This window comes from Streptomyces decoyicus, assembly GCF_019880305.1.
Classification (GTDB): domain Bacteria; phylum Actinomycetota; class Actinomycetes; order Streptomycetales; family Streptomycetaceae; genus Streptomyces; species Streptomyces decoyicus.
This window is the reverse complement of the sequence record NZ_CP082301.1, coordinates 4,811,255-4,867,663: the sequence shown is the minus strand read 5'-3', so window position 1 is coordinate 4,867,663 and position 56,409 is coordinate 4,811,255. Positions and strand designations below refer to the sequence as shown.

The 56,409-nt window shown below is 69.8% G+C and carries 53 protein-coding genes, 3 rRNA genes and 1 pseudogene (1 of these 57 running past the window's edge); 34 read left to right on the top strand and 23 right to left on the bottom strand.

Going from position 1 to position 56,409, the window contains the following annotated elements:
• Positions 1-36 precede the first annotated feature (36 nt).
• From K7C20_RS21460 to ygfZ, 5 genes are read left to right on the top strand one after another with little or no spacing between them, the layout of a single operon-like run.
• Positions 37-1,131, top strand: coding sequence for a FecCD family ABC transporter permease (locus K7C20_RS21460; protein WP_053210354.1), 1,095 nt, complete (start codon positions 37-39; stop codon positions 1,129-1,131).
• Positions 1,131-1,922: an ABC transporter ATP-binding protein gene (locus K7C20_RS21455; protein WP_053210353.1), complete on the top strand. Its 792-nt coding sequence runs from the start codon at positions 1,131-1,133 to the stop codon at positions 1,920-1,922. Before K7C20_RS21460 ends, K7C20_RS21455 begins: the two co-directional genes overlap by 1 nt.
• Positions 1,923-1,932: 10 nt before the next feature.
• Positions 1,933-2,970, top strand: coding sequence for an ABC transporter substrate-binding protein (locus tag K7C20_RS21450; protein ID WP_053210352.1), 1,038 nt, complete (start codon positions 1,933-1,935; stop codon positions 2,968-2,970).
• 48 nt (positions 2,971-3,018) lie between these two features.
• Positions 3,019-3,456, top strand: coding sequence for a Fur family transcriptional regulator (locus K7C20_RS21445; protein ID WP_030085386.1), 438 nt, complete (start codon positions 3,019-3,021; stop codon positions 3,454-3,456).
• A 31-nt stretch (positions 3,457-3,487) separates the two neighbouring features.
• Positions 3,488-4,468 carry a CAF17-like 4Fe-4S cluster assembly/insertion protein YgfZ gene (gene ygfZ / locus K7C20_RS21440; RefSeq protein ID WP_053210351.1) on the top strand — a complete coding sequence of 327 codons (981 nt, stop codon included), beginning with the start codon at positions 3,488-3,490 and terminating at the stop codon, positions 4,466-4,468.
• 66 nt (positions 4,469-4,534) lie between these two features.
• On the opposite strand, the gene dtd is transcribed toward ygfZ, so the two are convergent.
• Positions 4,535-4,960 (bottom strand): D-aminoacyl-tRNA deacylase, encoded by a 426-nt coding sequence (gene dtd, locus K7C20_RS21435; protein ID WP_030085382.1) that lies wholly within the window; start codon positions 4,958-4,960, stop codon positions 4,535-4,537.
• Between the two features lie 175 nt (positions 4,961-5,135).
• Here dtd and K7C20_RS21430 point away from each other — a divergent pair, with 175 nt between their 5' ends.
• The 4 genes from K7C20_RS21430 to K7C20_RS21415 all read left to right on the top strand — a co-directional run bounded on the left by K7C20_RS21430 (position 5,136) and on the right by K7C20_RS21415 (position 8,401).
• Complete coding sequence (locus tag K7C20_RS21430) at positions 5,136-5,873, top strand: RsiG family protein (protein ID WP_245171836.1); 738 nt, start codon at positions 5,136-5,138, stop codon at positions 5,871-5,873.
• A gap of 51 nt (positions 5,874-5,924) precedes the next feature.
• Positions 5,925-6,944 carry an asparaginase gene (locus K7C20_RS21425; protein ID WP_053210349.1) on the top strand — a complete coding sequence of 340 codons (1,020 nt, stop codon included), beginning with the start codon at positions 5,925-5,927 and terminating at the stop codon, positions 6,942-6,944.
• Between the two features lie 154 nt (positions 6,945-7,098).
• On the top strand, positions 7,099-7,530 hold the full coding sequence (locus tag K7C20_RS21420) for an ankyrin repeat domain-containing protein (protein WP_030085376.1): 432 nt from the start codon (positions 7,099-7,101) through the stop codon (positions 7,528-7,530).
• Positions 7,531-7,834: 304 nt separating this feature from the next.
• The gene (locus tag K7C20_RS21415; protein ID WP_053210348.1) at positions 7,835-8,401 is read left to right on the top strand and encodes an NADPH-dependent FMN reductase; all 567 of its coding nucleotides are present in this window, start codon (positions 7,835-7,837) and stop codon (positions 8,399-8,401) included.
• A gap of 18 nt (positions 8,402-8,419) precedes the next feature.
• Here the strand turns inward: K7C20_RS21415 and K7C20_RS21410 are convergent, their stop codons facing one another.
• Both K7C20_RS21410 and K7C20_RS21405 read right to left on the bottom strand, forming a co-directional pair.
• Positions 8,420-8,602 (bottom strand): hypothetical protein, encoded by a 183-nt coding sequence (locus K7C20_RS21410; RefSeq protein ID WP_209444031.1) that lies wholly within the window; start codon positions 8,600-8,602, stop codon positions 8,420-8,422.
• 101 nt (positions 8,603-8,703) lie between these two features.
• Positions 8,704-9,114, bottom strand: coding sequence for a VOC family protein (locus K7C20_RS21405; protein WP_030085370.1), 411 nt, complete (start codon positions 9,112-9,114; stop codon positions 8,704-8,706).
• A gap of 203 nt (positions 9,115-9,317) precedes the next feature.
• Between K7C20_RS21405 and K7C20_RS21400 the strand changes: the two genes are divergently transcribed.
• Complete coding sequence (locus K7C20_RS21400; protein WP_030085368.1) at positions 9,318-9,941, top strand: TetR/AcrR family transcriptional regulator; 624 nt, start codon at positions 9,318-9,320, stop codon at positions 9,939-9,941.
• Positions 9,941-10,333 carry a VOC family protein gene (locus K7C20_RS21395; RefSeq protein ID WP_053210347.1) on the top strand — a complete coding sequence of 131 codons (393 nt, stop codon included), beginning with the start codon at positions 9,941-9,943 and terminating at the stop codon, positions 10,331-10,333. The genes K7C20_RS21400 and K7C20_RS21395 overlap by 1 nt, the downstream gene beginning before the upstream one ends.
• 86 nt (positions 10,334-10,419) lie before the next feature.
• Here the strand turns inward: K7C20_RS21395 and K7C20_RS21390 are convergent, their stop codons facing one another.
• Positions 10,420-11,412, bottom strand: coding sequence for an aldo/keto reductase (locus K7C20_RS21390; RefSeq protein ID WP_030085364.1), 993 nt, complete (start codon positions 11,410-11,412; stop codon positions 10,420-10,422).
• Positions 11,413-11,959: 547 nt separating this feature from the next.
• Here K7C20_RS21390 and K7C20_RS21385 point away from each other — a divergent pair.
• Entirely contained in the window at positions 11,960-12,823 is an 864-nt protein-coding gene (locus tag K7C20_RS21385) for a putative protein N(5)-glutamine methyltransferase (RefSeq protein WP_245171834.1), read from the top strand.
• Between the two features lie 72 nt (positions 12,824-12,895).
• On the opposite strand, the gene K7C20_RS21380 is transcribed toward K7C20_RS21385, so the two are convergent.
• Positions 12,896-14,152 (bottom strand): MFS transporter, encoded by a 1,257-nt coding sequence (locus K7C20_RS21380; RefSeq protein ID WP_053210346.1) that lies wholly within the window; start codon positions 14,150-14,152, stop codon positions 12,896-12,898.
• 67 nt (positions 14,153-14,219) lie between these two features.
• Between K7C20_RS21380 and K7C20_RS21375 the strand changes: the two genes are divergently transcribed.
• The 4 genes from K7C20_RS21375 to K7C20_RS21360 all read left to right on the top strand — a co-directional run bounded on the left by K7C20_RS21375 (position 14,220) and on the right by K7C20_RS21360 (position 16,911).
• Entirely contained in the window at positions 14,220-15,212 is a 993-nt protein-coding gene (locus K7C20_RS21375; RefSeq protein WP_048829914.1) for an ArsR family transcriptional regulator, read from the top strand.
• A 43-nt stretch (positions 15,213-15,255) separates the two neighbouring features.
• Positions 15,256-15,702 carry a helix-turn-helix domain-containing protein gene (locus K7C20_RS21370; RefSeq protein WP_030085358.1) on the top strand — a complete coding sequence of 149 codons (447 nt, stop codon included), beginning with the start codon at positions 15,256-15,258 and terminating at the stop codon, positions 15,700-15,702.
• A 33-nt stretch (positions 15,703-15,735) separates the two neighbouring features.
• Entirely contained in the window at positions 15,736-16,377 is a 642-nt protein-coding gene (locus K7C20_RS21365) for a hypothetical protein (protein ID WP_030085356.1), read from the top strand.
• A gap of 189 nt (positions 16,378-16,566) precedes the next feature.
• Positions 16,567-16,911: a DUF2516 family protein gene (locus K7C20_RS21360; RefSeq protein ID WP_030085354.1), complete on the top strand. Its 345-nt coding sequence runs from the start codon at positions 16,567-16,569 to the stop codon at positions 16,909-16,911.
• A 100-nt stretch (positions 16,912-17,011) separates the two neighbouring features.
• On the opposite strand, the gene K7C20_RS21355 is transcribed toward K7C20_RS21360, so the two are convergent.
• Together K7C20_RS21355 and K7C20_RS21350 are read right to left on the bottom strand one after the other, a co-directional pair.
• Positions 17,012-18,406: a PP2C family protein-serine/threonine phosphatase gene (locus K7C20_RS21355; RefSeq protein ID WP_053210345.1), complete on the bottom strand. Its 1,395-nt coding sequence runs from the start codon at positions 18,404-18,406 to the stop codon at positions 17,012-17,014.
• Between the two features lie 328 nt (positions 18,407-18,734).
• On the bottom strand, positions 18,735-19,814 hold the full coding sequence (locus K7C20_RS21350; RefSeq protein WP_246655312.1) for a C40 family peptidase: 1,080 nt from the start codon (positions 19,812-19,814) through the stop codon (positions 18,735-18,737).
• Between the two features lie 433 nt (positions 19,815-20,247).
• Here K7C20_RS21350 and pstS point away from each other — a divergent pair, with 433 nt between their 5' ends.
• From pstS to pstB, 4 genes are all read left to right on the top strand, one after another.
• The gene (pstS, locus tag K7C20_RS21345) at positions 20,248-21,360 is read left to right on the top strand and encodes a phosphate ABC transporter substrate-binding protein PstS (RefSeq protein WP_030085342.1); all 1,113 of its coding nucleotides are present in this window, start codon (positions 20,248-20,250) and stop codon (positions 21,358-21,360) included.
• A 134-nt stretch (positions 21,361-21,494) separates the two neighbouring features.
• The gene (gene pstC / locus K7C20_RS21340; RefSeq protein ID WP_030085340.1) at positions 21,495-22,493 is read left to right on the top strand and encodes a phosphate ABC transporter permease subunit PstC; all 999 of its coding nucleotides are present in this window, start codon (positions 21,495-21,497) and stop codon (positions 22,491-22,493) included.
• A gap of 73 nt (positions 22,494-22,566) precedes the next feature.
• Positions 22,567-23,646: a phosphate ABC transporter permease PstA gene (gene pstA, locus K7C20_RS21335; RefSeq protein WP_030085338.1), complete on the top strand. Its 1,080-nt coding sequence runs from the start codon at positions 22,567-22,569 to the stop codon at positions 23,644-23,646.
• A gap of 35 nt (positions 23,647-23,681) precedes the next feature.
• Positions 23,682-24,458: a phosphate ABC transporter ATP-binding protein PstB gene (pstB, locus tag K7C20_RS21330; RefSeq protein WP_053208691.1), complete on the top strand. Its 777-nt coding sequence runs from the start codon at positions 23,682-23,684 to the stop codon at positions 24,456-24,458.
• Between the two features lie 170 nt (positions 24,459-24,628).
• Here the strand turns inward: pstB and K7C20_RS21325 are convergent, their stop codons facing one another.
• Together K7C20_RS21325 and K7C20_RS21320 are read right to left on the bottom strand one after the other, a co-directional pair.
• Positions 24,629-25,627: an inorganic phosphate transporter gene (locus K7C20_RS21325; RefSeq protein WP_030085337.1), complete on the bottom strand. Its 999-nt coding sequence runs from the start codon at positions 25,625-25,627 to the stop codon at positions 24,629-24,631.
• A gap of 9 nt (positions 25,628-25,636) precedes the next feature.
• Positions 25,637-26,257, bottom strand: coding sequence for a DUF47 domain-containing protein (locus K7C20_RS21320; protein ID WP_026170326.1), 621 nt, complete (start codon positions 26,255-26,257; stop codon positions 25,637-25,639).
• A 194-nt stretch (positions 26,258-26,451) separates the two neighbouring features.
• Here K7C20_RS21320 and K7C20_RS38310 point away from each other — a divergent pair, with 194 nt between their 5' ends.
• Complete coding sequence (locus K7C20_RS38310; RefSeq protein WP_030085334.1) at positions 26,452-26,868, top strand: metal-sensitive transcriptional regulator; 417 nt, start codon at positions 26,452-26,454, stop codon at positions 26,866-26,868.
• A 25-nt stretch (positions 26,869-26,893) separates the two neighbouring features.
• Here the strand turns inward: K7C20_RS38310 and K7C20_RS21310 are convergent, their stop codons facing one another.
• Positions 26,894-27,112 carry a hypothetical protein gene (locus K7C20_RS21310; protein WP_030085332.1) on the bottom strand — a complete coding sequence of 73 codons (219 nt, stop codon included), beginning with the start codon at positions 27,110-27,112 and terminating at the stop codon, positions 26,894-26,896.
• Between the two features lie 146 nt (positions 27,113-27,258).
• Complete coding sequence (locus K7C20_RS21305) at positions 27,259-28,122, bottom strand: hypothetical protein (RefSeq protein WP_053208690.1); 864 nt, start codon at positions 28,120-28,122, stop codon at positions 27,259-27,261.
• A gap of 173 nt (positions 28,123-28,295) precedes the next feature.
• On the opposite strand from K7C20_RS21305, the gene K7C20_RS21300 reads away from it, so the two are divergent.
• The gene (locus K7C20_RS21300; RefSeq protein ID WP_030085326.1) at positions 28,296-28,487 is read left to right on the top strand and encodes a hypothetical protein; all 192 of its coding nucleotides are present in this window, start codon (positions 28,296-28,298) and stop codon (positions 28,485-28,487) included.
• Between the two features lie 254 nt (positions 28,488-28,741).
• Complete coding sequence (locus K7C20_RS21295; protein WP_030085324.1) at positions 28,742-30,361, top strand: FAD-binding oxidoreductase; 1,620 nt, start codon at positions 28,742-28,744, stop codon at positions 30,359-30,361.
• Positions 30,362-30,476: 115 nt separating this feature from the next.
• On the opposite strand, the gene K7C20_RS21290 is transcribed toward K7C20_RS21295, so the two are convergent.
• Together K7C20_RS21290 and K7C20_RS21285 are read right to left on the bottom strand one after the other, a co-directional pair.
• Complete coding sequence (locus K7C20_RS21290) at positions 30,477-31,205, bottom strand: phosphatase PAP2 family protein (RefSeq protein ID WP_030085322.1); 729 nt, start codon at positions 31,203-31,205, stop codon at positions 30,477-30,479.
• Positions 31,206-31,410: 205 nt separating this feature from the next.
• Positions 31,411-32,415, bottom strand: a complete 1,005-nt coding sequence (locus tag K7C20_RS21285) for a C40 family peptidase (RefSeq protein ID WP_030085320.1) — start codon at positions 32,413-32,415, stop codon at positions 31,411-31,413.
• Between the two features lie 218 nt (positions 32,416-32,633).
• Between K7C20_RS21285 and K7C20_RS39020 the strand changes: the two genes are divergently transcribed.
• The 7 genes from K7C20_RS39020 to K7C20_RS21255 all read left to right on the top strand — a co-directional run bounded on the left by K7C20_RS39020 (position 32,634) and on the right by K7C20_RS21255 (position 40,699).
• The gene (locus K7C20_RS39020) at positions 32,634-32,756 is read left to right on the top strand and encodes a hypothetical protein (RefSeq protein ID WP_280921978.1); all 123 of its coding nucleotides are present in this window, start codon (positions 32,634-32,636) and stop codon (positions 32,754-32,756) included.
• 295 nt (positions 32,757-33,051) lie between these two features.
• Positions 33,052-33,360 (top strand): hypothetical protein, encoded by a 309-nt coding sequence (locus tag K7C20_RS21280; protein WP_006603970.1) that lies wholly within the window; start codon positions 33,052-33,054, stop codon positions 33,358-33,360.
• A gap of 501 nt (positions 33,361-33,861) precedes the next feature.
• Positions 33,862-34,716, top strand: coding sequence for a hypothetical protein (locus tag K7C20_RS21275; RefSeq protein ID WP_053208865.1), 855 nt, complete (start codon positions 33,862-33,864; stop codon positions 34,714-34,716).
• On the top strand, positions 34,706-36,019 hold the full coding sequence (locus K7C20_RS21270; protein ID WP_078953015.1) for a hypothetical protein: 1,314 nt from the start codon (positions 34,706-34,708) through the stop codon (positions 36,017-36,019). Before K7C20_RS21275 ends, K7C20_RS21270 begins: the two co-directional genes overlap by 11 nt.
• Positions 36,016-37,578, top strand: coding sequence for an SCO6880 family protein (locus K7C20_RS21265; protein ID WP_030085316.1), 1,563 nt, complete (start codon positions 36,016-36,018; stop codon positions 37,576-37,578). Before K7C20_RS21270 ends, K7C20_RS21265 begins: the two co-directional genes overlap by 4 nt.
• A gap of 29 nt (positions 37,579-37,607) precedes the next feature.
• Positions 37,608-39,050, top strand: a complete 1,443-nt coding sequence (locus K7C20_RS21260) for an ATP-binding protein (protein ID WP_030085315.1) — start codon at positions 37,608-37,610, stop codon at positions 39,048-39,050.
• Positions 39,047-40,699: a TraM recognition domain-containing protein gene (locus tag K7C20_RS21255; RefSeq protein WP_053208864.1), complete on the top strand. Its 1,653-nt coding sequence runs from the start codon at positions 39,047-39,049 to the stop codon at positions 40,697-40,699. Before K7C20_RS21260 ends, K7C20_RS21255 begins: the two co-directional genes overlap by 4 nt.
• A 51-nt stretch (positions 40,700-40,750) precedes the next feature.
• Here K7C20_RS21255 and K7C20_RS21250 read toward each other — a convergent pair whose 3' ends face one another.
• From K7C20_RS21250 to K7C20_RS21235, 4 genes are all read right to left on the bottom strand, one after another.
• The gene (locus tag K7C20_RS21250) at positions 40,751-41,263 is read right to left on the bottom strand and encodes a GNAT family N-acetyltransferase (protein ID WP_030085312.1); all 513 of its coding nucleotides are present in this window, start codon (positions 41,261-41,263) and stop codon (positions 40,751-40,753) included.
• Between the two features lie 130 nt (positions 41,264-41,393).
• Positions 41,394-41,510: ribosomal RNA gene (gene rrf / locus K7C20_RS21245) — 5S ribosomal RNA — on the bottom strand.
• A gap of 74 nt (positions 41,511-41,584) precedes the next feature.
• A 23S ribosomal RNA gene (locus tag K7C20_RS21240) occupies positions 41,585-44,706 on the bottom strand.
• Between the two features lie 302 nt (positions 44,707-45,008).
• A 16S ribosomal RNA gene (locus K7C20_RS21235) occupies positions 45,009-46,537 on the bottom strand.
• Together the 16S, 23S and 5S rRNA genes form the textbook arrangement of a ribosomal RNA operon.
• Before the next feature lie 948 nt (positions 46,538-47,485).
• Here K7C20_RS21235 and trpS point away from each other — a divergent pair.
• Positions 47,486-48,514, top strand: coding sequence for a tryptophan--tRNA ligase (gene trpS, locus K7C20_RS21230; RefSeq protein WP_245171809.1), 1,029 nt, complete (start codon positions 47,486-47,488; stop codon positions 48,512-48,514).
• Between the two features lie 66 nt (positions 48,515-48,580).
• Here trpS and proC read toward each other — a convergent pair whose 3' ends face one another.
• The 3 genes from proC to K7C20_RS21215 form a co-directional block, all read right to left on the bottom strand.
• Entirely contained in the window at positions 48,581-49,390 is an 810-nt protein-coding gene (proC, locus tag K7C20_RS21225; RefSeq protein ID WP_030081574.1) for a pyrroline-5-carboxylate reductase, read from the bottom strand.
• Positions 49,391-49,491: 101 nt separating this feature from the next.
• Positions 49,492-50,298, bottom strand: a complete 807-nt coding sequence (locus tag K7C20_RS21220) for an ABC transporter permease (protein ID WP_030081576.1) — start codon at positions 50,296-50,298, stop codon at positions 49,492-49,494.
• Positions 50,295-51,113 carry an ABC transporter ATP-binding protein gene (locus K7C20_RS21215; protein ID WP_053210311.1) on the bottom strand — a complete coding sequence of 273 codons (819 nt, stop codon included), beginning with the start codon at positions 51,111-51,113 and terminating at the stop codon, positions 50,295-50,297. The genes K7C20_RS21220 and K7C20_RS21215 overlap by 4 nt, the downstream gene beginning before the upstream one ends.
• Before the next feature lie 332 nt (positions 51,114-51,445).
• Here K7C20_RS21215 and K7C20_RS21210 point away from each other — a divergent pair, with 332 nt between their 5' ends.
• From K7C20_RS21210 to K7C20_RS21200, 3 genes are all read left to right on the top strand, one after another.
• Positions 51,446-51,847, top strand: a complete 402-nt coding sequence (locus K7C20_RS21210) for a hypothetical protein (protein ID WP_030081580.1) — start codon at positions 51,446-51,448, stop codon at positions 51,845-51,847.
• Between the two features lie 233 nt (positions 51,848-52,080).
• Positions 52,081-53,673, top strand: coding sequence for a SulP family inorganic anion transporter (locus K7C20_RS21205; RefSeq protein WP_078953580.1), 1,593 nt, complete (start codon positions 52,081-52,083; stop codon positions 53,671-53,673).
• Positions 53,674-53,757: 84 nt separating this feature from the next.
• The gene (locus K7C20_RS21200; protein ID WP_048829456.1) at positions 53,758-55,167 is read left to right on the top strand and encodes a M1 family metallopeptidase; all 1,410 of its coding nucleotides are present in this window, start codon (positions 53,758-53,760) and stop codon (positions 55,165-55,167) included.
• 5 nt (positions 55,168-55,172) lie between these two features.
• On the opposite strand, the pseudogene K7C20_RS38305 reads toward K7C20_RS21200, so the two are convergent.
• The 3 genes and pseudogenes from K7C20_RS38305 to K7C20_RS21190 form a co-directional block, all read right to left on the bottom strand.
• A pseudogene (locus K7C20_RS38305) lies at positions 55,173-55,424 on the bottom strand (SAM-dependent methyltransferase); the annotation flags it as partial.
• A gap of 87 nt (positions 55,425-55,511) precedes the next feature.
• Positions 55,512-56,078 carry a hypothetical protein gene (locus tag K7C20_RS21195; RefSeq protein ID WP_030081586.1) on the bottom strand — a complete coding sequence of 189 codons (567 nt, stop codon included), beginning with the start codon at positions 56,076-56,078 and terminating at the stop codon, positions 55,512-55,514.
• A 55-nt stretch (positions 56,079-56,133) separates the two neighbouring features.
• Positions 56,134-56,409 carry the 3' portion of a peptidase gene (locus K7C20_RS21190; protein WP_030081587.1) on the bottom strand. It continues 45 nt past the right edge of the window, so the window shows 276 of its 321 coding nt (coding positions 46-321); the start codon falls outside the window, past its right edge; it ends in the stop codon at positions 56,134-56,136.

Here is a 56,409-nt window from a genome sequence, read left to right as displayed (position 1 = left end):
ACGGACGCGGCCCGACCCCGAGGCGGCCGACCGACCGTGGCGAGCCCCACCACCCCTCCGACGACGGCGGGGACCGGCGCACCGCCGCCGCCCCGGCGTCTGCCCCTGCCGCCCCTGACCGCCGCCCTCGCGGCCGTCCTGCTCGGCTCCCTGCTGTGCGGGGCCGGCCTGGGCGCAGCCGGTCTGAGCTGGGCCCGGGTGGCGCGCTATCTGGGCGCCGGGCTGACCGGCGGCACGATCTCGGCGGACGAGGTCTCCGCGTACACCATCGTGTGGGAGCTGCGCTTCCCGCGGGCCGTCCTGGCGGCCGTCGTCGGCGCCGGGCTCTCCGCCATCGGTGTCGCCGTGCAGGCCCTGGTCCGCAACGCCCTCGCCGACCCGTTCGTCCTCGGCATCTCCTCCGGAGCCGCCGTCGGGGCCAACGCCGTCCTGCTCTTCGGCACGCTCGGCGCACTGGGCGTCTGGGCACTGTCGGTGTCGGCGTTCGTCTCCGCGCTGATCGCCATGGCTCTGGTCTACGCGGCCGCCCGCACCGCCCACGGGCTCACCCCGCTGCGTCTGGTGCTGACCGGCACCGCGATGTACTACGGCTTCTCCGCCGTCACCACCCTCATGGTGTTCAGCGCCGACCGCGGTGAGGCGGCCCGCTCGGCGATGATGTGGCTGCTCGGGAGCCTGAGCGGGGCCGGCTGGAACTCGGTGCCGATCGCCGCCGCCGCGGTCGCCGCCGCCCTGGCCCATCTGCTGCTCTCCGCGGGCCGGCTGAACGCGCTGGCGATGGGCGACGAGACCGCGGCCGCGCTCGGCGTGGAGGCGCCCCGGCTGCGCCGCGAACTGTTCGTCGTGGCGGCCGCCGTCACCGGCGCGGTGGTCGCGGTCAGCGGCGCGATCGGCTTCGTCGGGCTGATGGTGCCGCATGTGACCCGGATGCTGGTCGGCGCCGACCACCGCCGGGTGCTGGCCGTCGCGCCGCTGCTCGGCGCGGTGCTGCTGGTGTGGGTGGACCTGCTCTCGCGGGTGCTGCTGGCGCCCGTCGAACTGCCGGTCGGCGTGCTCACCGCCGTCATCGGCGTGCCCTGCTTCGTCCTGCTGATGCGGCGGCGCGGCTACACCTTCGGAGGCGGCGCCTGATGCGGCTCGACATCACCGGCCTGTCCGTGGAGGTGGCCGGGAACCGGCTCGTCCACGACATCACGCTACGGGCCGGCAGCGGCCGGCTGGTCGGCCTGGTCGGCCCCAACGGCAGCGGCAAATCGACCCTGTTGCGCTGTGTCTACCGCGCGCTGCGCCCGGCCGCCGGGACCGTACGGCTGGACGGCGCGGACCTGCATGCCATGGACGCGCGCGAGGGCGCCCGGCTGCTGGCCGCGCTGCCCCAGGAGGCCAGTACGGAGTTCGACTTCACCGTGGCCGAGGTCGTCGCGATGGGGCGGCTGCCGCATCAGCGCGGCGCGGGCCGGGCGAGCGCCGAGGACGACGCACGCTGCGCGCGGGCGCTGGCCCGGGTCGGCGCGGACCAGCTGGCCGGGCGCGGCTTCCTCAGCCTGTCCGGCGGTGAGAAGCAGCGGGTGCTGATCGCCCGCGCGCTGGCCCAGGACCCGCAGGTGCTGGTCCTCGACGAGCCCACCAACCACCTGGACATCGCCCAGCAGTTGGAGGTGCTGGCGCAGGTCAGGGACAGTCGGCTGACGGTGCTGACCGCGCTGCACGACCTCAACCTGGCGGCCGTGCACTGCGACGAGCTGTATGTCATCGCCGGCGGCCGGATCGCCGCCGCGGGCCCGCCGCACGACGTCCTCACCCCGGAGCTGCTCGCCGAGGTCTTCGGCGTCCGCGCCCACCGCGTACGGCATCCCGAATCGGGCGCCGTCCAGCTGCTGTTCGACCGTCTCGCCGCCCCCGCCCCCGCCGCCGACTCCTGAGGACCTCGCCATGCGCCGCTCCACCGCCCCGCTCACCGTCCTCGCCCTCGCGCTCGCCCTGACCGGCTGCGGCGCGAAGGTCTCCGGCGACGGCAGCGACGCCGCCGCCGGCCGGCACCCCGCCAAGGCCTCCGGCCGCTACCCCGTCACCATCGAGAACTGCGGCACCCGCGCCACGTACGACAGGGCCCCGCGCCGGGTCGTCACCAACGACGTCGGCATCACCGAGATCATGTTCGCGCTCGGCCTGGAGAACCGGATGGCCGGCTACGTCATGCCCGACGACAAGGGCGATCTCGACGGCCTCCCCTGGAAGGCCGCGTACGACAAGGTCCCCCGGCTCTCCAAGAAGGCGCTCACCAAGGAGATGGCCCTCGACGCCCGTGCCGACCTGGTCTTCGCGGGCTGGAACTACGGCTTCGGCGAGGACAACGGCCTGACCCCCGCCGCCCTGAAGAAGCTCGGCATCGGCAGCTATGTCCTGACCGAGTCCTGCCACAACGGCACGGACGGCGGCGCCCGCGGCGTCATGCCGCCCCTGGAGGCGCTCTACACCGACCTGACGACGCTCGGGAAGATCTTCGGCGTCGAGGACCGGGCCGAGGCCCTGGTGAAGAAGTACAAGAAGCAGGTGGCCGACGCCGCCGCCAAGGCCCCCGCGCCCGCCCGGCGTCCCTCCGTCTTCCTCTACGACGACGGCCGCGACAGGCCGTTCACCTCGGGCAAGTACGCCGGACCGCACGACATCATCACCAAGGCCGGCGGCGACCACGTCATGAAGGACCTCAAGGATTCCTGGACGACGGTCGGCTGGGAGACCGTCGTCGACCGCGACCCCGACGTCATCGTGATCAACAACTACGGCGACACCTCCGCCGCCCGGAAGAAGGCGTTCCTGGAGTCCTACCGGCCGCTCGCCGGTGTCTCGGCGGTCAAGCACCACCGGATCTACGTCATGGACTACGCCGAACTCGTCGAAAGCCCCCGCAACCCCGCCGCCGTCAGCGACCTGGCCCGCTATCTGCGCGGCGTACGGAAGGGCGGCTGAGGCGGGCAAGCCACGCACACCCGCCGCCCGCCCTTCTACACTGGCCGTGTGGTGACCACCGACTGGCAGAGCGACCTCCGCAGGCGCGGATACCGCCTGACCCCGCAGCGTCAGCTCGTGCTGGAGGCTGTGGACAGACTGGAGCACGCCACCCCTGACGACATCCTCACCGAGGTGCGCAAGACGGCGGGCGGGGTGAACATCTCCACGGTCTACCGGACCCTGGAACTCCTCGAGGAGCTGGGCCTGGTCAGCCATGCCCACCTCGGGCACGGCGCCCCCACCTACCACCTCGCCGACCGCCACCACCACATCCATCTGGTGTGCCGGGACTGCACGGACGTCATCGAGGCGGATCTGTCGGTGGCCGAGCCGTTCACGGCGCAGCTGCACGAACAATTCGGCTTCGATACGGACATGAAGCATTTCGCGATCTTCGGGCGCTGTGCGGCCTGCCGCGACAAGGCCGCCGAGGGTGACGGCTGAGGCGGTCTCCGGCGAGTCGTAGGCTGGCCCCATGCTGCGACAAACTCCCGCCAGCCCTCTTCTGTCGCTGCCCGGCGCCGTCCCCGCCGAGGCCCCCGACGAAGGCGTCGCCGCGCACTACGGCGACCTCTTCCGTGAGCAGCGCGCCCTCGCCGACGGCTCCGGCTTCGTGGACCTCTCCCACCGCGGCGTGGTCACCGTCACCGGCGCCGAACGGCTGAGCTGGCTGCATCTGCTGCTCACCCAGCACGTCAGCGACCTCGCGCCCGGCCACGCCACCGAGGCCCTGATCCTGTCCGCGCACGGCCACATCGAGCACGCGGTCTACCTCGTCGACGACGGCGAGACGACCTGGATGCACACCGAACCGGGCAGCCAGGAGGCGCTGATCGCCTACCTGGAGAGCATGAAGTTCTTCTACCGGGTCGAGGTCGCCGACCGCACGGACGAGATCGCCGTCGTCCACCTTCCGGCCGGCTCCATCGCCGAGGTGCCCGAGAACGCCGTCGTACGCGAGACCGCGCACGGCCGCGATCTGTTCCTGCCGCGCACCGACCTGGAGTCCTTCGCCGCGGCGAAGGGCCCGGCGATCGGCGTCCTGGCGCTGGAGGCACTGCGCGTCGAGGCCCACCGCCCCCGGCTGGGCCTGGAGACCGACCACCGGACCATCCCCCACGAGCTGGGCTGGATCGGCACCGCCGTCCACCTCCAGAAGGGCTGCTACCGCGGCCAGGAGACCGTCGCCCGGGTCCACAACCTGGGCAAGCCGCCGCGCCGGCTGGTCTTCCTGCACCTGGACGGCAGCGAGGTCCATCTGCCGCCGCACGGCACCCCCGTCCGCCTCGCCTCGGACGGCGAGGAGGGCCGGCAGCTCGGCTTCATCACCACCTCGGCCCGCCACCACGAACTCGGCCCGATCGCGCTCGCCCTCGTCAAGCGGAACGTCCCGGTGGACGCGCCGCTGATGGCGGGCGGCACCGCGGCGGCACAGGAGACCGTCGTCGAGCCGTAGGCCCGCCCCCGGACGCACGGCCGCCCGGACGCACGGGTGCCCCCGCGGGCACCCGGAGCGCCGGGCCTACACCTCGACCAGCACGGTGAACGGCCCGTCGTTCGTCAGGGACACCTTCATGTCCGCGCCGAAGCTGCCGGTCTCCACATGGGCACCCAGCGCCCGCAGCTGTGCGACGACCTCGTCGACCAGCGGCTCGGCGACCGGCCCGGGGGCCGCGGCGTTCCAGGTGGGGCGGCGGCCCTTGCGGGCGTCACCGTAGAGAGTGAACTGGCTGATCACCAGGAGCGGCGCCGCGGTGTCCGAGCAGGACTTCTCGCCCTGGAGAATCCGCACCGACCACAGCTTGCGGGCGAGCTGCGCCGCCTTCTGCGGGGTGTCCTCGTGCGTGACCCCCACCAGCACGCACAGCCCCTCACCGACGATCTCCCCGACCGTCTCGCCCGCCACCTCGACGCGTGCGCCGTCAACCCTCTGCACCACAGCTCGCATACCCGCCATCATGCCGGGCGGCCCACCGCCTTCGGACAGCCGTGCCCCTACAGGGGCCGTTCGGGTGCCATGGCCCTGCAGAAGGACCGCCCAGAGTGGCACGATGCGTGCACGTGGTGCGTTTCATGGACAACATGCCCAGGAAGCGGCACCGGACGAGGGGACGGAACGATCCATGAGCACTCTCGGCGCCGGACAGACACCCGGTCCCGTACCACCCGCCCGTACGACACCGAACGGTCGGACGACCTCCACCGCCCCCACGGCAGACACCACACGTCCGGCAGCCACCCCACCACCCCCCACCGCCCTGACGACCACCACGGCAACGGCTCGCGTCGAGCCGCCCGGCACCGAGGACGGCCCCATGCTCCAGGCAGGCCAGGCTCAGCAACCCCGCCCCCCGCAGCAGCGCGACCACTGCCGTCCGGCCACCACACCCGATCTGTCCGGTCTGGGACTGCCCGAGCTGCGGGTGGTACGACGCGACTCACAACAGGAAGAAGCCGATCTCAGCTATCTGCGGCGGCTGTTGCAGGGCCGGATCGACATCCTGCGGGCCGAGCTCGCCCGCCGGAGCGCCCAGCACTCACCGCTCCTCGACCGGCTGCCGGAGATCCTGACGGACCTGCCGTCGCGGCACCGCTCCTCGGCCCGGCACGTGACGGTCGGCACGCCGCACAGCGAGGAGTACCGCAGGCTCGCCGAGGAAATGCTCGGCGAGGTCGAGCTGTCCGATCTCACCGCGCGTACGGACCAGGAGCTGCATGACGCCATGGGCCGGCTGATCCGCTACGAACAGCAGGTCTCGCGTCGCCGTCAGTCGTTGCAGCGCACCACCGACGATTGCAGCGCGGAAATTGCCCGCAGGTACCGTGAAGGCGAAGCGCAAGTAGACGACCTGCTGTCCTGACCGGGCCACAAGCCTCCGGGGGGCGACAGGTCACCTCCCGGAAGGCCGCCGATGACCTCGCCCACGCCGATATCCGCACCGACCCGGGAAGCCTTCGCCTCCCCCGGGTCCACGGAAGGTGCGCCCGTTCCCGCTTCCCCCGTCCTGGCCGAGGTCGTCCGCTCCGGCTTCGTCGAGGGACGGCACCGCGGTTCGCTGGTGGTGCTCGCCGCCGACGGCAGCGTGGAGTGGTCGCTGGGCGAGGCGGCCGCCCCGGTCTTCCCCCGCTCCGCGAACAAGCCGATGCAGGCCGCTGCGGTGCTGCGGGCGGGCCTGGACCTCTCCGGCGAGCGGCTGGCACTGGCCGCCGCGAGCCACTCCGGCGAGCCCTTCCACCTCGGTCTCGTACGGACCATGCTGGCCGAGCACGGTCTGACCCCCGGCGATCTCCAGACTCCGGCGGACCTCCCGCTGGACCACGAGGAGGCGGAGGCGTACCTCGCCTCGGGCCAGGTCCGCGAGCGGCTCACGATGAACTGTTCCGGCAAGCACACCGCGATGCTGGCCGCCTCCGCGCTCAACGGCTGGCCGCTCGCCTCGTACCTCGACCGGGCTCACCCGCTGCAACAGCTGGTGGCCGACGGTGTCCGCACCGCGAGCGGCGAGGACACCGCGCACGTCGGCACCGACGGCTGCGGGGCGCCGCTGCTCTCCCTGTCGCTGACGGGCCTGGCCCGCGCCTTCCAGTACTTCGTCCAGGCCGGGCCCGGCACCCCTGAGCGGCGGGTCGCGGACGCGATGCGCGCCCACCCGGAGTACGTCGCCGGCACCCGGCGCCCCGACACCTGGCTGATGCAGGCCCTCCCGGGCACCCTCGCCAAGATGGGCGCCGAGGCCGTCCAGGCCCTGGCCCTCCCCGACGGCCGCGCCCTCGCCTTCAAGATCGACGACGGTGCCACCCGCACCCTCGGCCCGGTCCTCGCCCGCACCCTGCGCCTCATGGGCCTCGACGTTCCCGTCCTGGCCCGCCTGGAGGACGCCCCGCTCTTCGGCGGCGGCGCGCGGGTGGGGGAAATCCGCGCGACGTTCTGACGGGTGCGGCTGTGGCAGCGTGCAGCGGGTAGGGGCGGCCACAACGACCACATCGCCACGGCCGGCACCGGCACTCGTGCCCGCCGGCCTGCATAAGGTGGCGATGACACAGTGCACGCACGCACCCACCCACGACAGCAGGAGGCCGGCGACCATGAGCGACGCGAATCCCGAGCCGCAGGGGCCCGAGGCGATCGAGCACGCGCACGACCCCGAGGTGCTGCAGCTCGCGGCGAAGGTGTTCGACCTCGCACGGCACGGCGACACCGACACCGTCGCCGCGTACGTGGACGCGGGCGTCCCCGCCAACCTGACGAACGACAAGGGCGACTCGCTCGTGATGCTGGCGGCGTACCACGGCCACCCCGCCACCGTGGAGGCCCTGTTGCAGCGCGGTGCCGACGCCGACCGACCCAACGACCGTGGCCAGACCCCGCTCGCCGGGGCGGTCTTCAAGGCCGAGGACGAGGTCATCAAGGTCCTGGTGGCACACGGCGCGGACCCGTCGGCGGGCACCCCCTCCGCGATCGAGACGGCCCGGATGTTCGAGAAGACGGAGCTGCTGAAGCAGTTCGGGTCGGAGTGACCACTCGGGCGGCACGGCAGACGGCCCGGCAGACGGCCCGGCAGACGGCCCGGCCGACGGCCGGACAGGCGATACCCCGGCGGACGGCCCGATAGACGGCCCGGCAGGCAAGACCCCGGCCGACGGCCCGGTGGGGCGAGACCCCGCCGGGCCGTCCGCAGGAAAGGCCCGCGGCATGGCACCCCACGGCCCCAGGCAGGGCACCCGGCACGCTTGACCTCAAGCTCGCTTGAGGTCCTAGCGTCGAGTCCCGACGGCACCCCGCCGTGCACCGACTCACGTGTCCCACCACGAAGGGCCCCGCATGTCCGAGCACCCCTACCGCCTCGCAGTGATCATCGGCAGCACCCGGGAGGGTCGGTTCGCGCCCGTCATCGCGAACTGGTTCACCCGGCACGCCGAAACCCACGCACACATCGACGTGGACGTCATCGACCTCGACACCGTCCGCCCCTACGAACTGCGTTACGGCAGCGAGGAGTACGAGTCCTTCGCCAAGCGCGTCGACGAGGCGGACGCATTCGTCGTGATCACCCCGGAGTACAACCACTCGTTCCCGGCCCCGCTCAAGCACGCCATCGACCTGCTGCACCGCCAGTGGCAGGCCAAGCCGGTCGGCTTCGTCTCATACGGCGGGATCTCCGGCGGCCTGCGCGCCGTGGAACAACTACGGCTGGTCTTCGCCGAGTTGCACGCCACCACGGTGCGCGAAACCGTGAGCTTCACGCTCTCGGGCAACCTCTTCGACGACGCGGGCCGGCTGCACGACCCGGCCCGCGCCACCCAGGCCGCCGACACCCTGCTCCACCAGCTGACCTGGTGGGCGGTGACCCTCCGCGAGGCCCGCGCGGCCCGTCCGTACGGCGGCTGATCCATCCCATCTGCCCGGTCACCGGCGCCCGGCCCGGCTCGGCGGCGCGGCCTCACTGCCGCGGCCTCCGCCGGGTCGGGCGCTGTGCGCTGACGGGGCGGCCCGGCCGCAGCCGAGATCCAGCACCCGGCCGCACGCCGCCACCCGGTCCCGCAGGATCTCGTAACTGGAGCGGGCGCCCTCGGCCCGCCCATGGGCCATCGCCTGCACGGTCACCGCGGGATGCGCGGCATGAAAGGTCCGCAGAAATCTTCCTGAACCGTCGTCATCCGCCGACCCTAGGAGCCGGCAGCCCCCATTCCTCAGTCCTCCGGGGGCCGTTCCTGTAGCGCCCAGCCATTGCCGTCGGGGTCGCTGAAGTAGACGAACGAGTTCCACGCCCCGCCGGGGCCGTCGGCCATCGCCCCGTTCTCGACATGCTGGACGGGGCCGGCGTCCACCCCGCGTGCGACCAATTGCGCGCGGGCCGCGGCGATGTCGGGGACCACCAGCTGGAGCCCCTGCACCGAACCGGGCCGCACCTCCGTGACACCGTCGCCCGCACCGATGACGATCGAGCAGCCCGATCCCGGCGGTGTCAGCTGCACGATGCGCACCTCGTCGCCGACGCACATGTCGTGATCGACGGCAAAGCCCATCTGCTCGCTGTAGAAGTGCTTCGCCCGTTCCACATCGGCCACCGGGATCGGCACCAGTTCGAGCTTCCAGTCCATGGCGCGCCGTCCTTCCGTACGGGCGACGGCCCTGAACGGCGGCCGTCGGCACCGGCCTTGTCGCGCTGCAAGAAGTCTAAGGAGCGGGGGACGGACGTGCCCATCCATTGACGGAGTGAGTACTCACTCCGTAGCATGGCGCCATGACACCACCACCCTCCCGCCGTCGTGCCCCCGGCATGAGCGTCGAGGAGCGCCGCGCCATGATCGTGGCCGTTGCGCTGCCGCTCGTGGCGGAGTACGGCGCGGCTGTCACCACCAGCCAGATCGCCCGCGCCGCCGGGATCGGCGAGGCCACGATCTTCCGGGCCTTCAAGGACAAGGACGAGCTGCTGGACGCCTGTGTCGCCGAGGCCGTCGGCACGGACCACGTCCTGCGCGAGCTCGCCTCGATCTCCCTGGACGAGCCGCTCGCCGTGCGGCTGACCGAAGCCGCCGAGGCGCTGCGCGCCCACCTGGAACGCCTGGGCACCGTCGTCGGAGCCCTCCACGCCTCCGGACACCGCCGCGGCCGCGAGCCCGGGGCCGGCCCCCGGGACGGCGACGGGCCTCCGCGGGACGGCGACGGACCGCGGCGGGAGGGTGACGGGCCTCCGCGGGACGGCCGGGCCGAATCCGTCACCGTTCTGCGCAATGCCGTCGTCGAGCTGATCGAACCCGACCGGGCCGCGTTCCGTCTGAGCCCCGAGAAGGTCGCCTCCGCGTTTCTGGGCCTGCTCTTCACCCGACTTCAGACACCGGTGGCGGAGGCCGATGCCCCGCTCACCCCGGACGAACTCATCGACGTCCTGCTGCACGGCGCCCTCCACCACCCCGGGAGCACCTGATGACCGTGACCCTCAACCACACCATCGTCCCGGCCGCCGACCACCGCGCGGCCGCCCGCTTCTTCGCCTCGGTCATGGACCTGCCGGAACTCCCGCCGGCCGGCCGCCTGGGGCACTTCGCCCCGGTCCGGGTGAACGAGACGCTCACCCTCGACTTCATGACCGTGCCGGACGCCGAAGGCCATCACCTCGCCTTCGACGTCGACCCCGAGACCTTCGACGGAATCTTCGCCCGCATCCAGGCCGCCGGCATCCCTTACGGCAACGACCCCGCCGAGCCGGACAACGGCCGCACCGATCATCCGCTGTGCGCCCGCGGCCTGTTCTTCCGCGACGACTCCCACAACCTCTACGAGGTCATGTCGCGGGACGAGGCCATGCCGCCGGCGTGAGCGAGCGCCTCCCGGCTCTCGCAGTTCTCCCGCCGGCGCCACCGGCCACCGGCCTCCGCTCCCTCCACCGGTCTCTCACCTGTCTCTCACCTGTTGACGAACGCCATGCTGGACTCGTCGTACCGCGTACCGGCGATCCGGCCGGCCGGTGCCGCGGCGTCGATCGCGGCGAGTTCTTCGGCGGTCAGCTCGACGGCGAGCGCCCCGAGGTTCTCCTCCAGGTACTTCTCCCGGCGGGTGCCCGGGATCGGCACCACGTCGTCCCCGCGGTACTGCACCCAGGCCAGCGCGAGCTGTCCGGCGCTGACGCCCTTCTCGGCGGCGAGTGCGTTGAGCCGGTCCACGATGGCCAGGTTCTGCTCCAGGTTGCCGTCGGCGAAGCGCGGCTGGCTGCGGCGCACATCGGACTCCGGCAGGCCCTCCACCGAGGTGTAGCGCCCGGTCAGGAAGCCCCGGCCGAGCGGCGAGAACGGCACCAGGCCGATGCCGAGTTCCCGGCACACCGGCGCGATCTCCTGCTCCAGATCGCGGGTCCACAGCGACCACTCGCTCTGCAACGCGGCGATCGGATGCACCGCATGCGCCCGCCGGAGGGTCGCCGCGCTCGCCTCGGACAGCCCGAGGTGCCGTACCTTGCCCGCCGCGACGAGTTCGGCCATCGCTCCGACGGTCTCCTCGATCGGTATGTCGGGGTCGACGCGGTGCTGGTAGTAGAGGTCGATGTGGTCGACCCCGAGCCGGCGCAGCGATGCGTCGCAGGCCTCCCGTACGTAGGCGGCATCACCCCGGATCGCGGTCGGCTGCCCGAGCCGGTTGGCGAACCCGAACTTCGTCGCCAGCACCACCTCGTCCCGCCGGCCGGCGATGGCCCGGCCGATCAGCTCCTCGTTGTGCCCCGCCCCGTAGAAATCGGAGGTGTCCAGCAGACTGACACCGAGGTCGAGCGCCCGGTTGATGGTGGCGACCGACTGCGCGTCGTCCGACTCTCCGTAGCCATGGCTCATCCCCATGCAGCCGAGCCCCTGCGCGGAAACCACCAGCTCGCCGAGGTGACGGGTCGGAATGTTCGTCGTGGTCATGCTGCTGCTACCTCCTGGACGTACGGCGGACGGATCTGGATCGCGGACGGACCCCGATCCCTCCTTGCTCCCTGAGCTCCCGGCGCCCGCTCGGCGAGCCTGCCTGTTCCGGAACCCCGTCCCGGACGGTATGAGTTGGAGTGCGCTCGAAGTCAACAGGACTCATCAGGGCGCGGGGGCCGGGCACTTGGAACCCTCGCCCGTCGTCCCGCCCCTGCCGGCCATCCCGTCCTCGGTCCGCCGGCGGACGTCAGGGCGAGCCAGGTACGCGGGCGCTCACCGGCATCCGCGGCCCCCACGAAGGCCGCGCAAAGGCAGGGCACAGCACCGTGCCCGCGCCCATCCCTCTGTGCGCCGCGGCCCAGGTCAGGTAATGTTGCGCCCTCAGTAGCGGACCGACCGAGGAGGTGAGACCGATTCCCCGCCAGACCAGGCAGGCGCTCCCGGCTCACGCCCGTACGGTCCACCCGACGCAGGTGGCCGTCCGACACACGTGACCCGGGAAGCGCCCTCGGCGCCCCGAAAGGCTCACATGCCGTCGTCCCAGATGTCGTTCCCCCCATCAGCCCTCTCCTCGCCTCTCCCGGCACCCGTTTCCGCACCGCTCTCCCGCGCCGCCGTCGTCACCACGCTGCGCGCCGCCGGCTGTGTCTTCGCCGAGGACGAGGCGGAACTGCTCCTCGCAACCGCACGTACGGCCGACGAACTCGCCGCCATGGTGGAGCGGCGCACCCTCGGCCTGCCCCTGGAACACGTCGTCGGCTGGGCGGAGTTCTACGGGCGGCGGATCACCGTCGATCCCGGGGTCTTCGTCCCGCGCCGCCGCACCGAGTTCCTCGTGGGCCAGGCCGTCGGCCTCGGCCGCCGGACCGCCGCGCGCACCGGGCGGCCCCCCGTGGTCGTCGACCTGTGCTGCGGATCCGGCGCGGTGGGCACCGTACTGGCCGCCGCCCTGGGCCGGGTCGAGCTGTACGCCGCCGATATCGAACCCGCCGCGGTGCGCTGCGCCCGCCGCAACATCACCCCCGCCGGCGGCGAGGTCCACGAGGGCGATCTCTTCGATGCGCTTCCCGCCCGTCTCCGGGGCCGTATCGACATCCTGGTGGCCAACGTGCCCTACGTACCGAGCGAAGAGGTCGGGCTGCTGCCGCCCGAGGCCCGCGAGTACGAGCCACTGGTGGCGCTCGACGGCGGCGCGGACGGGCTCGACGTCCTGCGGCGGGTGACCGCGGCCGCCCTGCAATGGCTCGCACCAGGGGGCCATCTGCTGGTCGAGACGAGCGAACGCCAGGCACCGCAGGCCGTCGAGGCCTTCACCCGCAACGGGCTGCTGCCCCGGGTGGCCGACTCCGACGAGCTCTACGCCACGATCGTCATCGGCACCCGGGCGCCTGCCGAGGGGGCCGGGTAGCTCTGCCCCGACTCGACGAGGGGGGAGACGTACCGGCCGAGGATCACGCGGTGCCCTGGTCGAGGCGGTGGGCTACTGCGCCCCCTCGCGTCGGGCGCCGCGCCGGGGCGTGTCCGTGACCGCGGGTTCCGACAGGACGCCCGGAGGCGCACCGGGGGCGGCCGGTTGTCGTTCCTCGTGCCTGCCCAGAGCCGCCAGGGTCAGGGTCACGGTGACCGATGCGGCCGCCAGCAGCGTCATCGCCGTGGCCGGGGAGGTCAGTTGGGCCACCGTGCCCGCCAGGGCCGCGCCGACGCCCTGAAGGGTGGACATACCGACGAAGTGCAGGCCGAGGGCCTGGCCCGCGAGGTCGTCGGGAGTGAGGGACATCAGGCGTTCCTGGAGGACCAGGCTCGCGCCGTAGCCGACGGAGGCGAGGGCGGTGGCCACGGCCGACAGCGCCACTCCCGGCTGGAGGACGAAGAACAGGTAGGGCGTCGCCAGCAGCAGGCGCAGCGGGACCGCGAGGCGGGGGCGCCACGCGGGCGGTACCAGGCGGCCCACCGTCACATCGCCCACGAACATGCCCAGCGCCCCGCACGCGAACAGCGTCCCGGCCGCCCCGGGAGCGTAGGAGACGAAGAGCGAATCGCAGCCGACCACCAGGCCGTTGGGGATCCACAGGCCCAGGTACGTCAGGCGGCGGGGGCGCGAGGACCACAGGAGGGCGTTGGTGTGCCAGGTCGCCGAGACGGACGGGCGCCCGGAGGAGCGCGGCGGGCGGGCCGTGAGGCCCAGGCGGGTACCGAGGGCCGACAGCACGTACAGCACCGCCGCCAGGAGCAGGCACGTCCGCGGGGTCAGGAGCGCCAGCAGCGCGCCGCCCGTCGCGAAACCGGCCACCTGCATCAGGCCCCAGAGCATGTTGAACACGGAACGGCCCAGGACGTAGCCGTCTTTCGGCAGGATTTCGTTCAGCAGCCCTGCGCGCACTCCCCCGCCCAGGGACGCGATCAGGCCCTGCGCCAGTACGACGGCGAAGACCGCCCCGACCGGCAGGCCGGGCAGCGCCAGCACCGCCGTACCGGCCGCGAAGGCGAGGGCGAGGCCGGAAAGGATCGCGCGCGGGGGCAGACGGTCGGCACCCGAGAGCAGGAACGTGGCTCCCAGCAACTGCGCCAGCTGCGGGCCGAACATGCTCACCGCCGACAGGAGCGGGGAGCCGGTGGCCCGGAAGACCAGCGTGCCGAGGGCCAGGCCGCCGATCGTCTGGGCCGCGGCGTGGGCGGCGAAGGAGAGCAGGAACGGGGTGAACTCCGGGGTGCGGAACAGGCTTCGGTAGCTGCGCATGCGTCGGAGTCTCGGAGCTGCCCGGGGCCGTGTTTACTGTTTCGCCGACACGCGAAAGGTCGTACGCATGGGCTTATGGCAGATCGACACCGACACCCTCGCCCACAGCCGGTTCGTGCTCTCGCCGTTCGCCGAGACCTTCGCGAGCCTGAAGCTGCTGTACGCGGGGACCGGTGCCCATCCGGGCGAGGCGGCCTGGCTGCGCGCGCACCTGCCCGGCTACCGCGCGCGCCTCGCGGCCGACCCGGTGACCGCGCTGCTCGTGCGGGCGGCGCTCGGCACGTCCTGGATCGCGGACTTCTTCTGCCCCACCTCGTGCGTCGGGGAGAGCTTCGAGGACAGCGTGGCCCGGGTGCGGGCGGCCGGGGCCTCGAAGGCGCGCGCCGACCTCCGCGTGTCCCTGCGGGGCCCGCTCCCCGGCGCCCTGGAGCGGGACGACCTGCCCGAGCGGGCGACCGTGCTCCTGACGTACGTCTGGGAACAGACCGTACGGCCGTACTGGGAGCGTCGGCGGCGCGCCCTGGAGGCCGACATGGTCGCGCGGACCGCGCGGGTGGGCCGGGGCGGCTGGGCGGCCGTGCTGGACTCTCTGCGCCCGGGGACGCGGTGGCTCGGGGACAGCCGCTTCCAGGTCAACCTGAACGCGTATCCGCCGCGGGAGATCGCCGCCGGGGCCGAGCTGCTGTTCATGCCGGTGACGCCGAGGACCGGGTGGGTGTCGTGGGAGGGACGGGAGCGGTACGCCGTCGTCTACCCGTGTCTCGGGGTGCTCGCCGAGGACCACGACCGGCGGCCCGTCCCGGCCGGGCTCGGGGCGCTCGTCGGGACCGCGCGGGCCGGATTGCTGATGCTGCTCGGGACTCCCATGAGTACGACCCAGCTGGTCGCCGTGACCGGGCAGGGGCTGGGGTCGGTGGGGCGGCATCTGCGGGTGCTGCTGGGCGCGGGACTGGTGGAGCGGCGGAGGGCCGGGCGGTCGGTGCTGTACGTGCGGACGGCGGCCGGGGAGGTGCTCGTGGAGGCGTCCGCCCCACCCACCCGACCAGACCACTCCAGCTAGCACCTTGCTTGCAATAGTTAGCACTTCGAGGCACCATCGACATATGGCATCACTCAACGTCGGCAATCTCGGCGAGTTCCTGCGGGAGCAGCGGCGCACGGCGCAGCTGAGCCTGCGGCAGCTCGCGGATGCCGCCGGGGTGTCCAACCCGTACCTCAGCCAGATCGAGCGCGGTTTGCGCAAGCCGAGCGCGGAGATCCTCCAGCAGCTCGCCAAGGCACTGCGGATATCCGCGGAGACGCTGTACGTCCAGGCCGGGATTCTGGACGAGCGGAAGGGTCTGGACGGGGTCGAGGTGCAGACCGCGATACTCACCGACCCGGCGCTGAACGAGAGACAGAAGCAGGTTCTGCTCCAGATCTACGAGTCCTTCCGCAAGGAGAACGGGCTCGGGAGCGGCGGCAAGGACACCGCTGTGAGCGGACCTGAGGACGGGCGCGGCACGGACTCCCTTGAGACAGAGGCCGACGGCGGCCCGCACGCCACCTGAGCAACCGATTCCGTTTCCAGGAGGAATAACGTCATGGCCATCAACACCGATGACCTCCGCAAGGCCCTGAGCGACGCGACCCCGCTGTACGCCCTGGCCGGCACCGTCGACCTGGCTGCCGAGAAGCTCGGCGAGGTGCCGCAGTTCGTCGAGAAGATCCGGGTCGAGGCGCCCAAGCGCTTCGAGTCCGTGCGCAGCACCGACCCCAAGGACGTCCAGGCACTGGTCACCAAGCAGGCCAAGGACGCCAAGGACAAGCTGACCGAGCTGCTGGGCTCGCTGGACGGCGACATCAAGAAGGTCCGTGACCAGGCGCAGGAGCTGGCGCTCCAGGGCGTGGGCCGCGCGGCCGAGGCCGTCGTCCGGACCCGTGAGGGCTACGAGGAGCTGGCCGAGCGCGGTCGCGGCGCGGTGGCGACCTGGCGCGGCGAGGCCGCCGACCAGGTCGAGGACCTCGCGGTGGCGATCGAGCCGGAGCCCGCGCCGAAGTCCGCGCCCAAGCCGGCCGTCAAGAGCGCTCCGAAGCCCCAGACGGCGAACGGCGCCAAGGCGGAGACCAAGGCCACCCCGTCGACGCAGCCCAAGCCGGCCGCGCCGAAGAAGCCGGTCGCGCAGCGCAAGCCGGCCCCGGCGCCGGCACCGGCGAAGAAGAGCACCCCGCCGTCCGCCAAGTGAGGGCGCAGGGCACATGAAGCGAGGGTGCTGCGAGCTCGCGCACCTTTCGCCGAGGTCCCTTTCCCACGGGCCGGGCCGGGCACACTTCGGGTGCCCGGCCCGTTGTCCGGGTACGGTGGGGCCGCACGGGCGGCATACAGGCCGCCGCGGACCGAGAAGGACACGACCGGCGAACGGGCGGTGTATGGCGTGCTGATTTACGGGTTCCAGAGCATTCTGAGCTGGGTGCAGCTCGCCCTGGGTGTCTATGCCGCCGTGATGCTGGTCGATGCGGCCGTGCGCCGCGAGGACGCCTATCGCGCCGCGAGCAAGCAGACCAAGGGCATGTGGCTGATCTTCCTCGCCCTTGCCACGGCGCTGCTGTTCATTCTCCCGATCATGTCGTTCCTGCCGGTCATCGGCGTGATCGCAGTGATCGTGTACACCGTCGACGTACGCCCGGCGCTCCGGCAGGTCACCGGCGGCGGCCGTGGCCCGCGCCGCGGGGGCTCCAGCTCGGACGGGCCGTACGGGCCCTACAACGGCGGCCGCTGAGCCGAGCGGGAGGCCCCGGAGAAGACCGGGCCCCCGCGACCGCGGGGCCGCGGCCCGCTGACGGCACCGGCGCCACGGCAGCAGCGGGGACGCAGACCCCTCAGCGACGGTCCAGCAGCAGGACGGCCACGTCGTCCGTCAGCTCGCCGCCGTTCAGGTCGCGCACTTCCCTGACCGAGGCGTCCAGCAGCTCCTCGCCCGTGAGACCGGCGGCCATCTGCCGGCTGACCAGCTCGGTCATGCCCTCCTGGCCGAGGCGCTGATTCCCCTTGCCGATCCGGCCCTCGATCAGACCGTCGGTGTACATCATCAGGCTCCACGAGCCGCCCAGTTCCACCTGCCGGCGCGGCCAGCGGGCATGCGGCAGCAGGCCGAGCGCCGGGCCGCCGAATTCGTACGGCAGCAGCTGCGGGCGCTCGCCGGCCTGGGCCAGCAGCGGTGCGGGGTGGCCGGCCAGGCACAGCCCGGCGCGGCGGCCGTCCGCGGAGATGTCGACGGTGCACAGCGTCGCGAAGATCTCGTCGTCCGCCCGCTCGTGCTCCAGCACCTTCTGGAGGGTGGCCAGCAGCTCGTCGCCGGAGAGTCCGGCGAAGGTCAGCGCGCGCCAGGCGATGCGCAGCTCGACGCCGAGGGCGGCCTCGTCGGGGCCGTGGCCGCAGACATCGCCGATCATCGCGTGGACGGTGCCGTCCGGGGTACGGACGGTGTCGTAGAAGTCGCCGCCGAGCAGCGCACGGCTGCGGCCGGGGCGGTAGCAGGCGGCGAACCGCAGGTCGGAGCCGTCGAGCAGGGGCGTGGGCAGCAGGCCGCGCTCCAGTCGGGCGTTCTCCTGGGCCAGCATCCGCGACTCGGTGAGCTGGCGCTGTGCGAGGTCGGCGCGTTTGCGCTCGACGGCGTAGCGGACCGCGCGGCTGAGCACCGCGCCGTCGAGCTCGTCGCGGAAGAGGTAGTCCTGGGCGCCGACGCGGACGGCATCGGCGGCGCGCTCGGCGTCCGTCTCGTAGGTGAGGACGAGAACGGCGTGCGAGGTGGCCATCCGCAGCACATCGCGCAGCATGCCCAGCTCGTCACCGGGGGCGTTGCCGTGGGCCGGGGCGCGTTCCGCGCGGTCGTGGGGCTGCCGCGGGGGCAGGTCGAGCAGGATGCAGTGCACATCGTCGGTGAGCAGCCGCTCGGCCTCGGTGAGGTTGCGGGCGGTCCGCAGGCGCACCTTGCGGCCCGCCCAGTCCCACATGTCGGGGACATGACTATTGGGGTCCTCGCCGATGAGGAGCAGGGTCAGGCCCTGGTGGGGCGTCCCGTGGTCGGCCGAAAGTCGCTGTTCGGCCGGCTGCGGCTGGTCGGACGCCGGAGAGCCCTGCGAGACCGGGAGGGCCGTCGCGTCTCCCGCGCCCGGCGCGCCGGCGACCTGCGCGGTATCCGCGCAGGCGTCGTCCACCGGTCCTGCCTGGTGCGGCAGCACGACCGTCCGCTGGTGCGGTACGGGTACGGGCATTGCTCTGCTTCCTTCCCTCCCCCCGAGGGGTGCGGCGGACGCCGACGGCGCACCACCGTGCCCGGCTCCCCGCCGCTCGTCGGTCAAAGGAGCGGAGGTGCACACCGGGCACTGACAGGCGACCATAGCGTCAGTACGGAGGGGGATGGAATGCCCGGCGGCAATCGGCCATCGTCATATGCCGCACCTGATAAGCCATTTGACCTGGGGAGGGATGAATGGGTAATGACGAACATCACCCCGCTTGAGTGCATTCAGCTACGCATCGGCAACCCTCGGACAGCAAACAATCCGGTCATTTATCGCGCGTGTGATGTGCGCCATCGTGTCAGCGCTCACCGTCGGGGCGGACGACGCCGAGGATCGGCATCGATCCGGCGCCGGTGATCGTGACCTGCCGGCCGGGCCGCGGCGCATGCACAATCGCGCCATTACCGAGATACATGCCGACATGGCTGGCATCCGAGAAGTAAATGATCAGGTCGCCCGGCCGCATGTCCTTGAGGGCCACCCGGGGCAGCTGTCGCCACTGCTCCTGTGAGGTCCGCGGGATGGTCCGGTCACCGGCCTGCCACGCCCGCAGGGTCAGCCCGGAGCAGTCGAAGGTGTCAGGACCTTCCGCACCCCACACATAATCCTTGCCGATCTGCGCGGTGGCGTACGAAATCGCCTTCTTGCCGGGGGCCGACGCCTTGTTGCTGATGTCTTTCAGTACGCCGGAGTCCAGCCACTTCTGCTGCTGCTTGAAGGCCAGCTCGTCCTCCAGCTTCTTCAGCCGGTCCTTTTCCTTGTCGGCCAGCCGGGATTCCAGCTTCTTTGCCGCTTCAATCTTTTTCTTGATGTCCCGCCGGGCGCTTTCCTTCTTCTTGCGGTTCGCCTCCAGCTTCTCCCAGCGGTCCGTGGCGGCGTCCGAATACGTCTCCAAGTCACCCTCGAGACGGGAAAGTTGGCCGATCACCCGCTTGGCGGCGTGCTGCGCCTTGCGGGCCAGGGTGGCGTTGTCGAGAAAGCCCTCCGGAGCGGCGTTGAGCATCAGCTTCGCCTCGGCGGGCAGCCCGCCGCCGCGGTACTGGGCACTGGCCAGCGCGCCCGCCTGCCGCTTGAGGGCGGCCAGCCGGTGCTGGGTGGTGTCGATGCTGCGCGCCAGCTTGACGATCTCCTTCTGCTGGAGCCCGACCTGTTCCTTGGCGGCGTTGTAGGCATCGGTGGCCTGCTCCGCCTTACGGTAAAGGGCATCGATCTTCTTGCGTACGTCGTCGAGACGCCGGGCGTCGGCGTCCGAGGCCGCTGCCACATCGGCGCCCCGCCCCGTGTCCGCGGACGGATTCTTCGGGTCATCGGCGTAGGCGGCGGTCGCCGTACCGCCGAGCAACCCCATCGCGCACAGGACGACAGCGGTGCACGCCACGAGCCGTCCGCCCCGTGCGCCCCACACCCCCCATGCCCCCCGTCCACCCCATACGCCCCGTACGTCCCGAACGCCCTGCTGTGCCCCCTGGCTCCCCACCAGCCACCTCCGGTCGTTCCGCACCGATTCGCGTGTCCCTCAGGCGCGGATGCTGCCATACCGGCCGGTAATTCAACAGGGCGACGGGCCGTTTCGCACGCGCGGGCGAGCGCTTCTCCCCCCGCACCCATCCGATGGCCGAGGTTCACCGTGCGTTCACTCTCCTCGTTCGGCCGCTTCACCTGATCTGCCTAATTTCAGCCTTACCGAGTGCGCGCCATGCCCGATGCGCAAGCGCGACACGGCTAGCTGGCATCGCAGACCGCGGTGACCCTCACCACTCATCACTTCGCACGCCGACGCAGCGGCGCGCCCCAGGAAGGAACTTTCGACAGTGAAGCTTCAGCGCAAGAACCGGGTTCGCGCCCTCGCCGTTGGCGCTCTCGCCGTCTCCGGTGCCCTGGCCCTGACGGCGTGCGGCTCCGATGACACCTCCGGCGGCGGAGGTGCCGCCGCCAAGACGTCGAACATCAAGTGCGAGGGCAAGGGCAAGCTGCTCGCGTCCGGCTCGTCCGCGCAGAAGAACGCCATGGACGTCTGGGTGCAGGCCTACTCGGGCGCCTGCAAGGACACCGAGATCAACTACCAGCCGACGGGCTCCGGCGCCGGCGTCACCACCTTCCTCCAGGGCCAGACCGCCTTCGCGGGCTCCGACTCCCCCCTCAAGCCCGACGAGGTCACGAAGTCGAAGCAGGTCTGCAAGGGCGGCCGGGCGATCGACCTGCCGATGGTCGGCGGCCCGATCGCGGTCGGCTACAACGTCCCCGGCGTCGACAACCTCGTGCTGGACGCCCCGACCCTGTCGAAGATCTTCAACTCGGAGATCAAGAAGTGGAACGACCCCGCGATCAAGCAGCTGAACCCGGGCGCCAAGCTCCCGGACCTCAAGATCCAGCCGTTCCACCGCTCCGACGACTCGGGCACCACCGACAACTTCACCAAGTACCTCAAGGCCGCCGGTGACTGGAAGCACGAGCCGGCGAAGAAGTGGGAAGGCGAGGGCGGCCAGGCGGCCTCGGGCTCGGCCGGCGTCTCCTCGCAGGTCAAGCAGACCAGCGGTGCGATCTCCTACTTCGAGCTGTCGTACGCGACGGCCGGCAAGGTCCCGACGGCCAAGCTGAACACCGGCGCCAAGGCCCCGGTCGACGCCACCGTCGACAACGCCTCCAAGGCGATCTCCGAGGCCACGCAGGTCGGCAAGGGCAACGACCTGGCCCTGAAGCTCAACTACACCACCAAGGCCGAGGGCGCCTACCCGATCACCCTGGTGACCAACGAGATCGCCTGCGACAAGGGCAACAAGCCCGCGACGCTGGCCGCCACCAAGTCCTTCCTGACCTACATCTCCAGCAAGGACGGCCAGAGCGCCCTGAAGGAGCTCGGCTACGCCCCGCTGCCCACCGAGATCGCCGACAAGGTCCGCAAGACCGTCGCGACGCTCTCCTGACCTACCGGGCGGCGGCCCCCATCCCGCCGTACGGCCGAAAGGGGCCCCCTCACAAGGGCCCCTTTCGGGCCGCCGCCCGTCCGGTGCACCGCCGCGCCAGGAGCCTTCAGCAGGCTCCGCAGACCGGAGAATCCATGAACACAACTCCCTCGACATCCGCCACACCGCTTCCGCCAGAGGACGACGGCCGCTCCGCCGTCTCCGGCAAGGCGGTCCGCCCCGGCGACCGGATCTTCCTCGGGCTCTCCCGGGGCTCCGGTATCGCCGTCCTGGTGATCATGGCCGCCATCGCGGTCTTCCTCACCTACCGCTCCGTGCTCGCCATCTCCGGCGACAAGGCCAACTTCTTCACCACGCTGGACTGGAACGCCAGCGGGCTGGAGCCCAAGTTCGGCATCGCGGTGCTCGCCTTCGGCACCGTCGTCAGCTCGGTGGTCGCGATGGTCATAGCGGTCCCGGTCGCGGTCGGCATCGCCCTGTTCATCTCGCACTACGCGCCGCGCAGGCTGTCCTCGCCGCTCGGCTACGTCATCGACCTGCTCGCCGCGGTGCCCAGCATCATCTACGGCCTGTGGGGCGCGCTGTTCCTCGTCCCGCATCTGACCGGCCTCTACACCTGGCTGGACGACTACCTCGGCTGGACCGGCATCTTCGAATACGGCGGCGGGGCGGCCCGTTCGCTGTTCACCGTCGGCATCCTGCTCGCGATCATGATCCTGCCGATCGTGACCAGCGTCAGCCGCGAGGTGTTCCTCCAGGTCCCGAAGATGCACGAGGAGGCCGCGCTCGCGCTCGGCGCCACCCGCTGGGAAGTCATCCGGATGTCGGTGCTCCCCTTCGGCCGCTCCGGGGTCATCAGCGCCTCCATGCTGGGCCTGGGCCGCGCCCTCGGCGAGACGATGGCCGTCGCCACGGTCCTCTCGCCCAGCTTCCTCATCAACACCAGCCTGCTGGACCCGGGCGGCGGCACGTTCGCCCAGAACATCGCCAGCAAGTTCAGCGAGGCCGACGAATTCGGCCAGGACGCCCTGATCGCCTCCGGCCTCGTCCTCTTCGTGATCACGCTGCTCGTCAACGGCGCGGCCCGCCTGATCATCGCCCGCCGCAAGGAGTACTCGGGAGCCGCTGCATGAGTGAGCGAAGCGAACGAATCAACAAGAGGTGCGCGCCTTGCACATGCGTTGCCTCGCGCAGCGAGGTGGCGGCATGAGCATCACGACCGACCGCCCCGCGGTCTCGAACGGCGGCAGCCCGCTTCCGGTCTCCCTCCAGCAGGCCCGGCTCCCCCGCTGGACCCCGCCGGTCCTCGCGCTGGTCGCGGCCGGCGCCGGGTGCGGCATCGGACTGGGCGCCGGCCTGGACAGCACCGTCCAGTGGGGCCTGATCGCCGCCCTGCTCTTCGTCTTCGGCACATTCGCGCTGGCCGCGGTCGTGGAGGGCGCCCGACAGGCCAAGGACCGGCTGGCCACCAGCCTGGTCTGGATCTGCTTCCTGATCGCCGTCATCCCGCTGGCCTCCCTCCTGTGGGAGACCGTCGCCCGCGGCACCAAGGTCCTGGACGGCTACTTCCTGTCCCACTCGATGGGCACCACCCCGGACGCGCTGCCCGGCGGCGGCATCTACCACGCGATCATCGGCACCCTGGAGCAGGTCGGCCTGGCCACCCTGATCGCCGCGCCGATCGGTCTGCTCACCGCGATCTACCTCGTCGAATACGGACGCGGCAAGCTCGCCCGCGCCGTCACCTTCTTCGTGGACGTCATGACCGGCATCCCGTCGATCGTGGCAGGCCTGTTCATCCTCTCCGTATGGATCCTGATCCTCGGCTTCGGCCCGTCCGGCTTCGCCGGCTCGATGGCCCTGGCGATCCTGATGATGCCGGTCGTCGTCCGCTCCACCGAGGAGATGCTCAAGCTCGTCCCGAACGAGCTGCGCGAGGCGTCCCTGGCCCTCGGCGTGCCCAAGTGGCGCACCATCCTCAAGGTCGTCCTGCCGACGTCGATCGGCGGCATCACCACCGGTGTGATGCTCTCCATCGCCCGTATCACCGGTGAGACGGCGCCCGTGCTGCTCCTGGTGTGGGGCGCGAAGACGATCAACAACAACCCGTTCGAAGATGCCCAGCAGTCACTTCCGCTCTACGTTTTCCAACAGTGGCAACAGGGTTCCGAGGCCTCCTACGACCGCGCATGGGCCGCGGCGCTGGTCCTCATCGCCTTCGTCATGATCCTCAACCTGGTGGCCCGCGGCATCGCCCGCTGGAAGGCCCCCAAGACCGGCCGCTGACCCGAGCCGTCCACACGAAAGAAGCAGTGATTTCCATGGCCAAGCGAATCGACGTCAGCGGCCTCTCCGCGTACTACGGCAGCCACAAGGCCATCGACGACATCTCGATGACCGTCGAACCGCGCTCCGTGACGGCCTTCATCGGCCCGTCCGGCTGCGGCAAGTCGACCTTCCTGCGCACCCTGAACCGTATGCACGAGGTCACCCCCGGCGGCCGTGTCGAGGGCAAGGTGATGCTGGACGACGAGAACCTCTACGGCTCCGGGGTCGACCCGGTCGCCGTCCGCCGCACCGTCGGCATGGTCTTCCAGCGCCCCAACCCGTTCCCCACGATGTCGATCTTCGACAATGTCGCGGCCGGTCTGCGGCTGAACGGCTCGTACAAGAAGAGCGAGCTCAAGGACGTCGTCGAGAAGTCCCTCAAGGGCGCCAACCTCTGGAACGAGGTCAAGGACCGGCTGAACAAGCCCGGCTCCGGCCTCTCCGGCGGCCAGCAGCAGCGGCTGTGCATCGCCCGCGCCATAGCGGTCGAGCCGCAGGTGCTGCTGATGGACGAACCGTGCTCGGCGCTCGACCCGATCTCCACCCTCGCCATCGAGGACCTGATCGGCGAGCTCAAGGAGCGCTTCACGATCGTCATCGTGACGCACAACATGCAGCAGGCCGCGCGCGTCTCGGACCGTACGGCCTTCTTCAACCTCGCGGCCGTCGGGCAGCCCGGCAAGCTGGTCGAGATCGACGAGACCGAGCGGATCTTCTCCAACCCCTCGGTCCAGGCCACGGAGGACTACATCTCCGGCCGCTTCGGCTGAGCAGCGAGCGCGGCCCGGCCGCTTGTGCCGGGCCGCTCCCACCACGTCCTGCGGTGCTGCATGGCGGTGCCACCGCAAGACGAAGGGCCCGCCCCTCTTCCCGGGGGGCGGGCCCATTCCTGTGCTCTGCGGCCTGTGCTCCGCGGCCGGTGGCCGCGGGCCGGGGTCCGTCAGCCGAACGCCAGCCGGATGAGCCAGAACGCGAGCGCCGCGACCAGCGCCGCCGCCGGCATCGTGATGAACCAGCCCATCACGATGTTCTTGGCGACGCCCCAGCGCACCGCGCGCGAGCCCTTGGTCGACCCGACGCCCATGATCGCGGAGGTGATCACATGGGTCGTGGAGATCGGCGCCTGGAACATGAACGACGCGGTGTACATGACCGAGGCGGCCGTGGTCTCCGCGGCGAAGCCCTGCGGCGGGTCCAGCTCGATGATGCGGCGGCCCAGGGTGCGCATGATGCGCCAGCCGCCCGCGTACGTACCGAGCGAGAGGGTGAGCGCACAGGCCAGCTTGACCCAGATCGGGATGGCGTCGTTCGCGTCCTCGACGTCGGCGATGACCAGGGCCATCACCACGACACCCATGGTCTTCTGGGCGTCCTGGAGACCGTGGCCGAGCGCCATACCGGCGGCCGAGACGGTCTGCGCTATGCGGAAGCCGCGCTTGGCCTTGTGCGGGTTGGACTTACGGAACATCCAGAGGATGGCGACCATCACCAGATAGCCGAGCACCAGGCCGATGACCGGCGAGATGAACATCGGCAGGACGACCTTCTCGATCACCCCGCCCCAGATGACCTCGGTGCCACCGGCGAGTGCCGCACCGACCATGCCGCCGAACAGCGCGTGCGAGGACGAGGACGGCAGGCCGAAGTACCAGGTGACGAGGTTCCAGACCACCGCGCCGAGCAGCGCGGCGAAGAGAATGCCCATCCCCTGGTTGCCCTGGGGAGTGGCGATCAGTCCTTCACTGACCGTCTTGGCGACCCCGCTGCCGAGAAACGCACCGGCGAGGTTCATCACGGCCGCCATCGCCAGCGCCGCACGCGGGGTCAGTGCCCGCGTCGAGACCGAGGTGGCGATGGCGTTCGCGGAGTCGTGGAAGCCGTTGGTGTAGGTGAAACCGAGCGCGACCACAATGGTCACGACGAGCGCGAAGGTGTCCATGGGCGGCGCTCAGGACTCCTTGACCGCGATGGTCTCGACCGTGTTGGCGACATGCTCGAACGCGTCCGCCGCCTCTTCCAGGATGTCCACGATCTGCTTGAGCTTGAGGACCTCGATGGCGTCGTACTTGCCGTTGAAGAGGTGCGCGAGCAGCTTGCGGTGGATCTGGTCGGCCTGGTTCTCCAGGCGGTTGACCTCGATCCAGTACTCGGTGAGGTTGGTCATGGTCCGCAGATGCGGCATGGCCTCGGCGGTCAGCTCGGCCGCCCGCGCCAGTACCTCGATCTGCTGGTCGACGCCCTTGGGCAGCTCCTCCACCTTGTAGAGGACGACCAGGTCGACCGCCTCTTCCATGAAGTCCATGATGTCGTCGAGCGACGAGGCGAGGTTGTAGATGTCCTCGCGGTCGAACGGCGTGATGAACGAGGAGTTCAGCTGGTGGAAGATCGCGTGGGTCGCGTCATCACCCGCGTGCTCCGCCGCCCGCATCCGCTCGGCGATCTCTGCACGAGCGGAGGCGTCCGCCCCGAGCAGTTCCATCAGGAGCTTGGAGCCCGTGACGATGTTGTCCGCGGAGGCGGCGAACATGTCGTAGAAGCTCGTCTCCCTGGGGGTCAGACGAAAGCGCACGTGAAATCCTCGGGGTGCATCGGATTCGGTCGAGTTGATGCTAGGCGCATCATCCAGCCACAGCTAACCGGCATTCCTTCAGTGTCGCCCATCGTGCAGCATGCTCTGCACGGGGTACCACAGGTGCCCGCAAAGTTCGGTACCATATACCCACCAGGGGTATATAGATCGCCTAGATGCCACGGGAGACGGCCATGACGCCCACGGACGCCGACACCAACGGCAGTGCCGCAGCCGCCGCGGCCCGCCACCCCCAGCAGCCGGACACCGACCCCCGAGGCGAAGCCCAAACCGTGACCGATAACGCAGAGACATCGCCGACATCCGGTACACACGGCTACGCAAAGCAGAAGGACGCACACATCAAGCGACTGCGCCGGATCGAGGGGCAGATCCGCGGGCTCCAGCGGATGCTCGAAGAGGATGTCTACTGCATCGACATACTCACGCAGGTCTCGGCCAGTACGAAGGGCCTCCAGTCCTTCGGCCTCCAGCTCCTGGAGGAGCACCTGCGGCACTGCGTCGCCGACGCCGCCGTCAAGGGACCCGAGGCCATCGACGCCAAGGTCCAGGAGGCCACCAAGGCCATCGAGCGGATGCTGCGCACCTGAACCGGCCGGCCCGCCGCACCCCGCACTAGCCGGGGGCGCGGCACGCGGCTCCAGGCCGCGGGGGCATCCGGTCCGCGCCGCCGCCCTGCCCCTCGACCTCCAGCACCTCGTCGATACGGTCCGGGCTGAGCCGATCCTCGCTCGCGGCCGCGGCCGCGATCATCAACTCACCAGTCAGGTCGATCTCGACGAGGGCTACGTAGTCCTGAACCGTCGTAGGGCGGTGTCCGGCCACGTACAACACCTCCTCCTTCGAGCGCCTTCCCACGCCTTGGGTGGTTACCGCCAGCGTAAAGACGGGCGCACGCTCCGCGCATGGCACGGATGGACCATTTCCGCCATCCGGCACGCGCCCCGGTCACGTGCCCGGCCGCCCCGCGGCGTCCGGCCCTACTGCGCGGGCGAAGCGATCTTCCCCGCATAGATGTCGTGCTCGTCCGGCAGCTGCACCGCTACCTTCGTCCCGAAATCGGACAGTTCCGTGGTGGAGGTCACCGATGCCCCCTCCGGCGCACCGTTGGCGAAGCGGAACCACTGGCGCACCTTGCGCAGCCGCCCGTCCTCGTCCAGATACGCGTCGAAGGGCACCGCGTCGGTGGTGAACCCCTGCTCCGCGGCGACCAGCGCGGGCCGCGTACGCGGCGACGCCGCCCCGGCGGCCGTCCCGATGTCCGTCGTCCCGCGGTAGTGCCGCACCATGACGCCGTCCAGCCGCTCCTCGCCCTGATAGGTCACCTCCCGTGCGCCGCGCAGCAGTTCGGCGGCGGCCAGCGGATCGGTCGCACCGCCGGTGACCAGATTCCCGTCGCTCAGTGAAGCGGTGTCCACCCGCACCCACTTGTCGGCGGGCACCCCCGCCCCGCGGTTCTTCATGAACAGCGCACCGGGCGCGAGGATTTCCGTGATCGGCTGATGGCCGCCGCTGGGCCGGCCCGCCGGGTCGGGCAGGACGACCCGCAGCCGGCCGGTGCTCGTGGCGAAGTCGTAGCCGCCCCTGCCGCGGATGGCGACGCGGGTGCCGCCGCTCACCGTCTCCATGGAGGTGAGGACCCTGGCGGAGCCGGCCCGCAGCAGGGCGGCGGCGCTGTTGCGGACCTCCGCGGCGGCAGCGGCGGCCCGGACGGACGGCTCCTGGTCGTCGGCCGCGGCGCCGTCCGGGGAACAGCCCGTCGTCAGCAGCCCGACCGCCAGACCCGTTCCGCACGCCACGGCCACGGCGGCCGCGCCGCCGCCTCGCCTGTCCTGCACCACCATCGCGTACGAGCCCCCTCGGCCGCTGTCTTCGGGAACGGCCTGGGCCGGCCGGTCCGCTCGGGAGGGTCGGGCGTTCCGCCGGCGCCGCACCTGACGTTCCGTCGACCGCTCGGTTCAACGACCGTTAACGGGGCTCGTCACGCACGGGCACCTGGGACGCGTAGCGTGACGGGGTGCCCGACCGAGTCCTCCACGCGACCTCCACCGTCGAAAGCGGTTCCTTCTGCACGGCCCGCTGCACCTGCGGCTGGCGGGGACCGGCCCGCCGGGCCCGCTCACAGGCGCGTACGGACGCGGAGCGCCATCTGGCCGATGCCGAGACCGGCCCGGATACGGGCAGCAAGTCCGGCCGCCCCCTGGAATGACGAAGTCCGTTCCGGGAACCCCCCACGCCCGTACCGCATCTGGCTAGTGAGGGAAGCAAGCGCACCGCGCCGGTAACGGACTTCACGGACGGCACCGGACAGCGTGGAGCAATACCGGGCACAGCGGAACGTGCGGGCAGCGCGCCGCCGCACCCGCCCGGTGCGGCGTTCCCGGCACGTGCCCCGCGACCGGCGGCCGGGCCACCGGCAGGCGGGGCAGGACCGTAAAAAAACATCGAGGGGGATTCATCCCAGTGAAGCGGCGCACACTCCTGCAGGCGGGCGGCGGACTGGCGGCGGCCTCGGTCGCCTTGGCCACCGGCTGCGACAACAAGACCGGCAAGGCGGGTGCGGCGTCCTCCGGCACCGCCACGGAGGCCGCGGCCGGCGCCGGCGCGGCACAGACCAATGCGGCGGCCGCTGCCGGGGGCGCCGCCAAGGGCCGGGCCTCGCAGTCCTCCTGGACCGCGCTGGGCAAGAGCCTCGACGGCAAGCTGGTGCGGGCCTCCGACGCCGCCTACGCGACCGCCCGACGCCTCTACAACACCCGCTACGACACGCTGAAGCCGTCGGCCATCGCCTATGTGAAGCATCCGGCGGACATCGCCGAATGCCTCGCCTTCGCCCGGCGGTACGACACCCCGGTCGCCATCCGCAGCGGCGGCCACTCCTACGCGGGCTGGTCCAGCGGCAACGGCAAGCTCATCGTCGACGTCTCCGCCCTCTCCAAGGTCGGCGCGCCCTCCGGCGGCATCACCCGCATCGGCGCCGGCGCCAAGCTCATCGACGTCTACGAGGGCCTCGGGGCGCACGGCGTGACGATACCCGGGGGCTCCTGCCCCACCGTCGGCATATCCGGCCTCACCCTCGGCGGCGGCCATGGCGTGGTCTCCCGCGCGTACGGGCTGACCTGCGACAGCCTCGTCGGCGCCACCCTCGTCACGGCCGACGGCAAGACCGTCGACTGCGACAAGAAGCAGCACTCCGACCTCTTCTGGGCACTGCGCGGGGCCGGCAACGGCAACTTCGGTGTGGTCACCGAACTCCGCTTCCGTACCCATCCGGCGCCGCGCGCGGTGATGGCGTACATGACCTGGCCGTGGGCCAAGGCGGCGAAGGTCGTGGCGTCCTGGCAGAAGTGGGGGCCGGTGCAGGCCGACGAGATATGGTCCGCCTGCCATCTCGACGCCCGCCCCGGCAACACCCCGTCCGTCTCCATCGCGGCCTTCTCCCTGGGCAGCTACCGCGAACTCCAGAACGCCATCGACAAGCTCGCCGACCAGGCGGGGGGCCCCGGCCCCGCCAAGAGCGTCCACCTCACGCCGACCGGCTACCTGGACGCGATGGAGTCCTACGCGGGCTGCTCCTCCAAGTCCACCGCGCAGTGCCATATGCCGGGTTCGCTGCCCGGCCAGACCGGCGCCGGAAAGCTGGGCCGCGAGACCTACGCCGCCCGCTCGCACTTCTTCGACCGCTCGCTGTCCACGGCCGGTATCCGCACCCTGATGGACCAGATCGAGGCGTGCGGCCGCAAGGGCGTCAACGGGAACGTGGCGCTGACGGCGCTGGGCGGCGCGATCAACCGCGTCGGGCGCACGGACACCGCCTTCGTCCACCGCGGCTCGAAGTTCCTCGCCCAGTACCTGACGTCCTGGCCGGCGAACGGCTCGCCCGGCACGCGCACAGCGTGGCTGAATTCCTTCCATGACGCGATGCGCCGCCACTCCTCGGGCGCCGCCTACCAGAACTACACCGACCCCGGCCTCACCGACTGGAAGTCCGCCTACTACGGCGCCGCCGCAACCCGTCTCGCCCAGGTCAAGCGGACCTACGACCCGCAGCGGCTGTTCAGCACCTTCCCGCAGGCGCTCTGAGACCCGCGGACACACGGACGGCCCGGCCCCCGCATGGGGTCCGGGCCGTCCGCATCCGCCAGGTCGTCAGTCCCGGGAGCTGCCGCGCCGGTTCGTCCAGCCGGCCGGCCGCGCCTCAGGCCGCCAGATCCTTGTCCTTGTGCCCCCGCGGCATCCCCGATCCCGTGGCCACCACCCGGCCGCCCTCGGCGTCCTGCCCCGCGGAACCGCCCGCGCCCGCCGCCTCGACGCCCCGCGCCTGCACCAGCCGGCCCAGCTTCGAGCGGCCGATCGCCGTCGTCAGCGGCACGAGCAGCGCCTGCGCGAGCGGTGCGAGCAGCAGCGCGACGGCGGTGCCCAGGGCGAACCCGCCGATCACGTCGGTCGGGTAGTGCACGCCCATGTAGACGCGGCAGAAGCCCTCCGCGAGCGCCAGCGCGATCCCGATCAGGCCGTACTTGCGGTGGGCGAGGAACAGGCCGACGCCGACCGCCATGGTGAGCGTCGCGTGGTCGCTCACGAACGAGAAGTCGCTCTTGCCGGGGATCAGCACTTCCAGCCCGGCATGGTCCTTGAACGGCCGCGGCCGCTCGACGAACCCGCGGATCGGGATGTTGGCCAGCAAGGCGATGCCCGCGGCCAGCGGCGCCCAGACCAGGCCCGCGACGACGGAGGGCGCGTCCGGCCTGCGGCGCGCGGCCCACCAGGCGATCAGACACAGCACCGCGAGGCCGGCGATGATGCCGTACTCGCCGATGTACTCCATGGCCTTGTTGACCCAGTGCGGGGCGTCCTTCGCGAGGCCGTTGATGCCGTCGAGCACGTCGACGTCGGGGTTCGGCCCCTCGAGTGCGAGTCCAGCCATCTGCCGCGGCCCCTTATCTTTCGCGCGCGCAAGCGCCGTCGTGTGCTGCCTGCCCCCGTGGTCGTCGAGCGTGTGCTGCGTCGAGCTCTGCTACGTCCCCACGCCAAGGAAACGCGATGCGCGGCCTCGGCGTTCCACTCTCCACCGGATGATCACCAGGACGTTATCGAAGCTTGACTCATCACCGCAGTTCAGGGCCCTATGTTCACGCAGCGTTCGTACCGGGCAGCGCTTTTGCGCCATCGGACGTGACGCGCGTGGCACCGATGTAGTCCGGCGAGTCGATCTTGTCGAACCGGATCACGGCCCCGGTGTACGGCGCATTGATCATGTATCCGCCACCCACATAGATCCCCACATGGTGGATCGACCGCGGGTCCTTCAAGTTGTAGGCGAAGAACACCAGGTCACCCGGGAGCAGCTCGTCCCGCTTCGGATGCGCCCCGGCGTTCCACTGGTCGTTCGCCACCCGGGGCAGCTCGATGCCCACGGAGCGGTACGCCGCCTGGGTCAGCCCCGAACAGTCGAACCGCCCGCCCTGCGCCGCCGTTCCGGTACCACCCCACAAATAGCGCGTGCCGAGCTTCTCCTGCGCGAAGTAGATGGCCCCCGCGGCCTGCTTCGACGGCGCCACCGGGCCCGACGGCGCCTCGAAGCTCTTCGCCAGGGTCGTGATCGTCTTCACGTAGTTCTGTGTCTCGCGGTACGGCGGCACCCCGTTGTACTGGATCACGCGGTACGCCCCCGCGTTGTACGCGGCGAGCATGTTGTGCGTGGCGTTGCCCGGCGCGCCCTTCACATAGCCGGCCAGCTCGCAGTCGTACGAGGCCGCCGACGCGATCGCGTCCTGCGGGTCCCACACGTCCTTCTTGCCGTCGCCGTTCCCGTCGATGCCGTGGGTCTGCCACGTCCCCGGGATGAACTGGGCCATGCCCTGCGCGGACGCCGGACTCTGCGCCCTGGGGTTCCACCCGCTCTCCTGGTAGAGCTGCGCCGCCAGCAGCGGAGGGCTTATCGCCGGGCAGAGCGTCCCCCACTTCTGCACCAGTTGCTGATACTCGGCCGGCACCGCGCCCTTCGCCAGGCCGAGCGCCCGCCCGCCGGCTCCGGCCAGCCCGGCCGCCACCGTGTACGTACCGATCACAAGCAGCCCGAGCAGGCAGAGCACCAGCCCCACCCCGAGCCCACCGGCCACCCAGAATTTCCGCACGCCCCAACCCTCCCCCATTCAGCCGCGGTTCACTGCCTTTTTCCGGTCGCTCCGCGCGCGCCGTGCCGCTCCCGGCGCAGCACGACGGCGCATGACACGGCGCATGACACGACGCAGGGGGCGCTCCGGAACAGGGTGAGATTCCGCTCACACGGCGGCATCCGGAACACCGCCGGATGGGCGACACTGCACCAGAGACCCGAGACGAGACGAGAGCCGTGGACCCGAACAATCAGAAGCAGATGAGCCGGCACCTGTGGTGGCGCGTCGGGTATTTCCTGTTCGCGATCCATCTCGTGGCACTCGCCATGATCTTCGCCATCTCGCACGCTCCGAAGTAGCCCCGCACGGACCACGGCCGCCACCCGAACGGCCTCCGGCCCGCACGGCGCGCCGGACCGACCACCACCCCTTCCGATGATCATTGCTCAGGGTTGACCCCCGTGATACACACAGTGAGACCCATCGGTTCCATGGACGGTGTGCGCCCCCACGCACACGCCGCCCCCACGGGATCCGTCAAAGAAAGCCGCCAAGTCGACAGCTGACGGCCCGTTTGTCGGCGAAGATAGAGACTGACCTGTGCCGCGTCGGCACAGGCACACAACTACCCATCAAGGGGCGGTGAGTTCACACATGTTCATTGCGGCCGAAAAAGGCGACATCACCACCATCATCGGCGGAATCGCCCCGGACTGGGGCCCGTTCGGGAGCCTGGGCAACGAAGCCCGCGTGATGATCGAAGTGGTCATGGCGGTGGCGATCCTGCTGTGCCTCGGCATCGCGATCTGGGGCGCCGCCAAACAGCGCATCGGCGCCACCGCGCTGCGCGACACCTTCAGCGCCGAGCAGGGCAAGGGCCTGATCGTGGCCGGCCTGACCGGCGTCTTCATCATCGGCTCCCTGGGGACGCTGTTCACCATCGTCTACGGCATGGCGGTCTAGCGCGGCCACTCCCCGGGACGCCGCCGCCCCGACCGCCGCCCGTACGGTGCGCCGCCCCTGGCACGCGCCCGTCCCCGGGCCGCCCCCCATGCGCCCCCGCCCGCCATCTCTCCGCCGCCCCGTGCCTCCACTCGCTCCCACCGGCCCCACCTCCCCTGCCGAGGCCCCATGCTGACGCCCCCTCACGCCCGGCTCGACGGACCCCGCCCCCACGTCCTCGTCACCCCCGCCACCAGCGGACCGATTGGGCCGGCCGCTGCGCGGGGACAGGTGGACCCGGAGGCAGGAAGGCACAAGAAGGCGACGGCAACCGTGGAGCGGGCGATGAGCACAAATGACCCAGAGTCCCCCATTCGCCTCTGCCGTACCGCATCTGAGGACCCGTCACGGTGAGATGTACTCGTACCGCTGCGCCCAAGCCGCCGCCCGCGCGGCTACGGTCATATGAGGGCGGCACAACTACGGCACGAACGCGACGGCGGCAGAGGGGGCACAGGCTCGATGAGTCTCAGTGACGACGGCGGCTACGGCGGCGACGGCCACCGCGGTTCCGAGACGGGCCAGACACGCACCAGACTTCCCGACAACGACGGTGACAGCTACGGCTCGGGACGGCGGCCGCGCGCAGGCATGTCCAGCCGCAACCTCGTCACCATCGTCGGCGTGATCGTCCTGCTGCTCGCGGCCATCGCCTTCGCCAACCGCGGCGGCAGCGGCAACAGCGAAACCCCGGCCGGCGACTCCGCCAAGGACGCCGGCCACGCCCAGCCCACCGCCCCCACCGGCACCAAGCCGGCCACCGGCAAGAACGGGGGGATCGCCGCGGGCTTCGCCAAGACGGAGCAGGGGGCGCAGTCGGCGGCGGCGAATTACGTGGTGGCGCTCACCAGCGACGGCATGTACCAGGCCGACAGTCGGCAGGAGATCGCCCAAGCCGTCTATGCGCCGTCCGTGGCAGCGGCGCGCAAGAACGACCTCGACAAGGTGTACTCCGATCGCGCCTTCCTCGGCCGGATCGGTCTCGAGCCGAACGGCGCGCCCCCCAAGGGAATGATCTTCGTTTCGCGCGCCAACCCGGTAGGCACGAAGGCCGAATCGTTCAAGGGCGACACGGCCAAGGTCTCGGTCTGGTATTCCGCTCTCTTCGGCCTCGCGGGGTCGCAGTCCAAGAACCCCGTCACGGAGAGCTGGTACACGAACACCTTCGACCTTCAGTGGACGGGCGGGGACTGGAAGGTCACGAACTTCACGCAGAAGGACGGTCCCGCTCCGATCGGGAGGGACCAGGCTGCCGCGTCGGCAGAGGACATGACCAAGGCCGTGCAAGGGTTCGGAGGGTTCACCTATGCCCGCTAACAGTCGTCGTCGCACCCTCTCGCTGGCCGCATTGGTGACGGTTGTCCAGACAAACGCTGTACTCCTGGCCTCACGTGCCTTCGCAGCACCGAGTCCCACCCCGAGCAGCGACCCTTGCGATCTCGTCCGAGGCCCCGCCAAGGACTACTGCCAATCCGACAAATCCGGCTCCGGCGCCCCCAAATCCCCCGGCGGCCTCACCGACAACAACCCCCTCGACCCCCTCGACTCCCTGGCCAAAGGCTGCGCCAAAGCCGCCGCCTGGATCGTCACCAAGCTCTCCGACGCGGTGAAGGCCACTTCGCAGGTGGACTTCACCAACACGGCCTTCCTGCGGCAGTACGCCGTCGTCTTCGCCGCCTCGACCATCCTCACGCTCGTCCTGTGGCTGCTGGCCGTCGCCAAGCGCGCGGTGCGCGGGGTGCGGCTCACGGAGGCGATCGGCGAGGCGGTCGGGTTCCTCTGGCTGACCGTGCTCGCCTCCGCCTTCACCCCGCTCATCCTCTACACGATCGTCTCGGCGACCGACGGGGTCACCGAGATCATCGCCAAGGGGACGGGGGCGCAGACCGACACCTTCTTCGGGGCGTTCTCCCAGGCCCTCACGAAGGGCACGGACATCGGCGGCGGCCCGATCATGCTGATCGTGGTCTCGCTGGTCTCCGTGCTCGCCGCCGGTGTGCTGTGGCTGGAGCTGGTGATCCGCGCCGCGCTGCTGTACGTCGGGGCGCTGCTCGGCACGGTCGTCTACGCCGGACTGGTCGACAAGAACATGTGGGGGCATGTGCGCCGCTGGGCGGGCATCATGATCGCAGTGATCATGGTGAAGCCGGTCATCGTGATCGTGCTCGGCGTCGCCGGTGCGCTCTCCCACGACAAGGGCCCGAACGCCTTCTCCGCGGTCGTCTCCGGCCTCGCGATCATCATCCTCGCCATCTTCGCCAGCGCGGTGATCTACCGCTTCGTCCCCGGCTTCGGCGACGAGATGGTCTCGGCCCGTACGAACAAGGGCCGGGCCACCGACGGCAGCCAGGCCGCCGCCATGATCTCCTCGCCCGCGGCGCTGGTGTCCCAGGGCATCAAGACCCACAGCTCCCGCAGGTCCGGCGGGGACGGCGGTGCCCAGGGCGCGCAGGGCGGCCAGTCCCGGCCGGCCGACGCGGTGGCCGGCGGTGTCGCCGCGCACAGCTCCCGCACCGGCGGCGGCCGCTCCTCGGCACCCGCCACCCCCGCTCCCCGTACGAACCCCGGCCCGAGCAGCAGCTCCCGCACCGGCAAGACAGCAGGAGGTGAGGGGCGTTGAGCACGCAGTCCCACCCGATCGCGCCACGTCGCACCTATCTCATCGGCCGCGCCCGGCCCAACGCGATCGTCGGCAAGAACCGCGAGACCGGTGAGATCGCGCTGATCATCGTGGGGGCGTTCCTCGGCATGATGTGCGGGCTGCTGGTGCCCATGCTGCCGCTGCGGATCGCGTCGCTCACCGGCTTCCCGATGCTGGGACTCGCCCTCGTCTACGTGCCGTACAAGGGCCGTACGTTCTACAAGTGGTTCGAGATCCGGCGCAGCTTCCGCCGTACGGTCCGCCGCGGCGCCGGCTACCGCTCCGGCGCCGCCGAGGCCGGCATCCGGCTGGACGGCCGGGAGGTCGAGATCGGCCCGCCGCCCGGCATCGGCCGGATCAACTGGCTCTCCGCCCCGTTCGGCCCGGACGAGATCGCGGTGCTGCTGCACGCCGACCGCAAGACGGTGACGGCCGCCATCGAGATCGAGGGGCCGGGCGTCGGCCTGCGCGACAGCGAGGACCAGGAGGCGCTGGTCGACCGCTTCGGGACGCTGCTCAAGCATGTGGCCAACGGCGACGGCTTCGTGACCCGGATTCAGATGCTGGCCCGTACGCTGCCCGCCGACCCGGACGCCCACGCCAAGGACGTCGCCCAGCGCGGCGACCGCTCCTCCCCGGCCTGGCTCCAGGAGTCCTACGACCAGCTCCAGTCGATGGTCTCCACCTCCTCCGAGCAGCACCGCGCCTACCTCGTCGCCTGTATGCACTACACCCGCGAGCTGGCCGCCGAGGCGCACACCATGGCGCGCGCCGCCCGGATGCACCAGGGCGGGCTGCTGCGCAAGAAGCTGGACCGGGACGCGGGTCTCGCCGTCGTCATGGCCCGTGAGCTGACCGATATCTGCGCCCGGCTCGCCGAGGCCGACATCCGCGTACGCCAGCCCCTCGGCCAGGCCCGCCTCGCCTCCCTCGTGCACTCCATGTACGACCCGGACCACCCCATCGACCACATCCAGGCGATGAGCAAGCGCAACGCCTGGCCGGCCGAGCTCGACGCGATGGAGCCGACGTATCTCCAGGCCAAGACGCGGGAGTCGACGACCCGCGCGCCGTGGTGCCACGCCACCGCCTGGGTCAAGGAGTGGCCGCTGACCCCGGTGGGCGTCAACTTCCTCGCGCCCCTCCTGGTGCACACCCCGGACGTGATCCGTACGGTCGCGGTCTGCATGGACCTGGAGCCCACCGAGATCGCCATCGAGCGGATGCTGACGGAGAAGACCAACGACGACGCGGAGGCCAGCCGCGCGGCGAAGATGAACCGGGTCGTCGACCCGCGGGACGTCGCCCACCACGGCCGCGTCGACCAGCGCGGTGAGGACCTGGCGTCCGGCGCCGCCGGCGTCAACCTCGTCGGCTACCTCACGGTCTCCTCCCGCTCGCCCGAGGCGCTCGCGCGCGACAAGCGCACCATCCGTGCCTCGGCCGGCAAGTCCTACCTCAAGCTGGAGTGGTGCGACCGCGAGCACCACCGGGCGTTCGTCAACACCCTGCCGTTCGCGACCGGGATCCGCCGCTAAAGCCGCTGGGAGGCGCGTACGTCATGGCCATGCTCGATCCACTCGGAGCGCTCACCGACGCGTTCACCAGCTTCCTGTTCGGGAAGGTGGAGACGACCCGGCTGCCCGTACGCACCTCCACCGGCCAGGCACAGGCGGTCTATCTGCCGACCGCCGCCCCTGGTCTCGGCGACTCCGGCGTGATCATCGGCCGTGAGGTCTACAGCGGCAAGGGGTACATCTACGACCCCTTCCAGCTGTACGGGCAGCAGCTGCCCGCCCCGCACTGGCTGGTGCTCGGCGAGTCCGGCAACGGCAAGTCGGCGCTGGAGAAGACCTACGTCCTGCGGCAGTTGAGGTTCCGTGACCGTCAGGTCGTGGTGCTGGACGCCCAGGGTGAGGACGGCGTCGGCGAGTGGAACCTCATCGCCCAGGAGCTGGGGATAACTCCCATCCGCCTGGACCCGACCGCCGCCCTCAACGGCGGCATCCGCCTCAACCCCCTCGACCCGTCGATCACCACCACGGGCCAGCTGGCCCTGCTGCGTACGATCATCGAGGTCGCGATGGGCCACGGCCTCGACGAGCGCTCCGGCTTCGCCCTCAAGGTCGCGCATGCCTACGTCACCGAGACCATCACCACCCGGCAGCCCGTGCTGACCGACATCGTCGAGCAGCTGCGGCACCCGGAAGCGGAGTCGGCGGAGGCGATGAACGTCGACATAGATGACGTCCGGGCCTGGGGTCTGGACGTGGCGCTGGTTCTCGACCGGCTCGTCGACGGTGACCTGCGCGGCATGTTCGACGGCCCCACCTCGGCGGGCATCGACCTCGACGCCCCGCTGATCGTCTTCGACCTGTCGCACATCGACCGCAACTCCATCGCCATGCCGATCCTGATGGCGATCGTCGGCGTCTGGCTGGAACACACCTGGATCCGCCCCGACCGCAAGAAGCGCATCTTCCTGGTCGAAGAGGCCTGGCACATCATCAACTCGCCCTTCGTGGCCCAGCTCTTCCAGCGGCTGCTGAAGTTCGGCCGCCGGCTCGGCCTGTCGTTCGTGGCCGTCGTGCACCACCTCAGCGACGTGGTCGACGGCGCCGCCGCACGGGAGGCCGCGGCCATCCTCAAGATGGCCTCCACCCGCACCATCTACGCCCAGAAAGCCGACGAGGCACGGGCCACGGGGCGGGTGCTCGGCCTGCCACGCTGGGCCGTAGAGATCATCCCGACCCTGACCCCCGGCATCGCGGTCTGGGACGTCAACGGCAATGTCCAGGTCGTCAAACACCTCATCACCGAGGCCGAACGCCCGCTGGTCTACACCGACCGCGCGATGACCGAGGCCTCCGCGATGAGCGAAGCCTCCGCCATGCCCACGGACGAGGCACGCGCCCTCCAGGCGGCGGCGGACGCCGAGGCCGAGGCACGCGCCGAAGCCATGGCGATGGAGCGGCAGTGGAGAGACGAGTCGAGCGAGACGGTGGCGTGACGCGCGGATACGACGACGAACGAGGCGGCCGCGGCTACCGCGGGGCACCCGACGGCCGGGGCCGCGGCATCCCCGACTCCCTGCTGGTCGGACTGCTCGCCTTCCTGCTGGGCCTGACCGTGCTGGTGTGGACCGCGACCGGCCTGGCCGGCCTGTTCACCCACGGCGCCTGGCCCGACGGCGTCACCTACCCCGGCACCCCGATGGCTCTGCGCCATCTGGTCTCCGCGCCGCATGACATGGCCGCCGCCTGGCCCGACACCCCCAAGGCCCAGCTCTCCGGGTACGGCCTGTTCTGGGGCATCCTCATCGGCGAGCTGATGGTGCTGCTGGTCCTGACGATCTTCACGCTGGGGACGATCACCCGCTATCGCGCCGTACGCACGGCCCGGCGGGCGACGGCCCGAGAAGCCCGGCAGGCGGCACACGACGCCCGGGAGGCGGAACGCTCCACGCGGCAGGCCGGAGAGGCGCGGGAAGCCCGGGAGACAGCCCGCCCCGCCCCGTCGTCCACGGCGTCCACGGCGTCCACGGCGTCCACGGCGTCCACGGCGTCCACGGCGTCCAGCGAGGATGCGCCGGCCAAGCCCGCCCCCTCCCCCACGCCCTCACCGCTGCTCGAACCCGCGGCCGCGGCCACCGGCCCCGTCCCCGAGCAGCGCACCGCTCCCCCGGCCGCCCCCGCGCCCCCGGGGACCGACCCCCTCACCGAACCCGCCCTCCCCCGCATCCAGTTCGCCACCGACCGTGCCCTCACCCTCGGGGCGTCCCTCACCACCGCGGCCGCCGCCCCGGGCCCCCTGATCGTCGCCACGACGGACCCCACCCTCTGGTCCGAGACCAAGGACTCCCGCGCCAAGCTCGGCCCGCTGCTGACCTACGACCCCACGCACCGCCTCGACACACCGGCCCGGCTGCGCTGGTCACCGACCTCCGGCTGCACGGACCTCGCCACCGCCACCACCCGTGCCGCCGCGCTGCTGGCGCCCGTACGTCCTTCCGGGACGCTGGACTCGGCCGTCGCGGACGCCGCCCAGACCTTGCTGCGCTGCTGGCTGCACGCCGCCGCGGTGGACGGCCGCCCGTTCCGCCAGCTGCACCGCTGGGCACACACCGCCGGTGCCGCCCAGGAGCCCGTACGTATCCTGCGCACCAGCGCCAAGGCCTCCGCCGGCCAGGCCGGCGAGCTGGAGTCCGTACTCACCGCACACCCCGAACGCCGGGAAGCGGCACAGCAGTTGGTCGGCCGCGCGCTGACCGCCCTCTCCTCCATCCATATCCGGGACGCCTGCAATCCACTTCGAGCAGATTCGGCCCTCCTCGAATCATTTATCGACGAGGGGGGAACGCTTTACGTGGTAGGCGATCCCATCGAGGATCCGCGTACCGACCCGGGTGCGATGCCCTTGCTCACCGCACTCCTCTCGAGCGTGGTCGAGCACGGCCGCCGCATGGCCGAACGGTCATCTGACGGTCGGCTCGACCCACCACTCACCCTCGTCCTGGACGACATCGCGGCCCTCGCCCCACTGCCCGCTCTCCCCGGCCTCCTCGAAACGGGCCGCAGCCGCGGACTGCTGACGCTGGCGACGATGCGCTCCCGGGAACAGGCCCGCGCCCGCTGGCCCCACCACTCCCTCCCGGCCTGACACCTGCCCGAGGCCTTCCGCGGAAGTGCCCCAGCGCCGGCCGACCACTCACTACCCCCTGGTCAGCGCCATCTCCCGGTCCACAGCACGGGGGTTCTTCGGATCCGGGAGGGTCAGCCCGGTCGCCACAAATCCCAGCGCCCGATAGAAGGCCTCGGCCCGCAGGTTCTCCTCGTGCACCCACAGCCGTACGCGCTCCACCACCGGCTCCACGAGGTCCCACGACCACCCGACCGCCGCCTCGCACAATTCCCGCGCCAGCCCCGTCCCCCGATGCTCGGGCCGCACATAAACCCCCACCACCTGCGTCTGCGGTATGTCCGCATCCCCCTCGACCAACACGACCACCATGCCGCCCCAACTGCCGTCCGCCGCCTCCCCGACGAACGTCAGCGCCGAACCGCCGGCCGCCCTCCGCTGCCAGAATGCGTCCGGCTGACCAACCGCGCCCTCATAGGTCTCGTTGAACGCCACCCGGGCAACCGGATCCGCCAAGGCAGCCAGCCTCAGCTCCTTGAGCCGCTCCCACTCCCCCGCCCGCACCGCCCTGACCACGTATCCCATGCACCCCACCATCCCAGCGCCGAGCCCCCAGAGCGAAAATGCCCCGCCCCGGACCGAAACCCGGAAACGAGGCACCCCGGAACGCAGAAAAGCCCCGCACCATAAGGTGCGGGGCTTCCCCACAATGATTGTTCGGCGGCGTCCTACTCTCCCACAGGGTCCCCCCTGCAGTACCATCGGCGCTGAAAGGCTTAGCTTCCGGGTTCGAAATGTAACCGGGCGTTTCCCTAACGCAATGACCACCGAAACACTATGAAGTTGACCAACCCGGCAATAACACAGGTCGTTACTTCAGAACCTACACAGTGGACGCGAGCAACTGAGGACAAGCCCTCGGCCTATTAGTACCAGTCAACTCCACCCGTTACCAGGCTTCCATATCTGGCCTATCAACCCAGTCGTCTACTGGGAGCCTTAACCCCTCAAAGGGGGTGGGAGTACTCATCTCGAAGCAGGCTTCCCGCTTAGATGCTTTCAGCGGTTATCCTTTCCGAACGTAGCCAACCAGCCATGCCCTTGGCAGGACAACTGGCACACCAGAGGTTCGTCCGTCCCGGTCCTCTCGTACTAGGGACAGCCCTTCTCAATACTCCTACGCGCACAGCGGATAGGGACCGAACTGTCTCACGACGTTCTAAACCCAGCTCGCGTACCGCTTTAATGGGCGAACAGCCCAACCCTTGGGACCGACTCCAGCCCCAGGATGCGACGAGCCGACATCGAGGTGCCAAACCATCCCGTCGATATGGACTCTTGGGGAAGATCAGCCTGTTATCCCCGGGGTACCTTTTATCCGTTGAGCGACGGCGCTTCCACAAGCCACCGCCGGATCACTAGTCCCTACTTTCGTACCTGCTCGACCCGTCAGTCTCACAGTCAAGCTCCCTTGTGCACTTACACTCAACACCTGATTGCCAACCAGGCTGAGGGAACCTTTGGGCGCCTCCGTTACTCTTTAGGAGGCAACCGCCCCAGTTAAACTACCCACCAGACACTGTCCCTGATCCGGATCACGGACCCAGGTTAGACATCCAGCACGACCAGAGTGGTATTTCAACAATGACTCCACAACCACTGGCGTGGCTGCTTCAAAGTCTCCCACCTATCCTACACAAGCCGAACCGAACACCAATATCAAGCTATAGTAAAGGTCCCGGGGTCTTTCCGTCCTGCTGCGCGAAACGAGCATCTTTACTCGTAATGCAATTTCACCGGGCCTATGGTTGAGACAGTCGAGAAGTCGTTACGCCATTCGTGCAGGTCGGAACTTACCCGACAAGGAATTTCGCTACCTTAGGATGGTTATAGTTACCACCGCCGTTTACTGGCGCTTAAGTTCTCAGCTTCGCCACACCGAAATGTGACTAACCGGTCCCCTTAACGTTCCAGCACCGGGCAGGCGTCAGTCCGTATACATCGCCTTACGGCTTCGCACGGACCTGTGTTTTTAGTAAACAGTCGCTTCTCGCTGGTCTCTGCGGCCACCACCAGCTCAGGAAGTAAATTCCATCACCAGCAATGGCCCCCCTTCTCCCGAAGTTACGGGGGCATTTTGCCGAGTTCCTTAACCATAGTTCACCCGAACGCCTCGGTATTCTCTACCTGACCACCTGAGTCGGTTTAGGGTACGGGCCGCCATGAAACTCGCTAGAGGCTTTTCTCGACAGCATAGGATCATCCACTTCACCACAATCGGCTCGGCATCAGGTCTCACCCTCATGTCATCCGGATTTGCCTAGATGACGGGCTACACCCTTACCCCGGGACAACCACCGCCCGGGCTGGACTACCTTCCTGCGTCACCCCATCGCTTACCTACTACCACCTTGGATCGGCGGCTCCACCACGTCCCTTTGTCCGAAGACTCCAGGCCGGCTTCACGGCCTTAGCATTAATGGATTCGATATTGGGCGTTTCAAAGCGGGTACCGGAATATCAACCGGTTGTCCATCGACTACGCCTGTCGGCCTCGCCTTAGGTCCCGACTTACCCTGGGCAGATCAGCTTGACCCAGGAACCCTTAGTCAATCGGCGCACACGTTTCCCACGTGTGTATCGCTACTCATGCCTGCATTCTCACTCGTGAACCGTCCACAACTCGTTTCCACGGCTGCTTCACCCGGCACACGACGCTCCCCTACCCATCACAACGGACGTTGGTCCTCATGCTGCAATGACACGACTTCGGCGGTGTGCTTGAGCCCCGCTACATTGTCGGCGCGGAATCACTTGACCAGTGAGCTATTACGCACTCTTTCAAGGGTGGCTGCTTCTAAGCCAACCTCCTGGTTGTCTCTGCGACTCCACATCCTTTCCCACTTAGCACACGCTTAGGGGCCTTAGTCGATGCTCTGGGCTGTTTCCCTCTCGACCATGGAGCTTATCCCCCACAGTCTCACTGCCGCGCTCTCACTTACCGGCATTCGGAGTTTGGCTAAGGTCAGTAACCCGGTAGGGCCCATCGCCTATCCAGTGCTCTACCTCCGGCAAGAAACACACGACGCTGCACCTAAATGCATTTCGGGGAGAACCAGCTATCACGGAGTTTGATTGGCCTTTCACCCCTAACCACAGGTCATCCCCCAGGTTTTCAACCCTGGTGGGTTCGGTCCTCCACGAAGTCTTACCTCCGCTTCAACCTGCCCATGGCTAGATCACTCCGCTTCGGGTCTTGGGCACGCTACTCAACGCCCTATTCGGACTCGCTTTCGCTACGGCTTCCCCACACGGGTTAACCTCGCAACATACCGCAAACTCGCAGGCTCATTCTTCAAAAGGCACGCAGTCACGACACAAGGAACAAGTTCCTTGTGCGACGCTCCCACGGCTTGTAGGCACACGGTTTCAGGTACTATTTCACTCCGCTCCCGCGGTACTTTTCACCATTCCCTCACGGTACTATCCGCTATCGGTCACCAGGGAATATTTAGGCTTAACGGGTGGTCCCGCCAGATTCACACGGGATTTCTCGGGCCCCGTGCTACTTGGGTGTCTCTTAAACGAGCCGTTGATGTTTCAGCTACGGGGGTCTTACCCTCTACGCCGGACCTTTCGCATGTCCTTCGCCTACACCAACGGTTTCTGACTCGTCCCACAGCCGGCAGACTGCAGTAAAGAGATCCCACAACCCCAACCACGCAACCCCTGCCGGGTATCACACGTGACTGGTTTGGCCTCATCCGGTTTCGCTCGCCACTACTCCCGGAATCACTGTTGTTTTCTCTTCCTGCGGGTACTGAGATGTTTCACTTCCCCGCGTTCCCTCCACACTGCCTATGTGTTCAGCAGCGGGTGACAGCCCATGACGACTGCCGGGTTTCCCCATTCGGACACCCCCGGATCAAAGCTCGGTTGACAGCTCCCCGGGGCCTATCGTGGCCTCCCACGTCCTTCATCGGTTCCTGGTGCCAAGGCATCCACCGTGCGCCCTTAAAAACTTGGCCACAGATGCTCGCGTCCACTGTGCAGTTCTCAAGCAACGACCAGCCACCCACCACCCCAACCCGAAGGCTGAGTTCACTGGGGCCGGCATCGCGAAGGTCCAGACTCACAGTCCGTACCCTCAGATACCCAACAACGTGCCCGGCCCACTCCATCAATCCCCACGTTCCACGCCGAAGCAGTACTAGTGACAACCAATCAAGTGTGCCGAATAGTCAACGTTCCACCCATGAGCAACCAGCATCAGACATTCGCTGATGTACTGGCCTCTGACCAACCGAAGTTGGTAAGAAGTGCTCCTTAGAAAGGAGGTGATCCAGCCGCACCTTCCGGTACGGCTACCTTGTTACGACTTCGTCCCAATCGCCAGTCCCACCTTCGACGATTCCCTCCCACAAGGGGTTGGGCCACCGGCTTCGGGTGTTACCGACTTTCGTGACGTGACGGGCGGTGTGTACAAGGCCCGGGAACGTATTCACCGCAGCAATGCTGATCTGCGATTACTAGCAACTCCGACTTCATGGGGTCGAGTTGCAGACCCCAATCCGAACTGAGACCGGCTTTTTGAGATTCGCTCCACCTCGCGGTATCGCAGCTCATTGTACCGGCCATTGTAGCACGTGTGCAGCCCAAGACATAAGGGGCATGATGACTTGACGTCGTCCCCACCTTCCTCCGAGTTGACCCCGGCAGTCTCCTGTGAGTCCCCATCACCCCGAAGGGCATGCTGGCAACACAGAACAAGGGTTGCGCTCGTTGCGGGACTTAACCCAACATCTCACGACACGAGCTGACGACAGCCATGCACCACCTGTACACCGACCACAAGGGGGCGCCTGTCTCCAGACGTTTCCGGTGTATGTCAAGCCTTGGTAAGGTTCTTCGCGTTGCGTCGAATTAAGCCACATGCTCCGCTGCTTGTGCGGGCCCCCGTCAATTCCTTTGAGTTTTAGCCTTGCGGCCGTACTCCCCAGGCGGGGAACTTAATGCGTTAGCTGCGGCACGGACGACGTGGAATGTCGCCCACACCTAGTTCCCAACGTTTACGGCGTGGACTACCAGGGTATCTAATCCTGTTCGCTCCCCACGCTTTCGCTCCTCAGCGTCAGTATCGGCCCAGAGATCCGCCTTCGCCACCGGTGTTCCTCCTGATATCTGCGCATTTCACCGCTACACCAGGAATTCCGATCTCCCCTACCGAACTCTAGCCTGCCCGTATCGAATGCAGACCCGGGGTTAAGCCCCGGGCTTTCACATCCGACGTGACAAGCCGCCTACGAGCTCTTTACGCCCAATAATTCCGGACAACGCTTGCGCCCTACGTATTACCGCGGCTGCTGGCACGTAGTTAGCCGGCGCTTCTTCTGCAGGTACCGTCACTCTCGCTTCTTCCCTGCTGAAAGAGGTTTACAACCCGAAGGCCGTCATCCCTCACGCGGCGTCGCTGCATCAGGCTTTCGCCCATTGTGCAATATTCCCCACTGCTGCCTCCCGTAGGAGTCTGGGCCGTGTCTCAGTCCCAGTGTGGCCGGTCGCCCTCTCAGGCCGGCTACCCGTCGTCGCCTTGGTAGGCCATCACCCCACCAACAAGCTGATAGGCCGCGGGCTCATCCTTCACCGCCGGAGCTTTCCACACACAGACCATGCGGTCGTGTGTCGTATCCGGTATTAGACCCCGTTTCCAGGGCTTGTCCCAGAGTGAAGGGCAGATTGCCCACGTGTTACTCACCCGTTCGCCACTAATCCCCTCCCGAAGGAGGTTCATCGTTCGACTTGCATGTGTTAAGCACGCCGCCAGCGTTCGTCCTGAGCCAGGATCAAACTCTCCGTGAATGTTTACCCGTAATCGGGTCAACACACACGAGAGCGGAACGACCAGACGGAATAGGTCCGGTCGTGCACAGCGTCCTCGCTGTGTGTGCCACCCCGACCGCATGGGCCGTGGTGGGCTTTCAAAGGAACCTCATCCCCCGGAGTATCTCCGGTGGACGGGGTATCAACATATCTGGCGTTGACTTTTGGCACGCTGTTGAGTTCTCAAGGAACGGACGCTTCCTTTGTTCCTGTTTCACCAGGATCTCCGGGCGCTTCCCTTCGGTCTTGCGTTTCCGACTCTATCAGATCCTTGCGGGCCCGATTTTCGCCGGTGCGTTTCCGCCTTTCGGCTTCTTCGCGTTTCCGACTCTACCAGATCCGTTTCCGTCTCTGGCCCCTGTCGGAGCGGGGTCGGCCGTTCGGCTTTCGCCTTCCGGCCTTTCCGACTCTATCAGGCCCGATTTCGTTCCGTTGCCGGTCCGAATTCGTTTCCGATTCCCCGTCGGAGGGGGTCCGCCTGGGGTGCGGCTATTTGAACTGCCGCGCCTTTCGGCGTGATCACTACTTTAGCGGAATTCCTCGTTGACGCATAATCACGTCATGGTTCGAATTTCGGCATGCCGAAATCTTTCCCAGTGAGGGGCCGTGCAGTAGTGGGTGCCGCTGTCGCGGCGGGATGGCTGCCCGGACCCTGTCGGCTCCGTGGCAACTCGGAGGACACTACACGAGGGGTCGGGGTTGTTCAAACCCGTGCCTGGCATGGGTTTGCCGGGTACTTTGGGCCCATGACTACGCATGCGCTCGTACAGCAGTGGTGGCTCGCCTGACGGCGGCCGACCAGCAGCGCATGCATGACCACGGCCGCCGCTTCGGCGGCCGTTTGCGTATCTCCCTCCCGTAGCCGGCCGGCGAGGTCGGCGGTCTCGACACGCACTCAGCGGGAGTGCAGGAGTTCGGGAGAGACGGATGAACGAGATGGCGATGGCGGCCGGGGCGCGTACGCGGATCTTCAGTGGGGTGAAGCCGACGGGGCATCTGACGCTGGGGAACTACCTCGGGGCGATGCGGCGGTGGGCCGAGGAGGACCAGCATCGTGCCCAGGCGCTGTTCTGTGTGGTGGATCTGCATGCGCTGACCGTCGAGCACGATCCGGCGCGGGTGCGGCGGCTCAGCCGGCAGGCCGCGACCTTGCTGCTGGCCACGGGGCTGGATCCGGAGGTCTGCACGGTGTTTGTGCAGAGCCAGGTCGATGAGCATCTGCGGCTGTCGTATCTGATGGAGTGCACGGCCTCCGACGGTGAGATGCGGCGCATGATCCAGTACAAGGAGAAGGCCGCGGTCGAGCAGGCGCGGGGCGGGAGTGTGCGGCTGTCGCTGCTGACGTATCCGGCGCTGATGGCGGCGGACATCCTGGCGTACGGGACGCATGAGGTGCCGGTGGGGGATGACCAGGTGCAGCACGTGGAGCTGACGCGGGATCTGGCGGTGCGGTTCAACCAGCGGTACGGGCCGACGTTCGTGGTGCCGAAGGCCACGTATCCGGCGGTGGCGGCTCGGGTGATGGATCTGCAGGAGCCGACGTCGAAGATGGGGAAGTCGCACGCCCGGACCGCGGGGATCGTCTACGTACTGGATGAGCCCGAGGTGGTGCGGAAGAAGGTGATGCGGGCGGTGACGGATTCGGGGCGGGACGTCACGTATGAGCCGGAGCGGCGCCCCGGGGTGGCGAATCTGCTGGAGGTGCTGGCCACCTGTGCGGGCGGGGATCCTCAGCGGTTGGCCGGGGAGTACGACTCGTGCGGCGCGTTGAAGAAGGACGTGGCGGAGGCCGTGGTGGAGATGTTGCGGCCGGTGCGGGCGCGGCATGCGGAGCTGGCCGCCGAGCCGTCGTATGTGGATGCGGTGCTGCGGCGGGGTGCGGAGCGGGCGCGTTCCCTCGCCAGGCCGCGGGTGGATGCGGCGTTCGAGGCGGTGGGGCTGCTGCCCGCGGGATGAACGCCGGTGGTCCGGTCCGGGGGTGCGGTGTGCGGTGTGCGGCGCGCCCCCGGGGCCGGTCTTCGGTCAGCCGTTGCCGGAGGCCAGTTCGCGGCTGCGGTCGCGGGCGGCTTCCAGGGCGGCGATGAGGGCGGCGCGTACGCCGTGGTTTTCGAGTTCGCGGATGGCGTTGATGGTGGTGCCGGCCGGGGATGTGACGTTCTCGCGGAGCTTGACGGGGTGTTCGCCGCTGTCGCGGAGCATCACGGCGGCGCCGATGGCGGCCTGGACGATGAGGTCGTGGGCCTTGTCGCGGGGCAGGCCGAGGAGGATGCCGGCGTCGGTCATGGCCTCGACGAGGAAGTAGAAGTACGCCGGGCCGGAGCCGGAGAGCGCGGTGCAGGCGTCCTGCTGGGACTCCGGGACGCGGAGGGTCTTGCCGACGCCGGAGAAGATCTCCTCGGCGCGGGTGAGGTGCGCGCCGGTGGCGTGGGTGCCGGCGGAGATGACGGACATCGCCTCGTCGACGAGGGCGGGGGTGTTCGTCATGACCCGTACGACGGGGGTGCCGGCGGCCAGGCGTTCCTCGAAGTAGGAGGTGGGGATGCCGGCGGCGCCGCTGATGACCAGGCGGTCGGCGGGGACGTGCGGGGCCAGCTCGGTCAGCAGGGCGCCCATGTCCTGGGGCTTGACGGTGAGGATGAGGGTGTCGGCGGACTTCGCGGCCTCGGCGTTGCTGACCGCTTCGACGCCGTAGCGGTCGTGCAGCTGCTCGGCGCGTTCCGGGCGACGGGCGGTGACCAGGAGGTCGGAGGGCGCCCAGCCGCCTCGGATCATTCCGCTGAGCAGGGCTTCGCCGATTTTTCCGGTGCCGAGTACGGCGACCTTCTGGGTCATGCTGCGGTTCACCTCGCCGTGGTGCGTGCCTGGTCGGTTCTCCCGTCATCCTCGCACTTGGGGGCGCGCGGCGCCGCGGCGTATCGAGGGCCGGGACGGTGTCACGTCGTACGGCGGCGGAGGGTGGCGGCGCCGAGGGCGAGGACGAGGAGGGCGCAGCCGGTGACGATGGCGGTGTCGCGGACGAAGTCGCCGGTCAGGTCGGGGTGTTTGAGGACCTCGTTCATGCCGTCGACGGCGTAGGACATCGGGAGGACGTCGGAGAGTGCCTCCAGGGCCGGCTGCATGGTCTCGCGCGGAGTGAACAGGCCGCAGAGCAGCAGCTGGGGCATCAGGACGGCGGGCATGAACTGGACCGCCTGGAATTCGGAGGCGGCGAAGGCCGAGACGAACAGGCCGAGGGCGGTTCCGAGCAGGGCGTCCAGGACGGCGACGAGCAGCAGCAGCCAGGGGGAGCCGGTGATGTCGAGGCCGAGGACCCAGACGGAGAGGGCGGTGGCGAGGGCCGACTGGACGATCGCCAGCAGGCCGAAGGCCAGGGCGTAGCCGCTGATCAGGTCGGCCTTGCCGAGGGGCAGGGCGAGCAGGCGTTCCAGGGTGCCCGAGGTGCGTTCGCGGAGGGTGGCGATGGAGGTCACCAGGAACATCGTGATCATCGGGAAGATGCCGAGGAGCGAGGCGCCGATGCTGTTGAAGGTCCCGGGGCGGGCGTCGAAGACGTAGCGCAGCAGGGCGATCATCACGCACGGCACGACGAGCATCAGCGCGATGGTGCGCGGGTCGTGGCGCAGCTGGCGCAGGACCCGGGCGGCGGTGGCCAGGGTGCGGGACGGGGACAGCGGCGCGGTGGTGGCGTGCGGTGCGCCGGCGGCGGGAGGGGCGGTGTCGGAGAGAGGGGCGGTGCTCATCGCGCTGGCTCCTTGGGGGTGGTGCGGCCGGCCGCCGGCTCCGCCGGGCGGCCCGCGGCCCCGGCCTCGTCGACCAGATGGAGGAAGGCGGCCTCGACGGTGGGGGAGCCGGTGCGGTCACGGAGAGTGTCGGGTGCGCCGGCGGCGAGGATGCGGCCCTCGCGCATCAGGAGCAGCCGGTGGCAGCGCTCGGCCTCGTCCATGACGTGCGAGGAGACGAGGAGGGTGGCGCCGCGGTCGGTGGCGAGGGTGTGGAAGAGCTGCCACAGGTCGCGGCGGAGGACGGGGTCCAGGCCGACGGTGGGCTCGTCGAGGACGAGGAGTTCCGGGGCGCCGAGCAGGGCCACCGCGAGGGAGACCCGGCTGCGCTGGCCGCCGGAGAGGTTGCCGGCGAGGGCGTCGGCGCGGGCGGTGAGGCCGACGTCCTCGATGACGCGGGCGACGGTCTCGCGGCGGCGGGGGCGGGCGGCCCGGCCGGGGTCCAGGACGGCGGCGAAGTAGTCGAGGTTCTGGCGGACGGTGAGGTCGTCGTATACGGACGGGTCCTGGGTCACATAGCCGATGCGGGGGCGCAGCCGGGGGTCGCCCGCGGGGTGGCCGAGGACGTCGAGGGTGCCGGTGACCTTGGCCTGGGTGCCGACGATGGCGCGCATCAGGGTGGATTTGCCGCAGCCGGAGGGGCCGAGGAGGCCGGTGATGCGGCCGCGGGGCACGTCGAAGGCGAGGGCGTCGAGGACGGTGCGGCCGCCTCGGGCGACGGTGAGGTCGTGGGCGTGGACGGCGGGATCATCGGGATCACAGCCATAATTCATCATGCGATGAATAATGCTCCGGGCGGGGTGGGGCGTCAACCGTCCGGACGGGACGGGTCAGGGAGAAGTGAGTGACGAGGTGACATGGGGGCGAGCGGGGAGGGCAAGGCCGAGGGGCCCGATGGGCCATTGCGGTGACAAGGCGGCGGAAGGGGGTGCGGAGGGGGCGCACCGGGGAGCCGTATGGGCACCGGCGGGCGCCTGGAGCGAAGGGAACCGGCCGTTCCTGGTCGATAACTCCGCGTTTACAGGGTGGTTACATACCGAGTTGCGGTCCTGCGCGTCCGCTTGGACACAATGGGGTGACCTGTCCAGCCGCACCGGAAGGGGCGACGATGGCGAAGATCCGGGTCGGCGGCCTCGGCCGGTTCCTGTTGATCGTCGTGGCCGTCGTACTGGCTCTGCCGGCCCTCGCCGAGGGTGCCTACGGACAGAGCCCGGCGGGCGCCCCGGCCACGAACGGCGCCACCCGTGCCGGTTCCGCGGGCACCACGACCACGGATTCGGACGCCTCGGAGCACCCGGAATCCGGCAGTGACCGCTGCCCGCCGCGCCGCGGCGGGCGTTCCTCGGCCACGGTGTCCGCACCGCCGCCGCCGGTCACCACCGTGTCGACCGCCGGCCCGGTACGGACCGACGGCGGGCTGCGGGTGACCGTCCCGCTGACCGGCCGGCAGGCCGTCCCCCTGTCGAGATCGGGCGAACTGCCGGTCCATCACCTCGTTTTCCGCTGCTGAGAACTGAGAGCTGCCCTCAAGGGCCTCCCCCGGCCCGCGCATCCGACGGATCCAGCCGTCATCCCCCTTCATGGCGCGCGCCCCGTGGCGCTGCGCGGCAGCAGGCGAGCGCCGGCGGCAGAGTGCCGGTCAGCGGCCGGCTGCCCGCGCCGCTCCGCGTCCGCTCGTGCGTATCCGTGCGTCCCGTGCGTACCCGTGCGCCACCGCATCTCGCACTCGCTGGAGGCATTCTCATGCGTAGGTTCCGTGTTGCCCGACTCCGCGCGTTCCGGCCGTCCATACCGTCACGGCATTCGCTGTCGCTCTGGCGCGCCGATGTCACCGCGTCGCTCGTCGTCTTTCTCGTCGCCGTCCCGTTGTGTGTCGGGGTGGCCGTCGCGTCCGGGGTGCCGGCCGAACTGGGGCTGGTCACCGGAATCGTCGGCGGGCTGCTCACCGGGTTACTCCCCGGCAGCAGCCTCCAGGTCAGCGGCCCGGCCGCGGGGCTGACCGTGCTGGTCTACGAGGCCGTGCAGGAGTACGGACTCGGCACGCTGGGCGCACTGGTGCTGATCGCCGGGGTGCTTCAGCTGGCCATGGGGGCGCTGCACCTGGGGCGCTGGTTCCGGGCCATTTCCGTGTCGGTCGTCCAGGGGATGCTGGCAGGTATCGGACTGGTGCTGATCGCCGGGCAGTTGTACGCCCTGGTGGATGCCAAGGCGCCCGGCAGCGGGCCCGCGAATCTGGGCGGGCTGCCGAAACTCGCGGTGGCCACCGCCGTGTCCGCCACCGCACCGGCCGCGCTGGCGGTCGGCGTGGGCACCATCGCGGTGCTGGTGCTGTGGCCGAAGTGGCGGCGGGCGGCGCGGGTGGTGCCGGCGCCGCTGGTGGCGGTGGCGCTGGCGACGGCCGTGGTGCTCGTGCTGGATCTGCCGGTGGCCCGGGTCGAGGTGGCGGGCCTGCTGCACGTCGTCCAGCCGCCGGGCGGCGCGGACTTCCTGCGGCTGGTGGAGGCGGGGGCGGTGGCCGGTGCACTGGGCACCGTGCTGGCGTTCACCCTGATCGCGTCGGCGGAGTCGCTGTTCAGCGCGGCCGCCGTGGACCGGCTGCACGACGGGCCGAAGACCGACTACGACAAGGAGCTGATGGCCCAGGGCACGGGCAACACGGTCTGCGGGCTGCTGGGCGCGCTGCCGATGACCGCGGTGATCGTCCGCAGCGCCGCGAATGTGCACGCCGGGGCGCGGACGAAGGCCTCGCGGGTGCTGCACGGGGTGTGGCTGCTGGTCTTCGCGGCGGCGCTCCCGGCGGCGCTGGGCGTGGTGCCGCTCGCGTCGCTGGCCGGCGTACTGGTGCATGCCGGCAGCAAGTTGATCCCGGTGAAGCAGTGGCTTCCGCTGTGGCGGGAGCACCGGGGTGAGGCCGTGGTGCTCGCCGCGACGGCGGTGGCGATCGTGGCCACCAACATGTTCGAGGGGGTGCTGCTGGGGCTGCTGATGGCCATTGCCAAGTCGGCGTGGGAGACCTCGCATGTGCACCTGGAGATCACCGGGCTCGACGAGCCGGCGGCACCCGCCACCGGCGAGGGCACGGCAGGACACGGGCCGGGCACCTCGGGACCCCGGCGCCCCATCCTCGTACGGGCCCTCGGCCATGCCACCTTCCTGCGGCTGCCGAAGCTGCTCGACCAGTTGGAGGCGCTGCCCGCGGACCGGGAGATCGAGCTGGACCTGTCCGGGCTGCGGCACCTCGACCATGCGTGTGCGGCCGCGCTCGGCAGCTGGGAGGAGCAGCGGCGCGGTCCTGACGGGACCAACCGGCAGAAAACATCATCCATCGCCTCGTAAGGCAACCTAAGCGGAAGGGACCGGTGTTGCGGCAGAAAGGACCGTAGGGTCGGGAGGCCTGTGCCCGCCGACCCTTGGAGTGCTGTGAACCGCCGGCCCTTCCGCTCCTGCGGTGCGACCGCCACCCTGTCCGTCGCCCTGCTGCTCTCCTCGTGCACCGGCGGCGCCATGGGCGTCCGGGGGACGGCAGGCAGCGGCTCGGCGGGCGACCCGCTCTTCCCGGCGCTCGGCAACGGCGGCTACCAGGTGCGCCATTACGGGCTCGACCTCGACTACGACGTGCAGAAGAAGCGGCTGGAGGCGACGGTCGAGATCACCGCCGAGGCCACGAAGGACCTGCGGTCCTTCCAGCTCGATCTGCAGGGGCTGCGGGTGTCGGACGTGCGGGTCGACGGCAAGGACGCCGCGTTCTCCCGTAAGGGGCACAAGCTGATCGTCCGGCCGGCCGCCGGTCTCCGCAAGGGTTCGGAGTTCCGTACGCGCGTCAACTACAGCGGGACACCACAGGAGTTGAAGGACCCGGACGGGTCGCGGGAGGGCTGGGTCAAGACCGCCGACGGGGCGTTCGTGTCGGGTGAGCCCGCCGGCTCCATGACGTGGTTCCCCGGCAACAACCACCCCGACGACAAGGCGACGTACGACTTCAAGATCACCGTGCCGAAGGGGTACACCGCCGTCGCCAACGGGGAATTGCGGTCGGAGAAGACGGCCAGGGGCCGGGCCACCTTCGAGTGGCACAACGGGCAGCCCATGGCCAGTTACCTCGCCACCGCCGGCATCGGCAGGTTCGATGTCAGCAGGTCCCGTACGCCCGACGGGCTGCCGCTGTATGTCGCGGTGGATCCGGCGGAGGCCAAAGCGAGCAGGAAACCGCTGGAGCGGCTGCCGGAGATCGTGAAGTGGGAGAGCGGGCTGTTCGGCCCCTATCCGTTCTCCTCCGCCGGCGCGATCGTCGATCACACACCGGCCCGGATCACCTGGATCGCGCTGGAGTCCCAGACCAAGCCGGTCTACGCCGGGGCGCCGGACACCTCGACCGTGGTGCACGAGATGGCCCACCAGTGGTTCGGCGACTCGGTGACACCGAAGACCTGGAAGGACACCTGGCTCAACGAGGGCTTTGCGACCTACGCCGAGTGGCTGTGGGAGGAGCGCGAGGGCGGCAAGACCCCGCAGCAGCAGTTCGACGCGCTCTACGAGGACGAGACGGACGCCAGGCGCTGGGACTTCCCGCCGGGCGACCCGGGCAAGCCGGAGAACGTGACCGCAACCCCCGTATACGAGCGGGGCGCGATGCTGCTCCAGCAACTGCGGAACGCCGTCGGCGACAAGACCTTCTTCAAGATCCTCAAGGAGTGGCCCGCCAAGTACCGCTACTCCAATGCCGGCTCGAAGCAGTTCATCGCCTTCTGCCAGGCGCGCACGGACGTGGACCTGACCGAGCTGTTCGATGAGTGGCTGTACGGCAAGGGGCGGCCGGAGCAGGTGTACTGAGGCCCAGATGTGACCCGCGCCCCGCGCCCGGTGAGCAGCCCGGTCGCGATGCCGCTCCCGGCGCCGACGTCCAGCACCCGCGCCCCCGTCAGCGGCTGCCCGGCCAGCTCCTCGATCGCGTCGAAGAGGGCCGGCGGATAGCCGGGGCGGGCGGCCGCGTACTGGGCGGCCACCGCGTCGAAGGACCGGGCGACGGTGGCCTGGGCCGGGGGCCGGGAGGGCTCGGCGGGCGGTGGCGGCCCGGCCGGTAAGGGCAGTTGCTCCTGCGGGGTTCCATGCGGCAGGCAGGGTTCCCCACGACAGCGGCCCGGTACGCGAAGGACCGGAGCGCGCCGCCGGCCGGTTCAGCGGCGCTTGTTGGACCGGGGCTTCTTGGCGGCCGGATTGCCGGTACGGGCGCCGCGGCGGCGCTCGTGGCGCTCACGGGCCGCGGCGTACTCGGCGCGGTACAGCTTCTCCCCTGGGGCCTCCACGAGGCTGCGGCAGAAGTAGGCGAGCAGCGAGCCGATGAAGCCGATCAGCATCAGGCCCTGGGCGGACGTGTCGCCCGCGCCCCGGGCGCCCGGGGCGGGGCGGCGTACGAAGCCGTCCCAGGTGCGGCGGAAGGCCAGGGCGCTGCAGACGGCGAAGCCGGCGACGACGAGGATGCCGACGAACCGGCCGACGGCGGCGATCTCCAGGCCCTGGAACGCAAAGCGCAGCACGACCGCACCGGCCGCGGCGAGCGCGAGCGAGCCCACCGCGGCACCGGCCCGGCGCAGGCCGTAGCCGCCGTCGTGGTGGACCCAGGTGGTGCCGAAGAAACGGAGCTCCTCCGGCTCGGGGCCGCGTCCGGGGCCGCCGCGTCCGGGGCCGCCGCGTCCGGGACCTCCGGGCTCCGGGCTCGGCGAGGACGTCTGCTCATCGCTCATGACGGCGATTATCCCCGGCCGGGCCCGGTGTCCGTGGGTGTGGTGGCGCCGCGCCTCAGTTGGCGCAGCGCGGCGCGACCATGCCGCTGCTGCCCGTCCGGACGTACGCATCGGAGACGTACTGGCCGGACCCGATGCAGTCCCAGATGTCCGAGGTGCCGTACGGGCCGCTGACCGACTGGCCGTGGCGCTGGCAGCGGATCTGGATCCGGGCCCCCTCCGCCAGCGTGCGGACGGCCGGGTAGTTGGTGCCGGGCCCCTGGCGGACCTTGACGCGGTAGCCGGGTGCGACGGGATAGGTGAGCCCGCCGGCCGCGGCGGCGAGCACCTG

Coding starts and splice junctions, on each gene's coding strand:
- K7C20_RS21455 (WP_053210353.1), top strand. CDS start 1,131: ATGCGGCTCGACATCACCGGCCTGTCCGTGGAGGTGGCCGGGAACCGG.
- K7C20_RS21450 (WP_053210352.1), top strand. CDS start 1,933: ATGCGCCGCTCCACCGCCCCGCTCACCGTCCTCGCCCTCGCGCTCGCC.
- ygfZ (WP_053210351.1), top strand. CDS start 3,488: ATGCTGCGACAAACTCCCGCCAGCCCTCTTCTGTCGCTGCCCGGCGCC.
- dtd (WP_030085382.1), bottom strand. CDS start 4,960: ATGCGAGCTGTGGTGCAGAGGGTTGACGGCGCACGCGTCGAGGTGGCG.
- K7C20_RS21430 (WP_245171836.1), top strand. CDS start 5,136: ATGAGCACTCTCGGCGCCGGACAGACACCCGGTCCCGTACCACCCGCC.
- K7C20_RS21425 (WP_053210349.1), top strand. CDS start 5,925: ATGACCTCGCCCACGCCGATATCCGCACCGACCCGGGAAGCCTTCGCC.
- K7C20_RS21420 (WP_030085376.1), top strand. CDS start 7,099: ATGAGCGACGCGAATCCCGAGCCGCAGGGGCCCGAGGCGATCGAGCAC.
- K7C20_RS21415 (WP_053210348.1), top strand. CDS start 7,835: ATGTCCGAGCACCCCTACCGCCTCGCAGTGATCATCGGCAGCACCCGG.
- K7C20_RS21410 (WP_209444031.1), bottom strand. CDS start 8,602: ATGGCCCATGGGCGGGCCGAGGGCGCCCGCTCCAGTTACGAGATCCTG.
- K7C20_RS21405 (WP_030085370.1), bottom strand. CDS start 9,114: ATGGACTGGAAGCTCGAACTGGTGCCGATCCCGGTGGCCGATGTGGAA.
- K7C20_RS21400 (WP_030085368.1), top strand. CDS start 9,318: ATGATCGTGGCCGTTGCGCTGCCGCTCGTGGCGGAGTACGGCGCGGCT.
- K7C20_RS21395 (WP_053210347.1), top strand. CDS start 9,941: ATGACCGTGACCCTCAACCACACCATCGTCCCGGCCGCCGACCACCGC.
- K7C20_RS21390 (WP_030085364.1), bottom strand. CDS start 11,412: ATGACCACGACGAACATTCCGACCCGTCACCTCGGCGAGCTGGTGGTT.
- K7C20_RS21385 (WP_245171834.1), top strand. CDS start 11,960: ATGTCGTTCCCCCCATCAGCCCTCTCCTCGCCTCTCCCGGCACCCGTT.
- K7C20_RS21380 (WP_053210346.1), bottom strand. CDS start 14,152: ATGCGCAGCTACCGAAGCCTGTTCCGCACCCCGGAGTTCACCCCGTTC.
- K7C20_RS21375 (WP_048829914.1), top strand. CDS start 14,220: ATGGGCTTATGGCAGATCGACACCGACACCCTCGCCCACAGCCGGTTC.
- K7C20_RS21370 (WP_030085358.1), top strand. CDS start 15,256: ATGGCATCACTCAACGTCGGCAATCTCGGCGAGTTCCTGCGGGAGCAG.
- K7C20_RS21365 (WP_030085356.1), top strand. CDS start 15,736: ATGGCCATCAACACCGATGACCTCCGCAAGGCCCTGAGCGACGCGACC.
- K7C20_RS21355 (WP_053210345.1), bottom strand. CDS start 18,406: ATGCCCGTACCCGTACCGCACCAGCGGACGGTCGTGCTGCCGCACCAG.
- pstC (WP_030085340.1), top strand. CDS start 21,495: ATGAACACAACTCCCTCGACATCCGCCACACCGCTTCCGCCAGAGGAC.
- pstA (WP_030085338.1), top strand. CDS start 22,567: ATGAGCATCACGACCGACCGCCCCGCGGTCTCGAACGGCGGCAGCCCG.
- pstB (WP_053208691.1), top strand. CDS start 23,682: ATGGCCAAGCGAATCGACGTCAGCGGCCTCTCCGCGTACTACGGCAGC.
- K7C20_RS21325 (WP_030085337.1), bottom strand. CDS start 25,627: ATGGACACCTTCGCGCTCGTCGTGACCATTGTGGTCGCGCTCGGTTTC.
- K7C20_RS38310 (WP_030085334.1), top strand. CDS start 26,452: ATGACGCCCACGGACGCCGACACCAACGGCAGTGCCGCAGCCGCCGCG.
- K7C20_RS21305 (WP_053208690.1), bottom strand. CDS start 28,122: ATGGTGGTGCAGGACAGGCGAGGCGGCGGCGCGGCCGCCGTGGCCGTG.
- K7C20_RS21290 (WP_030085322.1), bottom strand. CDS start 31,205: ATGGCTGGACTCGCACTCGAGGGGCCGAACCCCGACGTCGACGTGCTC.
- K7C20_RS21280 (WP_006603970.1), top strand. CDS start 33,052: ATGTTCATTGCGGCCGAAAAAGGCGACATCACCACCATCATCGGCGGA.
- K7C20_RS21275 (WP_053208865.1), top strand. CDS start 33,862: ATGAGTCTCAGTGACGACGGCGGCTACGGCGGCGACGGCCACCGCGGT.
- K7C20_RS21270 (WP_078953015.1), top strand. CDS start 34,706: ATGCCCGCTAACAGTCGTCGTCGCACCCTCTCGCTGGCCGCATTGGTG.
- K7C20_RS21260 (WP_030085315.1), top strand. CDS start 37,608: ATGCTCGATCCACTCGGAGCGCTCACCGACGCGTTCACCAGCTTCCTG.
- K7C20_RS21250 (WP_030085312.1), bottom strand. CDS start 41,263: ATGGGATACGTGGTCAGGGCGGTGCGGGCGGGGGAGTGGGAGCGGCTC.
- trpS (WP_245171809.1), top strand. CDS start 47,486: ATGAACGAGATGGCGATGGCGGCCGGGGCGCGTACGCGGATCTTCAGT.
- proC (WP_030081574.1), bottom strand. CDS start 49,390: ATGACCCAGAAGGTCGCCGTACTCGGCACCGGAAAAATCGGCGAAGCC.
- K7C20_RS21220 (WP_030081576.1), bottom strand. CDS start 50,298: ATGAGCACCGCCCCTCTCTCCGACACCGCCCCTCCCGCCGCCGGCGCA.
- K7C20_RS21215 (WP_053210311.1), bottom strand. CDS start 51,113: ATGATGAATTATGGCTGTGATCCCGATGATCCCGCCGTCCACGCCCAC.
- K7C20_RS21210 (WP_030081580.1), top strand. CDS start 51,446: ATGGCGAAGATCCGGGTCGGCGGCCTCGGCCGGTTCCTGTTGATCGTC.
- K7C20_RS21205 (WP_078953580.1), top strand. CDS start 52,081: ATGCGTAGGTTCCGTGTTGCCCGACTCCGCGCGTTCCGGCCGTCCATA.
- K7C20_RS21195 (WP_030081586.1), bottom strand. CDS start 56,078: ATGAGCGATGAGCAGACGTCCTCGCCGAGCCCGGAGCCCGGAGGTCCC.